Origin of the sequence: Elioraea thermophila (ex Habib et al. 2022) (genome assembly GCF_003336755.1) — a bacterium.
Lineage (GTDB): Bacteria > Pseudomonadota > Alphaproteobacteria > Acetobacterales > Acetobacteraceae > Elioraea > Elioraea thermophila.
This window is the reverse complement of record NZ_KZ851831.1, coordinates 112753-169289: the sequence shown is the minus strand read 5'-3', so window position 1 is coordinate 169289 and position 56537 is coordinate 112753. Positions and strand designations below refer to the sequence as shown.

Here is a 56537-nt window from a genome sequence, read left to right as displayed (position 1 = left end):
CCAGGCGGAGAGCGACCAATAGGGGTAGCCGAGGCGGCGGCGGATCGCGTTGAACCAGCGGTTCACCACCAAGGCCGTCGTATAGGCCCAATCTCCGAGCAAGGCGAGGAACTTGGCGTAGCGGACGACCGAGTCGAACTCGTCGCCATGCATCACGAGCAGGCGGCGGCCGTCGGCGGTGACGTGCTCGGCCGAGCCGCGCAGGCGGATGCCGGCGAAGTCCATCGGCATCCAGGCGCGAAAGAGCTCGTCATGGTTGCCGGGGATGTAGGTGACCTGGGTGCCCGCGCGCGCCTTGGCGAGGATGGTGCGCAGGATCTCGTCGTGCGTCTCGTCCCAGTACCAGGAGCGACGAAGCCGCCAGCCATCCACGATGTCGCCGACCAGATAGAGGTGTTCGCAGCGGGTGCGGCGAAGGAAGTCGAGCAGGAAGTCGGACCGGCAGCCCCGCGTGCCGAGATGCAGGTCGGAGATGAAGACGGTGCGGTAGGAGCGGATCTGCAGCGGGGCGTTCATGCCCGAGTCGGTCCTTCGCCAGCGTTGGCCTATGGCCCTCTACGCATCTCCCGGTCGAGTTGCCATGAACATTTCATGAAAAGAGCGAACGTCATCGTTTAATCGATTGGCCTTTCCATCGTCATCGGAGTGTCACCCTCCTTGGATATTCTCAGGGCTTCGGCTGCGGTGCCGACCGCACGCGCGCGTCTTCACATCATCTTCAACCCGACCGCTGGGGCGCGCCGCCGCCACCGCCTCGAGGTGGTCCGCCGCGCCTTGGTCGCGAGAGGGGTCGCGGTCACGATCGCGGAAACCGACCGGCGCGGTCACGCCGAGGCGCTCGCCCGCGAGGCCGTGCGGGACGGCGAGCGCCTCGTGGTCGCTGCCGGGGGCGACGGCACCATCGCCGAGGTGGCGAACGGCCTTGCCGGGTCGGGGGCCGCGCTCGGCGTGATCCCGCTCGGCACGGCGAACGTGATCGCGCACGAATGGGGCCTGCCCTTCGGCCCAGAGGCGATCGCCGAGGCGCTCGTCGCCGGCCGCACGCGGCCGCTGCATCCCCTGCTCGCACGCTTCGCCGACGGCTCCGGACGGCTCGCCCTGCAGATGGTCGGGGTCGGGCTCGACTCGGCGGTGGTGGCGGCCCTGGACGCGAGGTTGAAGCGACGCCTCGGCAAGGCCGCCTACGTGCTGGAGACGGTGCGGCAGATCTTCGCCTGGCCCTTCCCGCGCCTTGACCTCCGCCTGGATGGGCAGGCGATGGAGGTCGCGCAGGTCATCGCCACCAAGGGGCGCTTCTACGGCGGGCGGCTCCTGCTCGCCCCGCACGCGCGCGCCGATGCGCCGGGCTTCGTCGCCTGCCTGTTTCCCGGCCGCGGCCGGCTTGCCGCCATCCGGGCCGGGCTCGCGCTGCCGCTGAACCTGCTGCCGCGGTTGGGCGGGGTCGCCTTCCGCCACGCCCATCGGCTCGAGATCGCCGCCCCGGCCGGCTTGCCGGTGCAGGCGGATGGCGACCTGATCGGTCTCACCCCCGTATCGGTCGCGGATGCCGAGACGACCATCCCCCTCGTCGTGCCCGGCTGAGCGCGCGTCAGAGCTGCCCTAGCCAAGCCCACAGCGCCCAAGCGAGCGTACCGAGGACGACCGTAGCGGTGGCGCCCATGCCGGGGGCGCGGCCGAGGGGGTGGATCGCGTAGCCCGCCCAGAACAGGAGGCGCGAGAGAGCGAAGACGAGCCCGAGCGCGACCAGCGTGCCGGCACGCGCAGCCTCGAGGACGGCGAGGGCAAGGAGGGCGGGGGCGAAGAGCAGCGTCTGCTCGACCGTATTGGTGATCACCCTCTGGCCGAGCTTCAGCGCGCGAGGATCCTCGCGCGAGGCGGGGTCGATCGCCCCCGAGACGAACCTCAGCCCCATCTGCGTGAGCACCATCGCGGCGAGCACCACCGCCCCGGGCAGCAGCGCGGCGAAGCCGGCCACGAGCGGGGCGAGGGAAACGTCGGCGAACAGGCGGAAGAGCAGGAACGCCTCGATCGCGGCGAGCGCGGCGCCGAGCGCCGAGAGCAGGAGCGAGGCGAGGCGCGGCCCCACCCGCGCTCAGGCCGAGGCGGGCTGCCGCCCCATGGCGAGGAACTTCTCCTCGCGCGCGGCGACGAGCTCGGCACCCCCCTTGCCGGCGAGGTCGGCGAGGGCGGCGGCGATCGCCTCCCCGGCGGCATCGATCGCGGCCTCGGGGTTGCGATGCGCCCCGCCCAGCGGCTCGGGCACGATGGCGTCGATCAGCCCGAGCGCCTTCAGGTCGGCCGCCGTCATCTTCATCGCCTCCGCCGCCGCCTCGGCCTGGGCGGCATCGCGCCAGAGGATGGAGGCGCAGCCCTCGGGGCTGATCACCGAATAGACCGCGTGTTCGAGCATCAGCACGCGGTCGGCGGCGGCGAGCGCGATCGCCCCCCCGGAGCCCCCTTCGCCGATGATGGTGGCGACGATGGGCACGGGGGCGTTCAGGCAGGCCTCGATGGAGCGCGCGATCGCCTCCGCCTGGCCGCGCGCCTCCGCATCGATGCCCGGATAGGCGCCGGGGGTGTCGACGAAGGTCAGCACCGGTAGCCCGAAGCGGCCGGCGAGCTCGAGCACGCGGCGCGCCTTGCGGTAGCCCTCGGGCCGGCTCATGCCGAAGTTGTGCGCCACGCGCCCTTCCGTGTCGTCGCCCTTCTCCGTCCCCAGCACCGCCACCGCCCGGCCGCGGAAGCGCCCGAGCCCGGCGAGGATGGCGCGATCGTCGGCGAAGGCGCGGTCGCCGGCGAGCGGGAGGAAATCCGCGATCAGGCGGGCGACGAAGTGCTTGGCGTGCGGGCGGGCGGGGTGGCGGGCGACCAGGGTCTTCTGCCACGGGGAGAGCTTGGCGTAGGTGGCCGCAAGCAGCTTCTCCACCTTCTGGGTGAGGGTCGCGATCTCCTCCGCGATGTCCACCTCCGCCGCTTCCGGCAGGCGGCGGAGTTCCTCGATCTTGCCTTCCAGTTCGGCGATCGGGCGTTCGAAGTCGAGGAAGTGACGCATGGGAGGCGCGGGCTAGCACGAGGGGAGGCCGCCCGGAAGGGCGCCCCTGATGGGGCAAGGGCACGGCGGCCTTGCGGCGGAGCGGCGGCAGGGGCTAATCGGCGAAGGATCGAGGCCGGGTTAGCACAGCGGTAGTGCAGCGGTTTTGTAAACCGAAGGCCGGGGGTTCGAATCCCTCACCCGGCACCGCCCTTGCCCCCTTTCCCGCGCCGCGCCGGCTGTGGCAGGAACGCGCGTGCCAACGTTTTGTTGACCGTGGGCGGGTGATCGTCCCGGCGGCGGTCGGCAGAGGCCGACCATCGTCGCCCCGCCTGTCAGGTCCGTTCCGCGCGAGGTGCTTCTCTTGCCCAAGCCCCTGAAGAAGGCCGTCCTGCCGGTCGCCGGTCTCGGCACGCGCTTCCTGCCCGCGACCAAGGCGCTGGCCAAGGAGATGCTGCCCGTCGTCGACAAGCCGCTGATCCAGTACGCGGTGGAGGAGGCGCGGGCGGCCGGCATCGAGCAGTTCTGCTTCGTCACCGGCCGTGGCAAGACCGCGCTCGTCGAGCATTTCGACGTCGCCTACGAACTCGAGGCGACCTTGCGCGAGCGATCGAAGACCGAGGCGCTCGCCCTGCTCGCCACCACCTCGATGCCGCCCGGGTCGGTGATGAGCGTGCGCCAGCAGGTGCCGCTCGGTCTCGGCCATGCTATCTGGTGCGCGCGCGCCTTTGTCGGCGACGACCCCTTCGCCATCCTGCTGCCCGACGACCTCGTGCTGGCCGACGTCTCCTGGGTGAAGCAGCTCGCCGAGGTCTACGAACAGACGGGCGGCAACGTGGTTGCGGTGGAGGAGGTGCCGCGCGAACACACCTCGCGCTACGGTATCCTCAAGGTGGGACACGACGATGGACGCCTCGTCGAGGTCACGGGCCTGGTCGAGAAGCCGAAGCCCGAGGAGGCGCCCTCCACGCTCTCCATCATCGGCCGCTACATCCTGCTGCCCGAGGTGATCGGCGAACTCGCGCGTTTCGAGCGCGGGGCGGGCGGCGAGATCCAGCTGACGGACGCGATGGCCCGGCTGATCGGCCGCCAACCCTTCCACGGCCTGCGCTGTGAGGGGCGGCGGTTCGACTGCGGCGACAAGGCGGGCTTCCTCGAGGCGCAGATCGCCTTCGCCCTGAAGCGGCCCGATCTCGCCGACAAGGTGCGCGCGTTCCTCGGGCGATACGTCTGACCGGCCGGGCGAAGGAGGGACCTCGGTGCACATCGCGATGATCGGCGCGGGCTATGTCGGCCTCGTCTCCGGCGCCTGCTTCGCCGAGTTCGGCATCGACGTCAGCGTCGTCGACAAGGACGAGCGCAAGATCGCGGCACTGAAGCAAGGCCGCATCCCGATCTTCGAACCGGGGCTCGACGAGCTCGTGAAGTCCAACGTCGAGGACGCGCGTCTTCATTTCACCACCGACACGGCAGAGGCGGTGAACAAGGCGGACGCGGTGTTCATCGCCGTCGGCACGCCCTCGCGCCGCGGCGACGGCCATGCCGACCTTTCTTACGTCTTCGCCGCCGCGCGCGAGGTCTGCCAGGCGCTGACGGGGCCGACGGTGCTGGTGACGAAATCGACCGTGCCGGTGGGGACGGGGCGCAAGGTGGCCGCACTCGCGAAGGAGCTTCGCCCCGAACTCGACATCGCGGTCGCCTCCAATCCCGAGTTCCTGCGCGAAGGCTCGGCGATCGGCGACTTCATGCGGCCCGATCGCGTGGTGATCGGCACCGAGAGCGACCGCGCGCGGGCGGTGCTGAAGCGACTCTATCGCCCGCTCTACCTGATCGAGACCCCGATCGTCTTCACCGGCCTCGAGACCGCCGAGCTCATCAAGTACGCCGCCAACGCCTTCCTCGCCACCAAGATCACCTTCATCAACGAGATCGCCGATCTCTGCGAGAAGGTGGGGGCGGACGTGCACGACGTGGCGAAGGGGATCGGGCTCGACGGCCGGATCGGGCGCAAGTTCCTCCACCCTGGCCCTGGCTTCGGCGGTTCCTGCTTCCCGAAGGACACGCTCGCGCTGGTGCGCACCGCACAGGACGCGGGCAGCCCCGTGCGCATCGTCGAGACCGTGGTGGCGGTGAACGATGCGCGCAAGGCGGCGATGAGCGAGCGCGTGATCGCGGCCTGCGGCGGCTCCGTCGCCGGCCTCACGATCGCGGTCCTCGGGCTCACCTTCAAGCCGGAGACGGACGACATGCGCGATTCCCCCTCGCTCGCCATCGTGCCGCGGCTGATCGAGGCGGGGGCGACGATTCGCGCCTATGACCCCGAGGGGATGGAACAGGCGCGACCGCTCCTGCCGCCGGAGGTCGTCTATTGCCGCGACGCCTACGACGCCGCCACGGGGGCCGACGCGCTCGTCGTCATCACCGAGTGGAACGAGTTCCGCGCCATCCCGCCCGCACGGCTCGCGCAGGCCATGCGCGGGCGGGTGGTGGTCGATCTCCGCAACATCTTCGACCCCGCGGCGATGCGCGAGGCGGGGTTCCGTTACACTTCGATCGGCCGGCCGTGAGGCGTGCGGCTCTTGCGGGGGAGATGACATGACGTTCACGCATCGTTTCGATCCCACCACGTTGCGCGAGTACGACATCCGCGGCATCGTCGGCCGTACGTTGGGCGAGGCGGACGCCTATGCCATCGGCCGCGTCTTCGGCTCCATCGTCGCCCGCAAGGGGGGCGCCACCGTCGCCGTCGGGCGCGACGGACGCCTCTCCGGCCCGGCGCTGGAGGGCGCGCTGGTGCAAGGGCTCGTCGCCTCGGGGCTCCGCGTGCTGCGCATGGGGGTGGGGCCCACACCGATGCTCTACTACCTCGATCGGGCCCGCGAGGCCGACGGCGCGATCCAGGTCACGGGCAGCCACAACCCGCCCGACTACAACGGCTTCAAGATGGTGCTCGGGCACAAGCCCTTCTTCGGCCCTGCGATCCAGGAGCTCGGGCGGATGGCGGCCACCGGCGATGTCGTGCCGGAGGCGAAAGGCTCGGTCGAGGAGGTCGACATCGCCGAGGACTATGTCGCACGCATCCTGCGCGACTGGGACGGCGGCGAACGGGCGCTCGCGGTCGTGTGGGACAACGGCAACGGGGCGGCGGGCGAGGTGCTGAAGCGCCTCGTCTCCCGGCTGCCCGGCCGGCACGAGATCCTGTTCCCCGAGATCGACGGCACCTTCCCCAACCACCACCCGGACCCGACGGTGCCGAAGAACCTCACGCACCTGATCGCACGGGTGCGCGAGACCAAGGCCGACCTCGGGGTCGCCTTCGATGGTGACGCCGATCGCATCGGCGTGGTTGACGACGAGGGCGAGGTGCTGTTCGGCGACCAGATCCTGCTCGTGCTGGCGCGCGACGTGCTCGCCACTCACCCCGGGGCAACGATCATTTCGGACGTGAAAGCCTCGCAGGTGCTGTTCGATGCGATCGCCGAAGCCGGCGGGCGGCCCTTGATGTGGAAGACGGGCCACTCCTTGATCAAGGCGAAGATGGCCGAGACCGGCTCCCCGCTCGCCGGCGAGATGTCGGGGCATGTGTTCTTCGCCGACCGCTGGTACGGCTTCGACGATGCACTCTACGCCGCGGTGCGCCTGCTCGGCGTCCTGGCGCGGGCCGGGGTGAAACTGTCCGACGTGCGCAAGGCGCTGCCGCGCGTGCTGAACACGCCCGAACTCCGCTTCGATTGCGACGAGGCGCGCAAGTTCGCCGTGGTGCGCGAGGTGGCGGAGCGGCTGAAGGCCGCCGGCGCGGAGGTGGACGACGTGGACGGCGTGCGGGTGAAGACGGCCGACGGCTGGTGGCTGCTGCGCGCTTCCAACACCCAGGCCGTGCTGGTCGCGCGCGCCGAGTCGGTCGCCGGCGAAGCGGGGCTCGAGCGGCTGAAGGAGGCGCTCGCCGAGCAACTCGCCCTGTCGGGGATTGCCGCACCCGACTTCTCCGGCGCGCACGCCGGGCACTGAGAGAGGGCCGCATGCCTGCGCGTTCCGCACTCGAGCGGAGCCGGCGGGAATGGGCGTGATTCGGTGGAAGGCAAGCGAGGCGACAGGCGCCACGACCCGCACGATGGACGCGTGGTCGCCCGCTGGAACGCCGGCAGGGCGAGCGGCCATGTGGCGTCGCCCTCGACGATCGCCGACAAGGTGAACGCTTGGCGCGGGACAGCCTCGCGATGCGGATCTTCCTCTACGGCACGCTGATGGACCCCGAGGTGGCCCGGCGCGTTGCGGGCGAGGATCGTTTCGTCCGCGAAGCGCGCCCGGCCCTGCTGCCGGGCTGGCGCAAGACGCTGCTGCGCGGCACGCCCTTCCCGACCCTGGTGCCGGAGGAGCGGTCGGTGGTGCATGGCCTGCTCGCCGAGGTTTCCCCCCGCACGCTCGCCGGCCTGCACGTCTACGAAGGCAGTCTTTACCGATTTGTCACGGTGCCTGTGCTCAGCGAAGGGCGGAGGGTGGCGGCCCGGGCCTGGATCGCGCCGCCCTGGCGTGCCCTTCGCTGAGAGGGTTGCGTCGCCGCGCCGGGTGAGCGGTGAGGAGATGTGATCATGCGACTACATTCGGTGGGTGGCGCCGTCACGGCGCCGTTCGCGGTGGCACCATCCGGTTTTCCCTGGCTCGCCACCGCCGGGCTGATGGTGGTCGCCGCCGCGCTGCGCCTTTACGGCCTGACGGCGACCTCGCTCTGGATCGACGAAGGCTTCAGCCTGAAGTTCGCCGAGCCTGGCGCGTCATTTTGGACGCTTTTGTTCGGGGACATCCATCCGCCACTCTACTATGCCCTGCTCGCCGGCTGGCTGGTGCTGTTCGGGGTGAGCGAGTGGACGATCCGCTCCCTCTCCGTCGTGTTCGCCGTGGCGACCATCCCGCTCGTGGTGGCGATCGGCCGCCGCTTCGGCGATGACCGCCGCGCGCTCGTTTCCGGGCTGCTGTTCGCGCTGTTCCCGCTGCACATCCAGTACAGCGGCGAAGGGCGGATGTATGCCCTGCTCGTGTTCATCGCGGCGGTGGCGATGCTGGGGGCGGTCGAGTTCGCCCGGTTTGGCCAGGATCGTCGGCGCGCGACGCGAGGCGCGCTGCTGTTCGCCTTCGCCGCCACGGGGGCGGTGTTCACGCAGATGATGGGCGCCCTGCTGATCCCCTGCTGCGGCCTGTCGATGCTGATCGGCTGGGCCGTCGCCGGCTTTCCGGCCGTCGCCCTCCGCCCGCTGCTGGTCGGCTGCGCGGCGCTCGCCGCGGGGTTGCTGGCTTGGGCGCCGATGGCCTTGCGTTTGGTCGCCAATGCGGCGGTGCACGGGGACTGGTGGTTTCCGCAACCGTCCTTGCGCGTGGTGGCGGAGGTGATCGGCAGCCTGCTCGGCCAGAAGGTGTCGGTGCTGTTCGGCATTCCGGGCGGCGCCGCCGCCGCGGCGGCGGTGGCGGGGGTCGCGATCGTCGGCGTGTGGACCCTGCGCAAGGACCTGCTCGCTCTCGCCTTCCGCGTCTGCTGCCTCGTCCTGCCGTTCCTGCTGTCGCTCACGGCAAGCGTCCTGTTCCGGCCCGTGTTCATTCTGCGCACCCACCTGTGGACGCTGATCCCGCTCGCCATCGTCCTCGCGCACGGCGTGTTCGGCGTCGCGGGCCGGCTCCGCATCCCGGTTGCCGCCGGTTTGGGCGCCGTCCTGCTGGTCGGGCTCTACGGGCACCATGTCGTCTGGCAGCGGCCGGACTGGCGGGGGCTCCGCAGCCACCTGTCGGCGCGCCTTGGCGAGGATGATCTTGTCCTCGCCCCTGCCGCGCTCGGCGTGCCGGAACTGATCCACTTCTATTCGCCCACCGCCGTTCCGCGCGCACGGCTGATTGGCAACGAGGTGGCGCTGCGCGGCGCCGTGGCGGAGGCGACGGGCCGCGCGGTCTGGCTCGTTTCGGCACCGTGGCACGACCGCGTGCCGCGCGCCGAGGTTGTGCGGGCGCTCGGCGCAAGCCATGTCGTGGTCGAGACGGTCCCCTTCCACCGCATCGACCTGCTGCGCTTGCAGCCTGCACCTGGTCCCGCTCAATCGCGCGAAGCGGCTGGCGGCGGCTGAGCGGAGCCCTTGGCCGAAGCGGTGCAGAGGTCGAGGAAGCTTCGCGTTCGGGCACGCCAATCGCGGCTCGATGAAACCGCAAGGGCCCCAGCTGCGAGGCGGGCAGCCAGGGCGTGGTCGGTGAGCACGCGGATCACCGCGGCGGCGATCGCGAAGGTATCCTCGCCATCGACAACGAGCCCGGTCTCGCCGTCCGCGATCGCTTCCGGCGTCCCTCCGGCACGGCCGCCGATCACCGGCCGCCCGCAGGCTTGGGCCTCCAGCACCGTCATCGGGATGCCGTCGACCTCACCTGGCTCCTCCCGATTCGGCAACACGACGACCTCGGCGAGGCGATGAAGGGCGGGCATCCGCTCGGGCGGCACCGCGCCGAGGAAACGCACCGGCAAGCCCTGCACCTGCGCCTCGAGGGCGGGCCTTTGCGGACCCTCGCCGGCGATCAGCAGCGCGGCATTCGGCACTCGGGCGAGAACGGCGGGCAGGGCAGCAATCAGCCGATCCACCCCCTTGCGGGGCACGAGCCTGGTTGCGGCGAGGATCACCCGGCGCCCGACCATGCCGAGGGCCGCGGCGAGCGCGCCGTCCGGCGGGCCGGGGCAAAAGCGGTCGAGATCGACCCCGTTCGGCAACAACACGATGCGGTCGCGCGGCACGCCATAGGCCGCCTCCAGCCGCCGAGCGGCGAAGGCGGAGGCGGCGACGACGGCATGGGCGGCTGCGAGATGCCGGCTTCGGCGAGCGACGGCGCGCGGATCCGTCTGCACCAGGTCGTCGCCGTGGCAGTAGACGAGGGCGCGAAGCCCCATGGCGCGGCGCACGAACGGGACGAGCCAGCCCACCGTCTCGTCATCGCACACGCACACCGCAGAGACCCCGTGCCGCCGCGCCAGCCGCGCAACGCTGGCGGCGAGCAGGGTCGCCCGCGGCGCCCAGGCGAGGGTGGCTGACAGCCGGCCGCCGAGGGGCGGCCGAACGAGGTCGAGCCGATGCACGGCGTAGGGGACCGACCGATCCGCCTCCCGCCAGCCCGGCCGCTCCTCCCCTGTGCGGTGATCGCGCCGCGACGTCAGCACGGCGATGGCGCCGTTCGCATGGCGGGCGAGCGCTTCGTAAACAGCGGCCGATCCGCCGAGCAGCGGAGGGAAGGTGTGCGCGACCAGCAGGCAGAGCGCCCGCCGCCTCGCCTCACCGGCCTTCGGCTCCCCCGCGATCTCGTCGCGCGTCACAGTGCAAGCCGCCGGAGGCACCGGCGTTCCGCCATGCTCAGGAGGGGCCGCGCGGCCCGCGCAGGGCGCGCAGATAGGGGCCACGCTTGCGCCAGAGCGCGCGCACGCCGCCAGCGAGCGTCGGGTCGGCGCCGAGCACGTCGGCGTAGGCTCGCTCGATACCGGAGACCATCGCCTCGACGCTGAAACGGCTGCGCGCGTGCGCCGCCGCGGCTTGGCCAAGGCGCTGCCGCAAGGCGGGATCTGCCAGCAGTGTGCGCATCGCGCGAACAAGTGCTTCCCCGTCCTCTGTTGGCACGACAAAACCGGCTTCGCCGTCGTGCACCACCTCCGCCATGCCGCCGGAGTCGGTCGCGATCAGCGGCTTGCCGAACAGGGACGCCTCGACGAGGACGAGGCCGAACGCCTCCGATCGCGATGCGAGGGCAAAGACGTCGCAGCCGGCGTAGACGGGTGAAGGATCGTCGAGTGAACCCATCAGGTGGACGCGGTCGTTGATGCCGAGCTCGCGCGCCAGGGTTTCGAGGGCGGGTCGTTCCGGGCCCTCTCCCGCGATGACCAGGTGCAGATCGGCGAATTCGCCCGCGAGCCGATGGACGGCGCGGACCAAGAGGTCATGGCCCTTGCGCGGAATCAACGAACCGACGCTGCCGACGATCACGGCATCGGACGGCAGGCCGAGCTGCGTGCGCAAGACGGAGGGGTCGGTGCAGCGGAAGCGGTTCGGATCGATACCGTTGTAGACGACCCGGAGCCGGGCTGGGTCCAGCCCATCCTCCTCGAGATAGGGGCGAGCGACGGCGAAGGAGACGGCAAGCAGCAGGTCGGCGGCATGGGCGAGAAAGCGGTAGCGACCGCGACGGCTTTCTTCGAAATGGATGTGGCCGATCACCGGCACGCCGGCCAGCAGCACCGCCGGATAGACCCATTGCAGGACCGGAAGGTTGTGCGCGTGGACGAGGTCGATGCTCTCCTCGCGCAGGAGCTGCCGAGCTCTCGTGAACTGGCGCCAATATCGCCTCGGATGGAACGGCGCGCCGGGCATGAGGAAGAAGCCGAAGCGATCATGTTCCGCGCGAACGCCGAACGGCCGACAGGCTTCGACGAGGGCGCGCGAATTCGACCACACGGTGAGCCGGTACCGCGCGGGGTCGAGATGGGCGAGCAGGGTGAGAACGACGTGTTCGCTGCCCCGCAGCGCCTCTTCGCCGAGATGCGCGAACAGCACGCGAACCGGCCGTGTCGTTTCCCTCATCGTCGGGCTGTCACCGTCGCGGCTTGCCGGCGCCGGGCGCGCCCCACTGGCTGGACGCTTGGTGACGGAGCCCGGGGCGGCTCGGCCATGAGTGACGAACGCACCGCCAAGAGAGGCTGAGGCTGCTGCCCAGGGTCACGGATCTGAGATCGGATGAAGGCGCGCCGCCTTGTTGAGCGCGACGAGGGCTTGGGGGAGCATCGAGCCAGTCGTGGTCCGGCAGCACAGCCTCATCGACCCACTCTGGCAGCATGGTGACGACGGGGCAGACGGCGTTGGTCGGTGTCATGCTGACTGCCTGAATAGGCGCCGTTGTCTGTCCGTGGCAAAGCCACCTGGAGCGAACTGAGCCGAGAGCCGGCGCAGCGTTGGAACGTTGGAACACACAGACACGATAAATTCAAACGCTAAAGGAACTCCTGATGTCGCGGTAGGTACGCCGAGGGACACCGCGGGAAGCAGTAGAGACGGCGAGGTGCGACTCGGTTGCCGGCGCAGTGTCGTGCGACGGCCACCGCGCGCGGTCGGCCGAGAAGCCGGCCGAGGCACGACGTGAACCGAACGTGCAGGGAGTCACGGAACCGCAACATCCGCCCGCTTGATCTCGAGCAAGGCCAGCTGCGCTCCATGCATCGCAAGTGGCCTCAGCGCAACTGCAAAGTCGCATGCCGGGGTCATTCGGCCGCGTGTGCGGACGTCAATCCGGAGGCGACACGCGCATCCGCCCGGGCGATGCGGCGGCCCGGACAAACAAAGAGGCTGCGGAGCAGAGCGCTGCCCCCCCGGTCGTTGCCACGAGCGAGGCGAGTCCCTGCGGGGGACCGATGCGCGTGCGTTACGGCCCTCGTCAGCCAACCGCTTGGTCACGTACTGCCTGCGTTCGAGTTTGGGCGCGGTGGCGTCTGTCGGCCCTTTGCCCTCTTCGCGTCGGGCTGTTATCGCCTGGGCCGGGCGGCACCTTCGGCGGGCCGCCGTAGCGACGACGGAGAGAGCCATGCTGTATCGGTTGCGCCGGGCCTTCCAGTACTGGCGCTACAATCGTCTGGTCTACGCCATCGAGGACACGCCGCCGCTCACGATCAACGACTCGCCCCTTCGCATCGTTAGCCTAGTGGCCGTCCCTCGAGATCTCCGGATGTACCTTGTCGCGGCGAAAGTCCTGTACCGTAGGCTCGGCCACGGACGTTTCGTCGTCATACCTGATCGTCCGCTTGCCCCGGAGATGCGCGACTTGATCCTCCGTCATCTCGGTGGCGGCGCCGAGTTTCGTGACCTCGCATCCCTTCCGGTCGGCCGATGCCAACGAGGCGGCTGCTGGGAACGCCTCGTCGCCTGCCTCGATCTGTCGGCGGAACACTACGTGATCCAAATGGACTCCGACACCTTGGCCTTGGGAGACATCCCGGAGGTGCGGGAGGCGGTGCGGGCCAATCGCGCGTTCACCCTGTGCGAGGGAATCCCCTTGCAGACCATGGCCGAAGCCGCCGCCTGGGTGCGTGCGCATGTGCGGGAGCCGAGGCACATCGTCGATGTGGCGCAGGCGGCGTTCAGCCGCTTCCCGGGAGCGGATCGCCTCTTCTACTTGCGCGCCTCCGCAGGCTTCACCGGCTTCGCGCGCGGCGGGTTCCGCCGTGCCGACATCGAAACCTTCCACGCGACGATGGAAGACCTGGTCGGGCACGACAAGTGGCGCGAATGGGGAACCGAGCAGGTGGCGTCCAATTTCGCCGTCGCCAACAGCCCCGATCCGGTGGCGCTGCCCCATCCGGATTACGCGAACGTCACGGCCTCGACCAACCTCGCCGATCTGCGGTTCGGTCACTTCATCGGCTCGTATCGATTCCACAAGCAAATTCTCGCCCGCGCCTCTGTGCCCCTCATCGAGGCCCTGCGGACAGGCGCGTCGCTGCCTTGAGGGCCGGCAAGCGGGCGATCGCGTGGCGTCGGCACAAGGAGGCTCAGCCGCCCGTGGGCGACGTTCTTTCGGCGGCCTCTCCACCGCATGCCTTGGCAGGTTCGGTGAGGCAGGGAGCCGCCGGGATCGATCGGCTGGCGGCGGCGAGCCCGATCGCGGTCAGGATCGCAAGGATCGACGGCGCCCGCGCGGTTTGACGGCTGCGCGGGCGCGCCATGCTTTGCGGCTCGGCCTCAGGTGAGCCCGAAGCGGCTCATCATCCAGGACCGCAGCGCCGGCAGAGCGGTTGTCTTGTCGATGAACGCGACGAATACCACGGGCCCGAGGAAGCCGTTCAGGCACCGGTCCTGCGGTCCATTATCGACGTAGTAGCCGATGCGCGCCGCCCCCAACGGGTTCATCGCAGACTGACTGCCGGCCAGCGCAAAGCCTAGATTGTTGTTGTGCAAGGCGCGCACGCGCCAATCCTGCTCGGTGCTGGTGATCGCGCCGAGGAAGTAGGTGGTATTCGTCGCCACCGAGAACACGGCCGCACTTTCGGTGGACTGACGGGCGGCAATGGCTCGGCTGCTGATGAAGGCAAGCCGAAGCGACGTTGCACCGGCCGCATCGTCGGCGTTATCGCCCGCAGAGACGGAAACGATCCGCTCCTGACCCCCGCCCGAGTACGCGGTGGGTCTCGCGATGACGCAAACGCCGAAATCCGTCGCCTGCAGCGTGGCGAAGTTGGTTCGCTTCAGGCCGCGGGCACCCTCGGTGCGAAACACCAGACGGCCGTTCAACGTGTGCGGTACGCCGTTGGCGTCGGTCAGGAACGGGCGGCCATGCGCCGAAGGCGTCAGGAAGTGGTTCTCCAACAGCCCCTGGTCATAAAGCCCGGCCAACTCCACCAACCCGCCATTGGCAAAAGCCTGGACCTCGGCTGGCGTGACGCCGGAGGCACCCGCGCCGAAATCCTGTTCGACGCCATCGCTGACGCGGCGAGCGCGGAACAGGGGACCCGCATATCCCTGACGCAGCCGTGCCGAGACGTCATAGGCGCCGAGCACGACCATGTTGTGCGCGCCCCACGCCCAAGCCATGGGGGTCACGTTCACCGTGACATTCTCTTCCGAAGAGCCCGCGCTGTTCACCGCCCGCACGCGTAAGGTGTAGGACGCAGCATCCGTCCGACGCAGCACCTGCGTCGTCCGGATGCGGTTCGGCGGCACCGTCTCGAAACGGCTTCCCGTATTGCCGGAAACGATGGTCAGCTCGGTGGGGGCGGAGCCGGAGATGCTCAAATCGGGCGTCAGGAACGTGCCAGCCGCTTCGGCCTCCGGCACGCTCAGCGTCTGCCCCGGCGCGATCACCGGCGGGAAAATCTGCCCCGGGATGTTGACGGCGACGACCCGCTCGAACGTGCCACCGGGTGCCGTCACCCGGAAAGTGAGGTTCCGCAACCCGGGCGTTTCGTCGGCGAGGCTGGCGGCGACAGTGACTCGGCCGGTGTTGTCCACCGCGAAGCGCCCCGTCGGGTCCCCGGCGACGATCGTCACCGTGTAGGGCCGCGTGCCGGTGAGCGTCAGTTGCCCGACGAAGGCGCCCACCTGCGCGTTGCTGCCGACGACGAAGGGCGAGGTCACCTCGGCAATGAACGGCGCCTGCACCGTGACGTTCACCGTCACCGTCACCGTCGCACTGCGATGCTCGATCGCCGGGTCGATCACCCGCCACTGCTCGAACGTCCGGCAATAGACGCTTAGTGCATGGTTGCCGGGGGTGAGAGCCGCCAGAGCCGCCTGGTTGGCCACCCGCACCACGCCTCCCGGAGAGACGGAAAATGGATTGCCGGCCGGCTGCGACACCACCACGAAGGCATCCTGCGGCCCCGGCGAAATTCCGGAATTGCGCGGGAACGGCCCACGGACCTGGATGCGTCCAACCAGCGTGCCGGCCTCGGCGTCGAGCGGAACCGACAGCGTCTGGTTCGGCAGGATCGTCGGCGCCGACGCGTAGCTGAGGTGAAGCTCGGGCGGGAACACGCTGTTCGATTGGAAGAAGCTGCCGAAGAACAGATCCTGGCGATAGCGGGGGTTGTTTCCGACCCCGCGCGCCCGCTCCGACCGCAGGAACACGAGGGCGTCCATCGCCTGCGCGCGGATCTCCTCGTCCGGCCCGTAGATCGCGAGCAACCCGAGACCGACCAACACGTTGCGCTGCCAGTCGCCCTCGCCCGTGTTGTTCACCAGATCCTCGTCCGGAAGGCCAATCGCCGCCTGGGTGAACTGCGTCACCTGCGCCCAGGTGGTTGCCCAACCGGTCGCGCCGCGCACATGGATGTCGCGGCCCATGCAGGCGTTCCGCCACGACGAGTCGGGATGCATGATGCTGCCGATGCGAAAGCGCGCCAATTCGCGCACGAACCAGGCCATGTTCGGCCCGCCCAAGCCCTGGCGCAGCGCCGATATGGCGCCGAAGAAAATGAAGGAGTACATGAAGCCGGGCGTGTGATTCGTCGGCTTGTGCAGGATCGGCAGGCCGAGCTCAGTGCCGATGCGCGCGTAAATGTCGTTTCGCGCGACGTAATACGCGTTGACGTGCGCTTCGACGGTCCGGTCGTAGAACAGGCGATTGGGGTAGTTCTCCGGCAGGATCGCCGCCGCATCGACGATGTCGCGCAGGTTCCAGGCGAAGCCGCGCACCTGCATGTCCCACGGGCGCGGCCCCCAGGCGTTGCCCGTGGTGTGATCGGGTTCCAGGTCGCGCCAGAAGGCACTCGGTCCACCGTATTGGACGGGCAACCCGCCGTCCGCACGGTCCTGGTAAGCCACCACCGACCAGCAGACCTTGGCCGCCAACCCGTCGTAACAGAGGCGCCGACCGGCCAGCAGCGCCGGGGTGAAGTAGAATGATCCGTGGTGGTCGAAATCGACCGTGATGTGGTCCGTCACGTTGTGGGTGGGCCGCTGGTTCGATGGCAGCCCGCGCGCGGTTTGTCTGGGCGTGCCGGGCGGGTCCGCGAACGCGCCAGCATACGACAGCTTCGGCCAATCCACCGAGTTCACCCAGCGACCGAGCTCCCAGTCGTAATAATAAATGCCGCGCGTCGAGGCCGCTTCGAATTCCCGGTGCGCCAGGATTTCCGCCTCCCGGCCGCCGTCGCGCAGCCAGGCCGCGCATGCCCAGGTGCGATAGCCGATCTCCGGACGCCCGCCGACGTCGCCGGCCGCCCGCGCAATCGAATAGTTCCAGTAGGGGTCGGCCTGCCTGGGCGCCGCGTTTGCCAGAACACCGGCTGCCCAAGCCGGGATGTTCTGTTCCAACGGCCGAGACCGGTCATAGTTCAGCTGCACGCCGGAGGCGACCAGCACATCCAGGTCAGGCCGGAAGAACGGCCGGTTCGAGGAGCCCCAGCCGGAAAGGAGCGTTCCATCCGCCTTCCGGCCGCGACGCCTGATCCACTGCGAATACATGAGAAGGTCGCGGGCAGCGCCGCTCGCCGGCCGCTGGTCGTAAACGATCTGGCCATCGATCTCGATCGTGTAGCCGAAGCGCGCGATCCCGCCCTGCGCGTGGAATACGCGGTCGTTGGAGAAGCAGACGTCGAGTTCGAGGAACCCGTCCTTGGTCGCGATGACGTCCACGACCAGCCGGACGGACGCGATCTGCCCGGTCTGTCCGCTCGTGTTCTGTACCGCCGTCGCCGGCACCGGCGTCTCGACCCGCGTCGAGACCGCAAGCGGACCGTTGTGCCAACGGTCTTGCGAAGCAAGCGCCGCCTGCACGACGTTGAAGCTCCAGAGCGGGGTCGTGGTGTCGCCAGGCGCCCAGGTCCGCACCACCGCCGTCCGCCCGGAGAGAAGGGTGGCGAGATTGAGACCGGGTCCCGGGTCGGGGTGCGCCTCGCCGGAAACGAGCTCCGCGGTCAGCAGCTGTCCGTCGGCGAGGGCGGGCAGCTCAGCGGCGAACAGGGCGGTCTTCACCGACTGGTCGGGCCAGCGGGTCAACACGTTGATCTGCGTGCGGTGCAAGGTGCTGCTGCCTTGCGTGCGCAGCACGACCGGCGCCCCGGCCGGAATCGCGCCCTCCGGGAAGGCGTGGCCGAACAGGTCGATGGTGCCTGCCGGCAGGCCGGTCCCCTCGAAGCCCAAGGTGGCGACGACGTCCGGGGCGGCCTCCGCGATGGTGATCGGCCCGCTGTCGGCGGTGAGGGCGCCGTTGAGGGTGGCGCGGAGCGTGTAGGTGCCGAGCGCGGCCGGCGTGGTGAGAACCGCACTCCACAGCCCGTTCGCCGCGGTGGCCTCGACCGGTGCGCCGACGGTGTTCTGGCCTTGTCGCCAGACGACGGTGAGGCTGTTCACCGTGCCGCCGTAGGTGCCGGAGACGACCAGCGGGCGGCCGGGCGGCTGCGGCGAGAGCGGCGTGGTGATGCTCAGCGACGGCCCGGCCGGCGGGCTGCCGCGGTGGCGGCGGACGGCGAGGCGGATCGGCAGGGCTGGCAGGAGGGTCATCCTGGGCTCCAGTGTTGAACGCACGAACCGCCCGGTCCGGCCAAACGGATCGGGTCCGACACAGCCTGGGGCGGTGTCATGCGCTTCTTCAGTCTAGGGTGGTCAGGCGAGCGGGGCGAGGCGTGGCCACGTCCGACCGAGCGGCGATCAAAGCCTGGGTGGGGGGCGAGCGACCGCCCCGCGGCGGATACAAGTCGCCCGTGGCCAGGAAATTTATCCCAGAATGGGCACGCGTTGTCAAAGTCAAACCCGGGTTCATCCCGCGTCAACGGCGCGCGCCGGCCGCCCCAGCCGGGCCGTCAGGATCGCGCGGAACCCCCGCCGTGCCCGCGCAAGCAGATGGGCCAGCGACCAGGGACGCACGCGCTCCGTCCAGAGCAGCGATCCCGAATGCGTCGAAAGGCTGCGCTTGTAGCGCGCTTCGCCTGCCAGGAAGTCGTAGGTCGCGGCGCCCTCGGCGGCCGCCTCGCCGATGGCGAGCAGATGCGCCACCAAGCCGGGCTTGAGCCGCCGCAGGTCCTCGTCGAGGGCGATCGCGGATTGATAGGCGGCGACATGCCCGCCGCTGCACAGCAGGTGGAGCCAAGCGGCCGGCCGCCCATCCGGCGCGCGCAGGAGCCTCAGCCGCACCTCGCCCGTGGCCTCGCCGCGCGCGAGCAAGGCGTGATGGAAGCGGCGCATGAAGGGCGAGGCGAAGGCGCCCGGCTGCCCGCGCGCCCGCCACCATGCCTGATGCGCTGCGATCAGCTCATCCAACCCCGTTTCGCCGGAGAGCCGCTCGAGGCGCACGCTCTCTCCCTCGAAGGCACGCCAAGCCCGGCGAAGTTGCGCCCGCGTGTTAGCCGAGACGTGGGCGAGCGCGTCGTCCGCACGCCGAACCGCCGCGAGATCGACCCAGTAGAGGGGTCTGACCAGAGTTTCGCCCGTCACGCCCCCTGCCTTCAGCCCCAACGCCTCGGTCACGCCGGACAGCCGCAGCCGGACCACGCCGGGAACCCGCCACGCCGCCGCGAACAGCGCCTCCACCACCGCCGCCCCTGCCCCGGCGGCGAGAATGGGACCGTTGTGCTCAACGAAGGGTGAATCGCGCACGGGGTCTCCGCTCTCGCCGAGCCACAGCGTGCCGCGGCGACGGTTGAACAGGGCGGCACCGCACAGCCGCCCGCCCTCAGCCGCGGTGACGAGCCAAGGGTCGTCGAAGCGCTCCTCGGCGAGGCAGCCCACCCAGGTCCAGCGACGGAACAAGGGCAGTGGCCCCGCCTGGGCTTCGATCTCCCGCCAGGTTCGGGCAACGGTCGCAAAATCCGTCACCCGAACGATCTCGGTTTCGCTCCGCCCGCTCATGCGGCTTCAGCGAGAGACGCGGACGCAGTCCATTCCGACGCGCGCAACGCCGCCGGCGGCGGCTCGGGCGTGCCGGAATGTGGTGCGGACGATGACGCGAGGCCCCGTGCCACGGTTCGAATCCCCCCCCTTCGCCTGCGTCCGTCTCTCTTCGGCGAGGTTACCCGAGGTTGTCGGGCTCGTCCGCGTGTCGGCGCCAGCCGCAACTGCCGTTGCGCGTGCCGCGCGATCGCTGGGGCCGGCAGACCATCGAGGCGGCACGGCAGCCCTTGCGCGGACGCACCGGCGGCGGCGACACCCTGGGCTTGTCGCGAGACCGTCAGGAGCGCGCCGGCTCCGCCCGGCGCATGGTGCCAAGGAAGCGGAGGCGTAGCCGGCGCAGCCGGCGTTGCAGCCGCAAGGCGAGGGTGGGCGCGCCGTACTCGTCCGGCAGGTCTTCCAGGAAGGGCCGCGCCCAGCGGTGAAACGCCGTGTCCACGCGCCGGACCGTGCCCGGCGTGAGGTCCCAGAGGTAGCGCCGTGCCGCCGACGCCCAGAGGTGATTGGCGTAACTGCTGCGCGGATCATGCCCCGGCCACGGCCCGAAGATCTGGGCCAGCCCCTCCGGCGTATGCAGAGGCCAGTGGAAGGCGTCATGCGGGAGCACGGTGACCTCGTCGGGATGGGTCTCTGCCAGCCGTGCCGGCAGGGAAACCGAGTGTTCAGCCCAGAACTCCTTCCCATCCGAACGGAAACTCCGGTAGCTCTCGTACCATCGGCGAAGGAAGGGCGCGCCCGGTCGGGCGAGGATGACGGCGTTGCAAAGACCCCGGAAGTTGTCACCGTGCCCCTCGCGACCGATGACCACGTCATGGTCGAGCAGGTCATCGAAAGAGCGATGCACGAAGACGTCGCTATCGAGATAGATACCGCCCTGCTCGAGGAGCACCTGTAGGCGCAGGACATCGGCACGGTGCGCGTAGTGCCGCAGCGGCACACCGAAGATCTCGGTCGGTGCCTCGGTCTTGACGACCTCGACCAGCGGTCTGGTCAGCCGCCACCACGGACCGGTCGGCTCCCAGTTGGTGTAGAAGCGAACGCGATCGGGGCGTATCCGCTCGATCGCGCTCCGGACGCAGACATGCGCTGCGAGGTCCCACATGATGTTGGGGTTGCGCGGGGCGAGACCGAAGCAGAGATGCAAGGTTTTCGGGATCTTCGGCATCAGGGGGTGCTCGGCGTTGTGCGGCCGCGGTCCGGTGGGCATGCACTTCGGGGCAGGCCGCACCGCCGCCGCCCCGACCGGGCTCGCCCGATGGCACGGGGCACGGCACTTTTTGCAACATCGTGGAGTCGGTTCGCATGGGCAAGATCACAGACCGCGCCGGGCTTGCGGCCACGCAGTTCGCCGAAACCGCCCGCCTGTTCGCCGCCATGGCGTCCGACACCGAACTGTGCGCGCGGATCGCAGCGGCGGCGGTCGCGATCGCGGATGCCCTGCGCTCGGGCGGCAAGGTGCTGTTCTGCGGCAATGGCGGGTCGGCGGCCGACGCCCAGCACTGGGCGGCAGAACTCGTCGGCCGCTTTCGCAACGACCGGCGGGCGCTTGCCGCCATCGCGCTGACCACCGACGCCTCGGCGCTGACCGCCATCGGCAACGACTATGGCTTCGAGCATATTTTCGCCCGCCAGGTCGAGGGGCTCGGCAGGCCGGGCGATGTGCTGGTGGCGATCTCGACCTCCGGCCGGTCGCCCAATGTCCTCGCCGCCCTTTCCGCCGCGAAAAGATTGGGCCTCGTCACCATCGGCGTGACGGGTGCGTCGGCGGCCACGATGGCGGAGCACTGCGATCACTTGATCGCGGTGCCGGCCGGCGAAACGGCGCGCATCCAGGAGCTGCATGCGGGGGTCGGCCATGCGTTGTGCGCGTTGGTCGAGGCGGAATTGGGGCTCGACGCGGCGGGGACGTCGGGCCCTCAGGCCGTCCGATAGGCCTCCTCCAACCGGTCGATGATCGCCGGCCAGAGGAAACGCTGCGCCCAACCGCGCCCCGCTTCGCCGAGGCGGGTGCGAAGCGCGGCATCGTCGGCGAGCGTGGTCAGCGCGCTGGCGAGGGCCGGCACATCCTCGGGCGGAACGAGGATCCCCGTACCTTCGGGCACCACTTCGGGCACGCCGCCGACCGCCGTGCCGACCACCGCGCAGCCGTAGCGCATCGCCTCGATGTAGGGCATGCCGAAGCCCTCGTAGCGCGAGGGCATGACGAACAGGTCCGCCGCCGCATACGCCTGCTCGAGCCTCTCTTCCGCCACCGGACCGAGCACGCGCACCGCCGTACCGAATTCGGCCTCGAGCGAGGCCTTCGTCTCCTCCGAAATCCGGCCGATCACCGTCAGCCGCCAATTCTCCCGCCGGGCGGCGGCGAACGCGGCACGCAGGAGATCGAAGCCCTTGATGGGGGAATCGACCCGGCCGACGAACAGGATCTCGAACCGCCCATCGGGCGCGCGCGGCGGCAAGGGGCGCGCCGGCTCGACGCCGTTGTGGAGGACGACGAAGCGGCTGCGGTCGGCGCGCGGAAATTCGGCGGCGAAACCCGCGAAGTCGCGGCTCGTCAGGTGGAAGATGCGACGCGCCGTGGCGAGCGGCAGCCGGTTCAGCGCACGCACGATGCTGGCGCTGAACGCGGTCTCTTCCCCCTCGCTCGGGTGCCAGTGTGGCGAATAGAAGAACTTCCGGCCCTTGCGCCAGGCCACCCAGGCGGCGGCGTGGGCCCAGGCCGGTGCCGCGATCTGATGCGCGTGGTAGATGTCGGCGTCCAAGTCTGCGAGAAGGCGGCTCAAGCCGGGAATGATCAGCCCGCCGTTGCTCAGATAGGAGAAACGCCAGTGTGGTTTGCGCACGAGCACCTTCAGCCGATGGATGCGGATCCCCTCGTGCGTCTCCTCGGCGGGAAGACCCTCGAACGCGCCGCGCGGGAACTGCAGGAAGCTCGTCACCACGTGCACCTCGTGCCCGCGCGCGACGAGATGGCGGGCGTGCGACAGCATCACCTTCTCGACACCTTCGCGCTGCGGCCAGAAGAAGGGCCCGACGATGACGATGCGGAACGGTCGCGCTCCCGCGGCGGCGCCGGCATTCACCACGCGCGCGTCCTCCCCGCCGTCGCGATCGGCCGATGACCCGCGCGCGGCTCGACGTCGTCATTCCGGCGCACAACGCCGCGCGTTTCCTTGAGGAGACGTTTGAGGCGCTCGCCCGGCAGACCGTACCGGCGAACACGGTCTGGGTGGTTGACGACCGTTCGACCGACGGTACGCGCGAGGTGGCGGAACGTCTGGCGCGCACACATGGCTCGCGTCTGACCGTGCGCGTGCTGGCGAATGCCGGCCCGCCCGGCCCCTCCGCCGCCCGCAACACGGGCATTCGCGCGAGCGATGCCGATCTCGTCGCCCTGCTCGACGCCGACGACCTCGTCGAGCCCGACCATCACGCCACCTGCCTCGCCATGTTCGAGGCCGCGCCGGAGGCGGTGTTCGCTTTCGGCAACGGCTCCATTTTCGGCCCGGCGGGCATACTGGTCGAGGACCTGCACGTTCGCCACCAGCTGAGGCCGCTGTTCGGCGAAGCGGTCGGGCCGGACATCTGGCGCGCCACGGAGGCGCTGTTCCACGTCGTCCTGCTCGGTGCGCCCTTCGCCACCTCGGCCACCGTTTTCCGGCGCGAGGCGGCGATCGACTGCGGCTTGCTGCAGGAGGATCTTTGGTACTGCGAGGATACCGACTTTTTCATCCGCCTCTTCCTCGCCGGTCCTGTCGTGGTCTCCGGTCGGCGCATCGTGCGCAAGCGTCAGCATGGCAACAACCTCTCGCGCGATCCGCGGATCAGATACCACCCTTGTCTCGTGATCGCGCTCGACCGCTTGCGTGCCCGTGCCGCCGGTCGTCTCGCGCCGCCGCTCGAGGTTCCGCCGGAGCGGCTGCAGGCGATCGAGGACGCGATGCGCAGGACCTTCAAGGACATGGCCTATGATGCTTCGCGCTTCGGTGTCGGCCCGTACCTGTCGGTGCTGCGCTGCGCGCAACGCATGGGTTTCCTTCTCGATCTGATCCGGCCGCGCGATTTCGCCCGCTCGCTGGCGGCGATGATCGGTCTGGTCGAGCCGCCCCGTCCGACCTGAATCGGGCGTGGATGGGGCGTAAGCTCGGTCAACCCCTGCCGTATCAATCCGGCTGTCGCCTTAGCGCTGTGCCGGCGGTCAGCACGGCCACGGTTCGCCTCTGCGGCCATCTGGCCGCGCCGTGCGGTGTCGGACGGCCGCGACGGATCACGCCGAGGAGCCCGGCGCGTCCGAGCGTGCGCGTTGCCCGCCGAGCAGGGTCGATTTCACCGTGCCAAGGGCGAGCAGCCCGCGCGCCAGCGGTTCGCGCAGGACGGCGGGGACGGCCGCGATGCGCGCCTTCAGCCGAGGCCGGCCGCGCACCGCTTCCGCCGGCAACAGGGCGAGGATCTCGCGTAGCCCCGTCCAGTCGCGTCGGGCGAAAGCGAGTTCGAGCGCCTCGAGGCGGCGGCGCACGATGGAGCCACGGATCGCCTCGGCATGTGGGGCCAAGGATGGCCGTGTGGCGAGCAGGTACTCGAGGATGCGGGCATCGCCGAGGTTCATCTTCTGCACATCGGCGGAGAAGTTCCCAGGGTGTTTGCGGATGCCCACCGTCGGCACCAGCACGACGCCGAGCGGCGGGTGCTCGGCGAGGCGAAAGGCGGTCGCCAAGTCCTGGCTCATCCAGCGGTTCACCGCAGCGTCCCAGGCGCCGAGCGCGCGGAAGCGCTCAGCGTGCACGACGAGGGCGGAGGGGAAGAACGGCATGAAGCGGATCAGCCGATCGACGATCGGCTGATCGAACACGCCGGCCTCATTGCCCACTTGCCGCAGCGCCTGCCAATAGCCTTCGGGCGCATCGTCGAACTTCGTCCTTTCCCGCCACGTGCTCACTTGCACGATGCGGAAATTGGCGTACGCCGCCGTCAGACGCGGCTCGGCCTGCCACAGCGCCACCATGCGCGCGAGGTGGTCGACTTCCCAAAGGTCGTCCGAGTCGCAGAAGGCGATCAGTGTGCCGCGAGCAAGTCCGATGCCGTGGTTGCGGGCGGCGATCTCGCCCGAGTTCGGGATCCGCTTCACGCGAATGCGTGCGCCGAAGCGGGCAAGCACGGCCTCGGTGTCGTCGGTCGACCCGTCGTCGACCACGATCACCTCCGCCGGCGGCATGCTCTGGCCAAGGATGCGCTGGAGCGTTTCGCCGATGAGGCCGGCGCGATTGTAGGTCGGCACGACGACGCTGACGGTGAGGTGCATGGGGGCTCACCGTGTCTCGTTGGCACGCGCCGACATCGGCTTCCGGCGCCCGCGCAGACGCCGCGTCCGTCGCGCCACGGACCAGAAGATCATCTTCGCCAGCAGAACGATATTGTCGATGTTGTAGCCGAGCGGATAGACGCTCGGGTGGACGAGGGAGAGCGGGCGCGGGCCCTCGCGTTCCGCCTGCGCGACCCGGTCGGTTTGCGGATGGCCCTGGGTGAGGAACAGCAGGGTGTTCTGCCGATACCAGGGCTCGACGCGCTCGTCCGTCCACACGCGCGGACGGATGACGTCGAAGGGACGGTAGCCGTGATCGGCGAACAGCCGAGCCCACTCGTGCTGCCAGCGCTCGTTGACGTGATTCGTGCCGCCTTGCAGCGGGATGGCGGCGGAGAAGAGCACGGCGGGGGCGAGGCAAACGAGATCGGCAACGAAGCCGGCCGCGCGTTCGGCAGGGAGATGTTCGGCCACTTCGAGCGAGAGGGCGAGATCGAAGCGGCGGTCGAGATTGACGGGCTGTCGCAGGTCATGGGCGAGGAAACGCTCATGGGGAATGCGCAGGACGGATCGCGCGTACTCCCCATCGATGCCGAGCACATCCTCGGCCCCCAACTCGAGCAGCGCCTTCACCCAGGTGCCCGCGCCGCAGCCGACATCGATGGCCGAGGCGAAAGGCAGGATCTCGCGAAGGTGGGCGAGCACGACCCTGGCCGAACGGTAGGATCCATCGGCCTGCGTCGCATAAAAACCCTGGTCATATGTTGCCATGGCAGTGCCTCGCCCTGGGGCCAAACCGCAAGGCCGTTTCTTTATCGTTAAAAAGCAACGGAACCGTTTACGCGGGCGAGTTTAGGCTGCCCTTGGCGCGTCATAGCGCGGTCTCGTGCGTCATCCTCCGCCGCTTCGCGGCTGTGCGCGTGCCACGCAGCGCAGGCGTGGCTGAGGCGTGGCCCGCAGGGCTCTGCGCAATCAAACCTTCCTTAAGCGAAGCGAGGGACGACTGTTGGCGCGCGGGGCGCGTGCGGCTGGTAAGGCGTCGGCTGTCAGCGGGCGGTTCCGTCGCTCGCTCGAGGATGAACGAGACTTGCGCCGGCCGAACGGAGAGCGGAGTAAGGCTTGGCGGTTACCAGCGCATTCAAGCAGGAGATCGGTGGGGTTCGATGCACGAGTTCGGACGGTATGCCATCGTCGTGGCGCACCCCGATGACGAGGTGCTGTGGATGAGCTCGCTCGTCGCCAAGGCGGAGAAGGTGGTCATCTGCTTCGGCGACATTCCCTCTCGGCCGGCCTTGTCCGTCGGGCGTCGCGCCGCCGTCGCCGCCCTGCCCCACCCGGGCATCGATTTCCTCGACCTCTCCGAATCCGAGGTGTTTTCCAGCGCGCAGTGGCCCGAACCGGCGGAGACGCCGTTCGGTCTCGCCACGAAACGGCGTCCCTACTCGATGGCCGGCTACGACGAGGGCCGCTATCGCGACAACTATCGTCGCCTCGTGCAGCACTTCGGGGCCACCCTCAAGGGTTTCGATTCGGTGGTGACGCACAACCCTTGGGGCGAGTACGGGCACGAGGAGCACGTTCAGGTCTTCCGTGCCGTGGAAGCGACCAGCCGCGAGCTCGGCTTCGCCGTCTGGGTGTCATGCTACGTCGGCAACAAGACCCTGCAGCTGATGCGTCGCCACTTGCACCGGCTCGGCACGCAGACCCCCCTTCTCCCCACCGATGCCGACACCTACGCCGCGTTCCGCGACATCTACCACCGCGAGGGGGTTTGGACCTGGTCGCCCACCTATCCGCTGCCGGCCTGCGAGGTGTTCTATCGCCTCCGCGGTCCGCAGGCGCGCGACACGATGGACACGGCCAGACACCTGATCTGCTGTCACTTCCCCTGGGCCGGAAGCGATCCGTCGCAGGCGCAATCCTCCTTGCGGAGCCGGATCGCAGCCCGCGTGCGACGCCTCCTCTCCTGATCGGGGATCGGCCGGCCGCAGGCGTGGTGCGGCGGCCGCCCGTCATCGACTGGCGCGCCCGCCCGGTCGCTCATCCGCTGCGCGCGACGGCGACAGACCCCTGAAATCCTCGCCCGCCGGGTAGAACGCCGGCTGCCGCGTCGCGCATAACGCTGGCGCTGCCGATTGCGGAGGTCGTGCCGTGCCCGACGCCATCCTCGTCCTCAACGCCGGCTCCTCGAGCCTGAAGTTCACTGCCTTCGCACTCGGCGAGGATCTCTCGCCCATCGTCTCGGGCCTGGCCGAGGAGCTCTCCGGCACGGCGCGGTTCCGGGCGAAGAACGCGGCGGGCGAGGTGGTGGGCGAGCACGCGTGGTCGGATGATCCGCCGGGCCATGACGGCGCGCTCGCCTTTCTCTTCGCCTGGCTGCGCGAACACGTCCCCGGCATGACGGTGCGCGCGGTCGGCCACCGCGTGGTGCACGGGGGCGCGACCTACGCTGCCCCGGTGCGGATCGACGCGGACCTGATCGCCGCGCTCGAAGCCCTCGTCCCGCTCGCCCCCCTCCATCAGCCGCACAACCTGCTGCCGATCAGGCTGCTCGCCGAAAAGCGGCCCGACCTCCCTCAGGTCGCCTGCTTCGACACCGCCTTCCATCGCACCGCGCCCGATCTCGCCCAGGCCTTCGCCCTGCCGGCCGAGATCACCGCCCGCGGCGTGCGCCGCTACGGCTTCCACGGCCTCTCCTACGAATACATCGCGCGCACCCTGCCGCAGCTCGACCCGCGCGCCGCGGCGGGCCGCACCATCGTGCTCCATCTCGGCAACGGTGCCTCCGCCTGCGCGCTGCTCGGCGGGCGCAGCATCGCCTCCACCATGGGCTTCACGGCGGTGGACGGGTTGATGATGGGCACGCGCACCGGCGCCCTCGACCCCGGTGTGGTGCTCTACCTGATGGACGAGCTCGGCATGGACGCGCGCGCGATCGAGGACGTGCTGTATCGGCGCTCCGGCCTGCTCGGCGTATCGGGCCTTTCGTCCGACATGCGCGTACTGCTCGCTTCCGAGGACCCCGCTGCCCGTTTCGCAGTCGAGCTGTTCTGTTATCGCATCGTGCGCGAGGTGGGCTCGCTCGTCGCCGCCCTGGAGGGGCTCGATGCGCTCGTCTTCACCGCCGGCATCGGCGAGAACGCCGCCCCCATTCGCGCCAAGGTCTGCGCGCCGCTCGCTTGGCTCGGGGTCGCGCTCGACGAGGCGGCCAACGAGGGGCGTGGACTGCGGCGGATCAGCACGGAGGCGAGCCGGGTCGCGGTCTGGGTGGTGCCGACCGACGAGGAGCGCATGATCGCCCGCCACGTGCGCGAGCTGCTCTCACTCTAGCCGCAGGGCGCCCGCCCCCTGTCGCCCGCGTCGGCCCGGGCCTAGGCTCGGGCGGATGGAGTTTCGTCTCGCGCGCGCGGTCGCCGCCCTCTCCGTCACGCAAATCCTCGCCTGGGGGGCGCAGACCTACGCCATCGCCGTGCTCGCACCGGCGATCGCGCGCGACGAGGGCTGGTCGGTGAGCGCGATCTTCTCCGCCTACTCGGCCGCCCTCGTCCTGCAGGGTCTCGCCTCCTTCCCCGTCGGCGTGCTGGTCGATCGCGCGGGCGGGCGGGCGGTGATGACAGCGGGGGCGGGGCTCTCCGCCGCGGGGCTCGCCCTTGTCTCGCTCGCGCCGAGCCCGGCCTGGTTCCTCGCCGCCTGGTGCCTGGTCGGGGTGGCGATGGCGATGACCCAGTACGAGCCTGCCTTCGCCACGCTCACCGCCGCCGCGCGCACGCGCGAGGAGGCGAGGCGGGCGATCACGCTGCTCACCTTCGCGGGGGGGCTTGCCTCCACCGTCGCTTGGCCGGCGAGTGCCGCCCTGTTGCCGGGCCTCGGTTGGCGCGGCGTCTGCCGCCTCTGGGCCGGCGCCATGCTCCTCCTCGCCGCGCCCCTCCATCTCGCGCTGTTGCCGAAGGCGAGGCAGGCGGCGTCAGCGGGATCGACGAAGCCGCTGCGGGGCGTGCTGCGCCTCGCCGCGTTCTGGGCCGTCGCCGTCGCCCTCACCGCGGGTGCGGTGCTCTTTTCCGCCATGGCGGCGCATGCGATCCCGATGCTCGCGGCGGCGGGGCTCTCAGCGGAAGGCGCCGTCGCCGTCGCCGCGCTCATCGGCCCCGCCCAGGTGGCGGGGCGCATCCTGGAATTCCTCGGCCTTTCGCGCGTGCGGCCCTCGCGCCTCGCCGTCGCCGCTGCCGCCGCCCAGCCCCTCGCCGTGCTCGCTCTGGCGCTCGCGCGCGGCCGCCCGGCGCTCGCCGTCGTTGCGGTGGTCCTCTACGGTGCTTCGGGCGGCATCCTCACCATCGTGCGCGGCACGCTGCCGGCGGAACTGTTCGGGCGCGAACGCTACGGCGCGATCGCCGGTGCCCTCGCCGCCCCTTCCATCGCCGGCCGTGCGGCGGGCCCGCTCCTGGCCGCGTCCCTGTTCGAACGCGTCGGTGGTGTTTGGGCACCGGTCCAGGCCGTGCTGATCGCGCTCGGCATCGTTGCGGTGCTGGCCTTCGCCGCTGCCGCGCGGGCGGCTCGCTCGTCCCGCCACCCGCAGGACGGGTCCGTGTGATCCGCAACACACGCGGAACGGTTTCGCCCCGGTAGCGTCTCCCGCGTCGGCCGCATGGGTGCGGCCGAAGGAAGACGGGAGATGCGACCATGGCACAGGCACCACGCGGGCCCCGCAAGGGCGCCGAGGGACAGGGCGAGTTCGAACCCCCGCCGACCCCGACCGATCAGGCCGAGGGTTTCGCCAGCCCCGATCAGGGCGAGGAGGGCGCGGGCTTCGGCGCCGAGGCGGTCGATGCCGACCTGCTCGCGCTGAAGGAGGAGCTCGAGAAGAAGCTGTTCGCGCGCGACAATGGCGGGCTGAAGACCTACGCCGCCGGCGAGGCCCTGCAGGGGGCGGACAACATCGTCGGTGTGGGCATCGGCCCCGCCATGCGCGACTTCGAGTCCGTCGGCTCCAAGGGCCCCGGCGCGCCGGTGCTCAACGTCTATGTCGCCGAGCCGATGACGATGGACGAGGCGAAAGCGGCACTCGTCGACGAGTTCGGCGCCCGCGCGCTTGCCTCGGATGGCGAGCCGGTGAACGTGATCCGCACCGGCATCATCGACGCCTTCGCCCACCGCCATCGCGAACGCCCCGCCCCGTGCGGCATCTCGGTCGCGCATGTGCGGGTGACGGCCGGCACGCTCGGCATGCTCGCCCGCGGCCGCTCCGGCGACCGCCTCAACCGCCTCTTGATGCTCTCCAACAACCACGTGCTCGCCAACTCGAATGACGCGCGCGTGGGCGACCCCATCATTCAGCCGGGTGGCTTCGATGGCGGGCGCGACCCGGCGGACCGGGTGGCGATCCTGGAACGCTGGGTGCCCCTCGATTTCTCGCCGGCGGGCACGAACTACGTCGACTGCGCCACCGGCTGGTGCTGGCCGGACCGGGTGCGCAAGGAATTCATCTATCGTTCGGGCTCGGGCTTCGCCTATTTCCGGGTCGGTGCCACGCCGGTCGCGGCACATGTCGGCATGATCGTCGGCAAATCGGGGCGCACGACGCAGCTCACCTCCGGCCGGGTGATCGATGTCAACGCCTCGCTGCGGGTGAACTTCGGCGGTGGGCGCTTCGCCAACTTCCGCGACCAGATCGCGATCCACGGCCTCAATGGGCTGTTCAGCCAGCCCGGCGATTCGGGATCGCTCGTCTGGGCCTGGACCCCGGCGCGTCCCCCGGTGGGGCTGTTGTTCGCGGGCGGCGGCAACACTACGTTCGCGAACAAGATCGGTCGCGTGTTCGGCGCCCTCGACATCCAGCCGGTGGTGTGAGCCGGCGGGGATCGCCGGGAGGGCGCGGGGGCGCGGCCGGGCGGGCCGCGTCCCCCGACGCCGCCCGCGAGGAGCGTGCGCCATGGCAACCGAGCCACCTTTCGTCTCGCCAGACCCCTCAGCCGCCGGCATGGGCCCGGTCGAGTACCGCCCGCAGGAAAGCGACGCCGCGCGCGCCGCCGCCGAGGCCGCGCTGTTCGCGATCGAAGGCGTGCGCGGCGTGGGCGAGGGGCGCGACGCGATCGGTGAGCCGGCCTGGATCGCCTACGTGGTCGATCGCGCCACCGCCGCACGCCTGCCCGCGCGGCTCGCGGGGCGGGCGGTGATCGCCGAGGTGACGGGCGAGATCGACGCCCTGCCGCGCTGAGCCGGGCACTGGCTCTCTTCGGCTCGTCGCAGCGGAGGTGAAACGGTTCCGCCTCCGAGCTGCCCGACTTGCCCGCTAGACCTCCCGCCATGTCCTTCCTCCGCCTCTATGCCCGGGTGCTCGGCCTGCTCGCGCCCGAGAAGCGGGTCGCGATCGCGCTTGCGCTCGCCAACGTGCTGCTGGCCGCCCTCACCTTCGCCGAACCGCTGCTGTTCGGGCGCGTGATCGACACGCTTACCCAAGCGGCGGGGCGCGAGGCCTCCGCCGTGTGGTCCGACACGCTCGTTCTGCTCGCGGTGTGGGCCGCGGTCGGGCTGTCGGGCATCGCCTGCGCGATCCTGGTCGCGCTCACCGCCGATCGGCTCGCGCACCGCAACCGGCTCGCCGCCATGCACCGCTTCTTCGAGCATGCGCTGCGCCTGCCCCTCTCCTTCCACGGCGAGGCGCATTCGGGGCGGCTGCTCAAGATCATGCTCGCCGGATCCGACAACATGTTCTGGGTCTGGCTCGGCTTCTTCCGCGACCATCTCGCGACGTTCGTCATCGCGCTCGCGCTGTTGCCGCTCACCCTGTTCCTCAATTGGCGGCTCGCGCTCTTGCTGATCGCGCTCGCGGTGCTGTTCGTCCTCGCCTCGGCCTTCGTCATCCGCCGCACCCAGGAACGCCAGCGCGCGGTGGAGGGCTACCACGCTTCGCTTGCCGGCACGGCATCGGACGCGCTCGCCAACGTCACCGTGGTGCAGTCCTTCGTCCGGCTCGGCGCCGAGGCCGCGTTGTTCCGCGACACGATGCGGCGGCTCCTTGCCGCGCAGTTCCCGGTGCTCAACTGGTGGGCGCTGCTCAACGTCGCCACGCGCGCGGCCTCCACCCTCACCGTGCTCGCGATTTTCGTGCTCGGCACCGCGCTGCATCTTGAGGGCCGCGCCTCCGTCGGCGAGATCGTCACCTTCATGGGCTTCGCCACGCTGCTGATCGGCCGGCTCGAGCAGGCGGTGGGGTTCGTCTCCACGCTCTTCATGCAGATGCCGGCGGTGGCGCAGTACTTCGAGGTGATGGACACGCGCTCCGACGTGCCGGAGCGCGAGGACGCGCTCACCTTGCCGCGCGTCGCGGGGCGCGTGGCGTTCGAGGATGTGCGCTTCGCCTACCCGGGCGGCCCGCCCGTGCTGGACGGCGTCTCCTTCACCGTCGAACCGGGCCGGACGGTCGCGCTCGTCGGCGAGACGGGGGCGGGCAAATCGACCGCCATGGCGCTCCTGCAGCGGTTGTGGGACCCGCAGGCCGGCCGCATCACCATCGACGGCATCGACCTGCGCGACATCGCCCTCGACTCGCTCAGGGCGCAGATCGGCGTCGTCTTCCAAGAGGCGATGCTGTTCAACCGCTCGATCGCCGACAATTTGCGCGTGGGCAAGCCGGATGCGACGGACGCCGAGCTCGAGGACGCCTGCCGCCGCGCCGAGGCGCATGACTTCATCCTGCGTCAGCCGCAGGGCTATGCGACGATGGTGGGCGAGCGCGGCGTCACCCTCTCGGGCGGGCAGAGGCAGCGGCTCGCCATCGCGCGGGCGCTGTTGAAGAACCCCCCCATCCTCATCCTCGACGAGGCGACCTCAGCGCTCGATGCCGCGACCGAAGCGCGGGTGCAGGCGGCGCTGAAGGAACTGATGCGCGGGCGGACGACCTTCGTCATCGCGCATCGGCTGTCCACCGTGCGCGAGGCGGACGAGATCCTGGTGTTCGGGCGCGGCAAGATCCTCGAGCGCGGTACGTATGCGGAGCTCGTCGCACGGGGCGGGCCCTTCGCCGAACTCGTCCGCTCGCAGCTCGCGCCGGTGGCATGAAAGAAATCTTGCGGGGGACATGCATGTCCCCCGCGCCCCCAGCGGAGTGCCGCCCTTGTGGGGTGCGCGAGGGGCCTATCGGCCCCTCGCCTGTCCTTTTCTCTCTACCCCGCCTGCTGGATGGCCGAGAGCAGCCACGGCCCGCCCTGGACGCGCACGAAGGTCCAGTACTCGGTCGCCGTGGTGCGCGGTGCCGTGACGGGCACGGAGGCCGGCGCGCCGGTCGGCACGTCCTCGTCCACCATGCTGTAGCGCATGGCGACGGTGACGTACTCGCGCGCGCCTTCGCGCCAGGCTTCGGCGACGTCGCCCTCCTCGAAGGCGAGGTCGCGCACGCGGTTTCGCACGCCGCGGCGCGCGTCCTCATCCAGCTGCTCCGAGAGGTAGCCGAGCATCTCGGGGGTGACGAGGCGGGCCAGACGGTCGCGATCGGCCTCACTCCACGCCGCCTGCACCTCGTGCAAGGCGCGCTCGAAGGCGGAAAGATCCGCTTCCGTGACGACGATCGGCTCGCGTATCGCGCCCTCCGCCACTCCGGTGCGGGCGAAGGAACCGCCGACATCGGGGATCGGCGAGCGGGCGAAGGCTGAGGTCGCGGGGGCGGCGGCCGTCGCGGCGGCGGGCGCACCGCCGCGCATCGAGCGGAAGAGGCGGAAGGCGAGCCAGACGAGACCGCCGATCAGCAGGAGCTGCAACAGCACGCCGAGGAAGCCCGCGAAGCCCGCGCCGAAGAAGCCGGAGCCCATCATCAGGCCCAGGAGGCCGCCGGCGAGCAGTCCGCCCATCAGCGCCGTGCCGAAACCGGGCCGTGCCGCCTGCGCCATGCCCGGCTGGGCCGGCCCGGGGGCGGTGGCGGGGCGCTGGGTCTGCGTCGGGGCGGGCGCGGGCTGGGTCGAGCGCTGGACCGGTTGGGCGGGCTGCGGAGCCACGCGCGTCGGCGGGGGAGGCGTGTAGGTCTGCGCGCCGCGGCTGCCCATGCTGCCGCCGCGGCCCGCCCGGGCCTCGGCGATGGCGGGGGCGAGGGCGACCGTCAGCGCGGCGGCGAGGGCAGTGTAGAGCGCGAAGCGTCGCATGGCGTCCTTCTCCCGACTTCGGACGATGACAGCCCCTACATGGGCCCGAGGGGCGAAAAAGGCGAGGCCTCGGCGGCGGTTTCGCCAGCCCCCGGCCAACGCCTACCATAGAAATGGCTAGAGAAGCGTCCGCCCCGCCCCCTGCGCCCGGAGCCCGCCGATGGAGATCCCGTCCGGCATCGTCGTCCTCACCGCCGTGCTGGCACTCGGCGTGGTTACCGTGACGCGCGGGCATCGGTTCCTCGCCGCTCTCCTGACGCTCGCGCTTGCCGCTTCGCTCGCCGGGCCGGGCGCGGCGCGCGAGCTTCGCCTCGCCACCTGGAACATCGCGTGGCTGACGTTCAGACCGCCCGGCCACCCGGACCTGCCGCAGGGGTTCCGCCCGCGCACGGAGGATGACCTCCGTCGCCTCCGCGCCTATGCCGAGGAGCTGAACGCCGACGTCATCGCGCTGCAGGAGGTGGACGGGCCGCTCGCCGCCGCGCGGGTGTTCGACTCCCGCGCCTACGACTTCCATTTCGCCGACGAACGGGACGTGCAGCGCGCCGGCTTCGCCATCCGCCGCGGGCTTGCCTGGCGGGCGAACCCCGACCTCGTCGAGCTCGACCTCGTCGCCCACGCGCGCCTCTCCCTCCGCCGCGGAGCCGACATCACCGTGACCGCCGGCAACCGCGAGCTGCGACTCCTCTCCATCCACCTGCGCGGCGGCTGCGTGCGCGACGACCTCGATGCTCCGCAGCGTCCGGCCTGCGTGCAGCTTCGCCAGCAGGCCGAAATCCTCGCCACGTGGGTCGAAGCCCGCGAACGCGAAGGAGCGGCCTACGCCATCCTCGGCGACTTCAACCGACGCCTCGCCGACGACGACGGCTTCTGGCGGATCCTCACCGCCGCAGCACCGCTCGTGCGCGCCACGGAGGGAGCGAATCCCTGTTGGGGGCGCGGCCGACCCTTCATCGACCACATCCTGCTCGGCGGCGCGGCGCAAATGTGGTTTGTGCCGAACAGTCTCTCCGTCCTCGTCTATCGCGAACGCGACGCCGAGGTCTGGGAGAACCGTCTCTCCGACCACTGCCCCATCCGCGCCACGCTCGACCTCGCCCGCCTGCCCGCGCGCGACGGGGTGCCTGACGGCAGGCCGACCCTGCGCTGGCTCTGGCCGTTCGGACCGCGACCGCCAATCACGGCCCCCTGACAGGGAGGAAGCTAAAGGTCAGAAAAGGGCGAGGGGCCGATCGGCCCCTCGCGCACCCCATCAGCACGGCCCTCCCGCTGGTCGGGCCGGAATGATCGTGCTCCGGAACAGATGACGTTCGAAGCTGATGCCGCCGAGCGAGCTCCTCGACGGCCCGCGCTTCGGCCAGGCACGACCGCGGCAGTGAAGATGCCGGGCCTACCACGCCGATGCTGCCATGGACCCTCGTGGAGCCGATCGTGCTCAGCCCGAAGCTCGGGCCGAGGGATCAGCTTCGGCAGGGCGCTGTCCACGAAACGCCGCACCTTCGCGCTCGGCGACGCTCCCGTCGAGGAACGGGCGGAACATCACCGTAGTGCAGTCGGCGGCTCCATCGTCTGGCGAAAGGGCTTGGGCGGCGATAGGCTCGGCGCCAGCGTCGGGGGAGACGTCGATGAACCTCCATCGTCTGTTGCGCCGCCGTGCCGAGAAGGGCCTGCCCGTCGGGGTGGGGCTGATCGGCTGCGGCAAGTTCGCCTCCATGTTCCTCGCCCAGGTGCCGCGCACGCCGGGCCTTGCGGTGCGGGCGATCGCGGATCGCGACTTGGCGCGCGCCGAAGACATGCTCCGCAAGATCGGCTGGGAGCCGGGGCGGGTTGTGCGTTCACCGGCCGACGCCCGCGAGGGGCGCACGCTGCTCACCGAGAACGTCGACACGGTCCTCGCGCATCCCGAAGTGGAGGTGGTGGTTGAGGCGACGGGCGACCCCAAGGCCGGCGCGCTGCACGCGCTCGCCGCGATCGAGGCCGGCAAGCACGTGGTGATGGTCAATGTCGAGGCCGACGTGCTGGTCGGCCCCGTGCTCGCCGAGCGGGCACGAAGCGCGGGCGTCGTCTACTCCCTTGCCTACGGCGACCAGCCGGCGCTGATCTGCGAACTGGTCGATACCGTGCGTGCCTCCGGGTTCAGCGTCGTCGCCGCCGGCAAGGGCACGAAGTATCTGCCGGAGTATCACGCCTCCACGCCGGAGACGGTCTGGCACCATTACGGTATCGATTCCCGAAGGGCGTTGGCGGGCGGGATGAACCCGCGCATGTTCAACTCCTTCCTCGACGGCACGAAGAGCGCGATCGAGATGGCGGCGGTGGCCAACGCGACCGGGCTGGCCGCGCCGGAGGAAGGGCTTCGGTTTCCGCCGTGCGGGGTCGATGATCTTCCGCGCGTGCTGCGCCCGCGCGCGGCGGGTGGCGCACTCGAGCGGTCCGGCATGGTCGAGGTCGTGTCGTCCTTGGAACGGGATGGGCGGGCGGTGTTCCGCGACCTGCGTTGGGGCGTGTATGTCGTGTTCGAGGCTGAGACGGAGTACGTGCGCGCCTGCTTCGCCGAGTATGGCCTCGTCACCGATCCCTCCGGCCGCTACGCCGCGCTCTATCGGCCGTTTCATTTGATCGGGCTCGAGCTCGGCGTCTCCGTTGCCTCCGCCGCCTTGCGCCGGGAACCGACCGGAGCACCGGAGGCTTGGCGCGCCGACGTGGTGGCCGTGGCCAAACGCGACCTCGTACCCGGCGAGGTGCTGGATGGCGAGGGTGGGTTCATGGTCTGGGGCAAGTGCGTGCCGGCGGAGCGATCGCTGCGCGAGGGGGCGCTGCCGATCGGGCTCGCCCACGGGGTCGCGCTGCGCCGGCCGGTACGGGCCGGCGAGACGGTGCGCGGCGGCGACGTGATCCTTGACGAAGCGGATCCGGTGGTGCGGCTGCGCCGGCAAATGGAGGGCGAGAGGGCGCTGGCGGCGGCCTAGCGCGAGCCATCCGGCAGAGCGATCCTTGCGGCTTGCACGCGCGGCGGCTATCGCGCCCGCCATGACCATCCTCGTCACCGGTTGCGCCGGCTTCATCGGCTTCCATCTCGCGCGTGTCCTGCTCGAACGCGGCGAGCGCGTGGTCGGCTTCGACAACCTGAACGCCTATTACGATCCCGCACTGAAGGCGGCGCGGCTCGCCATCCTTGAGCAGCAACCCGGTTTCGCCTTCGTGCGCGGCGATCTCGCCGACCAGGCCGCGGTGCTGGCGCTTGCCGAGATGCATCCTGCGATCGATCGCATCGTCCATCTCGGCGCGCAGGCCGGCGTACGCTATGCCGAGCGCGATCCGTTCGCCTATGCCGAGGCCAACCTGAAGGGCCAGGTGACGGTGCTGGAACTGGCGCGACGCCTGCCGCGGCTGTCGCACGTGCTGTACGCCTCCTCCTCCTCGGTCTACGGCGGCAACGGTAAGGTCCCCTTCGCCGAGACGGACGCGGTGGAGCGGCCGCTCAATCTCTATGCGGCGTCCAAGCGGGGCGCGGAACTGATCGCCCAGGCCTATGCGCACCTGCATGGCCTGCCCTGCACGGGGCTTCGCTTCTTCACCGTCTATGGCCCTTGGGGGCGGCCCGACATGGCCTATTTCTCCTTCGCCGAGGCGATCGCCGCGGGGCGGCCGATCACGGTCTACGCGGACGGCGTGCTCAAGCGCGATTTCACCTGGATCGAGGACATCGTGGCGGGCCTCATCGGCGCGCTCGACGCCGGGCCGGCGGTCGCCGCACGGCCCGAGGAGCCGGGGGGGGCGCCGCACCGGCTCTACAACCTCGGCAACCACCGCGCCGAGCCGGTCGAGCGTCTGGTCTCGCTCCTGGAGCGCGCCTTGGGCAGGGCCGCCATCCGCGAGACCGCACCGAAACCCCGCGCCGATGCCCCCGAAACCTTCGCCGACATCCGTCGGGCGGCGGAGGATTTCGGCTTCGCCCCGACCACCACCCTGGAGGAGGGCATCCCGCGCTTCGTCGCTTGGTTCCGCGCCTGGAAGGGGCTGTGAGGCGTCCCCTTCAGTTGCCGGAGGGAGGAGCGAAGAAACGCGGATCGATGAAGCGGAACAGGTTGGGATCGAACCGACCGCCGATCTCGACGTCGAGCAGCGTGACGCGCACGGTCTGCCGTTGCGCGTCCGTCACCAGCCACTGGCGGAGCGCGAGTGGGGGGTCGGTGAAGACGAGGAGAAGCGAGCCCTCGTGCGCACGGCCGCGGCGGATCAAGGTTGCTTGAATGAGCCCTTCGCCGCGGCTCAGGCGAACGGTCTGCGCCTCCCCATCGTCGAGACGGATCCGCTCGGCGAGCAACAGCGACAGCGGCGTGGAGCCGAGCGGAATGTGGCTCGTCTGCATCACGGAACGATCGTGAAAGATGACGAAGCGTCCGTCGGCGACGAGCAGGATCGGGCTCGGCGGGTCGTACTCGAAGCGCATGCGGCCGGGGCGCGCGAGCCAAAGCCGCCCAGTGGCGGTGCCGCCGCGGGCATCGACCTGCACGAAGCGGGCGGTGAGCGTGCGGATGCCGTCCAAGTAGGCTTCGAGGCGCGCCAGTTCGGCCCGGTCGGCGGCGGAGAGGGGCGCGGGCGCCGTCTCGGGGGGAGGCTCGGTGCGCCGCGGCGGCGTGGCTCCGGGCGGGGCGGGGGCACGGTTCTGCTGCGCGGCGAGCGTGCCGGCGGGAAGCGCGGCGAGGCCGGCGAGAAGGAAACGACGATTCATGGGTCGCGTTGTAGGCGGCCGCGCGTCGGGCCGCACCACAGCGGCGCGTGAGCCGCCACCGCTTGCGGGCCGGCCGCCCGCCGTGTTCCATCCCGCCGCCAGCAAGGAGGCGCCAGGCATGAGCCGTGAGCTTGCGGTCGCGATCCAGATGGATCCGATCGAGACGATCGACATCGACGCCGACTCCACCTTCGTGCTCGGGCTCGAGGCGCAGGCGCGCGGCCACAGCCTCTGGCACTACCTGCCGCGCCATCTCTCGCTGTCGGGCGGACGCGTGGTGGCGCGCGCCCGGCCGCTGACGCTCAGGCGGGAGAAGGGCAACCACTACACCTTCGGGCCCTGGACCGAACTCGACCTCGCGTCGATGGACGTGGTGCTGATGCGCCAGGACCCGCCCTTCGACATGGCCTACATCACCGCCACCCACATCCTCGAGCACATCCACCCCAAGACCCTCGTGGTGAACGATCCGGTCTCGGTTCGGAACGCGCCCGAAAAGCTCTTCGTCACCCATTTCCTCGACCTCATGCCGCCCACCCTGATCTCGGCCGATCGCGATCAGATCCAGGCCTTCCGGCGCGAGCACGGCGACGTCATCCTCAAGCCGCTCTACGGCAACGGCGGCGCGGGCGTGTTTCTCCTCCGCGCCGACGACATGAACTTCAACGCGCTGTTCGAGCTGTTCACCGAACGGTCGCGCGAACCGCTCGTCATCCAGCGCTACGTGCCCGAGGTGCGCGAGGGCGACAAGCGCATCATCCTGGTCGATGGCGAGCCGATGGGGGCGATCAACCGCATTCCACCCGAGGGCGAGGCGCGATCGAACCTGCACGTGGGAGGACGGGCGGAGAAGACGACGCTCACCGACCGCGAGCGCGAGATCTGCGCCCGTCTTGGCCCCGCGCTGCGCGAGCGGGGGCTGATCTTCGTCGGCATCGACGTCATTGGCGGCTATCTCACCGAGATCAACGTCACTTCGCCCACGGGGCTGCAGGAGGTGGCGCGGTTCGACGGCGTGCATCTCGAGCGCGCGATCTGGGACGCGATCGAGGCCCGGCTCGCGGGATAGGGGTTTGGGGAAAGGGCCCATCGGCCCTTTCCCCATCTTGTTGTATTGTTCCGCCCCGCCGTGTCGGACACGATCGGGCCCTACCAGCGCGGCTTCCGCGAGTTCACCGAGGCCTACGAGGCCTTCGGCTTCGCCGACATCCACGCCGACGCCATCCCCTTTCTCCCCGCCCCGCCCGGGCTCGTGCTCGATGTCGGTGCGGGGTCCGGGCGCGATGCCGCCTGGTTCGCCGCGCGCGGCTTCGAGGTGATCGCGGTCGAACCCGCCTCCGCGATGCGCGGCGAGGCGGCGCGCCTCCATCCGCACCCCGCCATCCGCTGGCTCGACGACCGCCTCCCCGCGCTCGCCGTCGTCCATCGCCTCGGCCTTGCGTTCGACCTCGTCTGGCTTTCGGGGGTCTGGATGCATGTCCCGTCCGAGGAGCGTCGGCGGGCCATGCGTCGGCTGGCCACGCTGCTGAAGCCGGGCGGGCGGATGGTGCTCACGCTCCGCCACGGCCCCGCCCCGCCCGACCGTCCGATGTGGCCGGTGGATGCGCACGAGGTGGAGCGGCTCGGGCTCGAGTTCGGGCTCGCGCTGCGGATGGCGACGGAGCGGCGCGAGGACCGTGGCGGCCGCCCCGACGTGCGCTGGCAGACCGTCGTGCTCGACCTGCCGGAGGACGGCTCGGGTGCCTTGCCGCTGTTGCGCGGGGTGATCCTGCGCCAGGAGAAGGCCGCCACCTACAAGCTCGCGCTTCTGCGCGCGATCGCGCGCATCGCCGATGCTTCGGCCAATGTCGCGCGCGAGGCGGGCGACGACGTGGAGCTCCCCTTGGGCCTCGTCGCGCTGAACTGGATCCGCCTGTTCAAGCCGCTGATCGAGCGCGGGCTGCCGCAGATGCCGGAGCGTCTCGGCATGAAGCCCGCCTTCGTCACCGAGGCTTTCGCCGCCCTCGCCCCCCTTGCCCCGTTCGACCTCCGCCTCGGTGCCCAGTTCGCGGCTGAGGCGGGCGAGGCGCTGCGTCAGGCGCTGGGGGATGCGGCGAAGACGATCGCGCAGATGCCCGCGCGTCACCTCACCTACGCCAACGACGTGCCGGTGTTTCCCGCCGTCTATGGCCGGCTCGCGCCCCGGCGCGCGACCTTCGCGCTCACCGAGGAGACGCTCTGGGACTACGGCACGCTGCGCGTGCCGCTTCCTGTCTGGCAGGCGCTGATGCGCATGGGGGCCTGGATCGAGCCGATGCTCATCGCCGAATGGGTGCGGCTGACGCGCGGCTACGCCGAACGCGCCGGGCGCATCGTCGCGGCCGACGAGGTGCTGTCCGCGCTCCGCTGGACGGAGCCCGAGCGCGACACCGCCTTCGTGCGCAGCCTCGCCGAACAGCGCCTCGCGGGCGGCGCGGCCATTCGCTGCGTCTGGAGCGGGCGCCGCCTCGCTCCCGGCGTGCTCGACATCGATCACTGCCTGCCCTTCTCGGCCTGGGCCTGCAACGACCTCTGGAACCTCCTGCCGGCGCACCGCACGCTGAACCAGCGCGAGAAGCGCGAACGCCTCGTTGCCGCCGCCACGCTCGCCGCGGCGAAAGACGCCATCCTCGCCTGGTGGGACGAGGCCTACCTGAACGCCGGCGACGCGATGCGGCTGCGCTTCGCCGAGGAGGCGCGCACCAGCCTACCCATCGCCAAGGACCGCGCGCCCGATCTCGAGGACGTCTTCGCCGGCGTCGAGTTCCGTCGCCTTCGCCTGCGCCAGGAGGCCGACCTCAGGGAGTGGGCCGGCCCGCGCGGCGCGGGCTGAGCGCGTCAAAGTCGGACGCGTCGCCGTCGCGGCCGGGCGGATGCCGCTTCCGCCTCCCATCTTGCGCTTGCCGCGCGAGTCGCGAGCCCCCNCCCGCCCCCCCCCCCCCCCCCCCGCTGAGGCCCCGCTCGAGGCGCGGGTGAGCGCCATCCGCGCGGAGTTGCGCGCGGAATACCTCGAACCCCACGGCTTTCCCTGGATCGTCGGCTTCTCTGGCGGCAAGGACAGCACCCTCGTCGCCCATCTCGTCTTCGATCTCCTCCTCTCGCTCGCGCCCGACGAACGCCGTCGCGCGGTGCACATCGTCGCCAACGACACCCTGGTCGAATCCCCGCTCGTGATGGCGCACATCGCCGCCGTGCAGGCGGAGATGCGCCGCGCCGTCGAGGCCTGGCGGCTGCCGGTGCATGTGGTCACCACCCGGCCCGATCCGGACGCAACCTTCTGGGTGAACCTGATCGGGCGCGGCTACCCCACGCCGAACCGCTCGTTCCGCTGGTGTACGGACCGCATGAAGATTCAGCCCACCTCGCGCTACGTGCGCGACCAGGTGGCGGCCTCGGGCGAGGTGATCCTGCTTCTTGGCGTGCGGCGGGACGAGAGTGCCACGCGCGCGGGCTCCGTCGCGCGCTACGACAACGGGCGGCGGCTCAACCGCCACAACGATCTGAAGGGCTGCCTGGTGTTCCGCCCGATCGTCGAGCTTTCCACCGACGACGTGTGGGAGTTCCTCGCCACCAACCCGCCACCCTGGGGCGGCAGCCACCGCGCCTTGATCCAGCTCTATCGCGACGCCGGCGGCGGCGAGTGCCCGGTCGTCACCTCGCTCGACGATGCGCCCTCCTGCGGCACCACCTCGCCCCGCTTCGGCTGCTGGACCTGCACCGTGGTGGAGAAGGACCGCTCGCTGGAGGGGTTCGTCGAAGCAGGCTTCGCCGAGTTCGCGCCGCTGATCGCGTTCCGCGACTGGCTCGCCTCCATCCGCAACGATCCCACACGGCGGCTGGCGCGGCGGCGCGACGGGCGGATGACGGTGGCGGCGAACGGCACCTTCATTCCGGGCCCGTTCACGCTGGCCACGCGGGCCGAGATCCTCTCCCGCCTGCTCGCCCTGCAGGCGGAAGTGGGGCGGGAACTGATCAGCGCGGACGAGATCGCCCGCATCCGCCGCATCTGGGCGGAGGATGCGCTGCAAACCTTGCAAAGGGCCGCCCATGCATGATCGGGCTGGGAGGAGAGCGAGCTGATGCCGAGACATTCGGTCGTTCTGTTAGGCACCGAGGAGGGGCGCAGGCTCGTCGCCCGAAAGTGCCGCGAGGCCGGGGTCCGCTTCGCTGCTTTTGAGGAGCTGGTCGAAGCCGAACTCGATCAACAGGGGAAGAAAAAGAAGAAGGGGCTTTGGGAGGAGTTCGACCGGATCCTCGAAGAGATCGAGGTCGAGAAGGAGGGCGGCTGATGCATTTGACAGCGGTCGAATTGTTCGACTGGCGATCCTATCGCCACGCCCGCTTCGAATTCCCCGTGCCCGAGGGCAAACGCAACGTCATTTTGATCCGCGCCCCAAACGAACACGGCAAGACGTCGTTTTTCGAGGCGGTCACGCTCGGCCTCTACGGTCGCGACGGCCTACCGCTTTTGCCGCGCGCCAAGGTGGTCGCGGGCGACGGAGCGACGGACAAGCTTGCCTTGACCTACAGCCAGTTCTTGGAAGGGACGCTACACCGACGGGCAATCGCCCAGGGGCGACAGAGCTGCGGCGTCAGCCTCGAGTTCGTGGACGACGATGGTGAGCCGATCGAACTGAAGCGACGCTGGCACTTCACGCCCGAATGAAAACACAAGACTTACAGCGACGAGTTGTTGATCTACGAGGGGGCGAAACGGATCCCTGTCGCGCCGCCCGCCATCGTCAACGATGTGGATCAGTGGTTCCGCGAGTTCATCGCGCAAACATTCATCCCCCCGAGCCTGGCGGAATTCTTTCTGTTCGATGGCGAACAGGTCCAACGATATGCGGCGAAAGCGATGGCGAAGCAGGTTGAGGCGGCGATCAAGGGTCTCCTTGGTTTGCCTGTCTTGGAAAGCCTCAAGGAGTCCCTCGGCAAATACGCCGATGCACGCCGCAAGAGTGCCGCGCTCCCGTCCGATGAGACAGTGCATGCGGTCGAAGCGGAGATCGAAAGGCTTCTCGACGAGATCAGGGTCAAGAAGGAGATCATCCAACACGCGGATACCTTGCTTCCCGCGCTCGAGCGCGAACAGGACCAACTCGTCCAGCAGTTTGGCGGTCGGGAGATTACGGTCGCCATGGTGTCGGACTTGACGAGGGACGAGGAGCGATTTCGTGCGGCGGCAAGCGATGCGACTGAGGCGCTGATCAAGCTCCTCAACGAGGAGATCGCTCTCGCACTCGCGGGCCCCGATTTGCGCGCTAGGACGTTGGCGCGACTGCGTGCCGAGGAGCTGCGCGAAGCTTGGGAGGCGGGGAAGACGCAGGGAAGCGCCAATCTGGAACGCTATCTGGCGCGCCTTCGCGAGGGACTGGACCAATTGACACCTCCGCTCGAGGAGCCGAAGCGAGAAGCCGTGCTGTCGCTGGTGCGCGAGGCGTGGGAAGCACTCTGGCATCCTGCGCCGGAAGGCTGTGCCGACTCCTATCGGTTCGCCGGCCTGATGGGCGCAGTTCGCCAGCAGGCCATCGACCGATTGATCACGGTTGGTGCTCGTTCGGCGGCGGATTTGGAAGAGCTTCTGCTCACCATTCGCACCAACCAGGATGCGGCCGAGGCCAAGAAACGCGAACGCTTGGCCATCGAACCGCACGCCCCCGAGGCACAGAGGGTCAGCGAGCGGCTCAAGGAGATCAGCCAGGAAGTCGGGCGCCTCAGCGCCGAACGTGGAGCGGCGGAGCGCGAACTCGTCTCCCTTGAGGGGAAACTCGCCGCCAAACGCCAGGAACTCGGCCGATACACGGACCGCATCGGGCAGGGAAAGCCGGCGATCCGGCAAGCGGAACGCGCGGAACGGGTCATCGCTCTGATCGAGGCCATCCTGAAGGAGGCCGTTCCGACGCAGGTCGGCACCATCGCCGAGGCCATGACGAAGGCCTGGAAAGCCATGGCGCACATGTCCGATCGCGTGCAGCGCATCGAAATCAGCCCTGACTGCCAAGTGCGCATGCTCTCCGAGACCGGCGAAGATCTCCATGAAATCGAGAAATCCGCTGGCGGCAGCCAGGTGTTCACCCAGGCGTTGATCTACGCGGTAACTCAGGTCAGCGGCTACCGTTTCCCGTTCATCGTCGATACACCGTTGGCGCGCCTGAGCAGGGAGCAACGCCTCGGCGTGCTGAAGACGTTCACCGACCGTCCGGGCCAGGTGATCCTGCTCTCCACCGACGAAGAGGTGGTCGACGACAAGCTTGAGGCGATCCGCGACCGGATCCTCGCCGCCTACGACCTCGAGGTGCTGCAGGACGGTGGCGTTCCGGTCACGACAATCAAGCCGGTGTCTCTTTGATGGGGGAACCCATGGCCATCACCGTCGTCGACGTTTTGGGCGCGCAATACCAGACGACACGGGCGGCCGACGCCAAATGCTCCGAGCTGCTGCGTCGTTTCGGTTACAAGCACCGCTATTTCGCCGCCCGCTTGGCCATCGCGCGCTCCCTCTCGCTCCCTGACTCGCCGCCGCAGGAAGATGGCGAAGACGATCCCGCCACCCCGATCAGGGGCCAGCAACTGTTCCGCGACACTGCCGATGCGGCGGCGTGGCTGGCAATCGTGTCGGAGGCAGCGGGGAAAGACGATCTCACCCTTGCCGACTTCAAGAAATTGATCGCCCGGCATTGGGGGCGTGGTGCCACCCTGCTGATGCAGGATTGGGAAGACGCGAAGGGGGATCTCAGCACCTTCGTCGCCAAGCTCGCTGAGTTGGCGCGTCTTCCTGCGGAAGGATATACTTCCCGAGGCGGCGTTGGGCTCGACAGGACGAGCGTTCCGGCGGCCGTCTCGGTCCCGATCGGTGAGGATGCGGCAACGGGCGAGAGGGTGGTGTGGGCGGTGAACGCCAAGGGCAGCGCCCCTCATTCCGCTCTGATGGGCGCCTCCGGCAAAGGCAAGACGACGACCGCCATCACCCTCCTGCGTGCCCTTCACGAAGCCACGGGCGTGCCGGTCATCGTCTTCGACCTCAAGGCCGACCTCACGCAGCCGGACAAGGCTCTCGACCGCCTGCTCGGTGCCAGTGTCGTGTCGCCGCGAACGGCGCCGATCCCCCTCGATGTCCTGCACCTTTCCGACCGGAGCCAGAACGAGATCACCATTGCCGCCCAGAAGCTCTGCGACATGCTGAGTGCGCTGAAGGGCTCCGGCTTCGGCCCCACTCAGAAAAACCTTTTCGTGGAGGCGGCTGAGCGAGCGCTCCGTGCCCACGTGCCATGCACGCTGGAGCACGTGCGGAATTCATTGCGTGCTCTGTATGATGAGCAAGGCCGTAATCCGGACGGCGCGACGAACACTCTGGACGGACTCTGCCGCTTGCCCTTGTTCGAGCCGAGCCTCTCGCCGGCGGAGTTCTTCCGACGCTCCTGGATCATCCAGTTGCCGGACGCGTTGTCACAGAGCGTTCGCGTCAGCGTGGTCACCCTGATCGCGGAGGCCCTGAACCGGCATCTCAGCGAGCTTGGCGATGCGCCGGCCGACGCCGAGGGCAACCGGGCGCTCAGGGTCATGTTCGTCATCGACGAGGCCCACAACGTTCTCGAAACCCACCTCGGCGCTGTCGGTCACCTTCTCCGTGTCTCCCGCTCACGCGGTGGGGCTGTGATGCTGATCAGCCAGCGGCCGGACGATTTCGATGCCGCCGACGCCGACTTCCTCGCCGACATGGGGCTCATCCTCTCCTTCCAGACCAACGCGAAGGCCAAATCGGTGGAGCGACTGTTCGGGAAAGGGGCGAATGTGGCCACGCTCGGTCGCGGCGAGGCCTGGGTGAAGATGGGGGAAGCCGCGCGTCGCGTCGTCGTGTGGCGTTGAGCCCTGCGTGCGTCCGGTTCCGGTATGCGGGCGGCGTAGCCTCCATGACGCAAGGCCCGAACCGGCGCGGCCGGGCGACGGCCCAAAGCGCCAAAGTGCGAAAGCGCCAAAGGGGTAAGGTGGCAAAGGGGCGAAGCGCCACGGCCCACTCACCCGCCTTCGCCGCGCTTCTCCGTCCACCCCGCCCGGCTCACCGAGGGCTCGAGCGAAATCCGCCCGACCAGCTCCTCAAGCCAGGCCTCGCGCCGCCCCGGCGCGACGATCTCCGCCGTCACCGCCACGCGCTCCGCCGCCCCTTCCGCCGCCGCGCCGAGGTCCTGGCTCTCGAGGCGACGCAGCCGCACATCCGAGGCCGCCACCGCCTGCAACAGCAGCGCGCGGATGTGCGCCTCCTTCGAGGACTTGCAGACGAGTTCGACGACGTAATGGTGGTCGACCTCCGAGCCCGCTTGTGGCTGGCGGTCGATCAGCCGCACGAGCGGGCGAAGGAAGAGGTTGCCGAGCACGACGAGCAGCGTCGCGCCTGCGGCGGGGAGCAGGGCGCCCGCGCCGGCGAACACGCCGACCGCGGCCGAACACCACAGCGTGGCGGCGGTGTTCAACCCCCGCACGTTCAGCCCCTCGCGCAGGATGACGCCGGCGCCGAGGAAGCCGATCCCCGACACGACCTGGGCGGCGACTCGCGTCGGCGATGCATCGCCCGGCGTGACGAGGCCGAACACGGTGAACGACGCCGCGCCGAGGGCGACCAGCGCATTGGTGCGCAGCCCCGCCATGCGCTGCCGCCACTGCCGTTCGGCGCCGATTACCGCACCGAGTGCGAGTGCCACCGTCAGGCGCAGCATCACCTCATGGAGTTCGATCACCGTTCTTCTCCCGGCCCGGCAGCGTGACTTCCGCTCCTTGCCCAAGGCGGGCGGGCGCGCGCAATCGCTTCGGCAGCCCGGCCACGCGGCCGGCGAGGTGCGCAAGCCGCAACCCGCCGACCGGGCCGATCACTCGCCCTTCCAACAGCACGATCGCAAGGTCCAGGATCGCCTCCGCGACGCGGAGCCTGGCGCGGGCGACGGCACGACACGCCGCCTCCCGCCACGCCATCGCCCCATGGTCAGAACCGGCCCGCGACGCCGAAGACGAGCCAGGTGGCGCGCTCGTCGCTCAGGTTGCGCCCGACAACGAGATCGAGGTCGACCCTGTCGTCCCACAGGGTCTGCCTGAGCCCCGCCTGCAGCGCAGCACGACCGCGATCCGTCCCGCTCGCCTCGGCGATCAGCGTCGTCGTGCCGAGCGGCGTCTCCGGCAGCGCGACCCAGGCCGCACCCACACCCCAGAGCGGTTGCGTCCGGCCTTCCGCGCGATCCCGCTCCAACCCCGCGTTGAGGTTCAGCGTGACCCTCTCGACGAGGCGGAACGACGTGATGCCCAGCCCGGAGATGCTCTCGAGGCGGCGGAAACGCGGCACCTCGTCCTCGTCTTCAGTCGGCCCGGGCCTCTGCAGCGAGGCGCGCCACGAGAAGCCCGTCGCGACGGCGAGGCCGATGCGGCCGTGCGCGTCGAGATCGAGCAGGCGAAGCTTCGCCTCGGGGGCGAGGGCCGTTCCCCAGAAGCGACGCTTCGGCCCTTCGTCGCCGCGCGCAAGCCCCTCGCGTGCGAACTCGAGGCTGAGCTGAAGCGGGATCGCTTGCAGCGTGTACGCCGGTGTGGCGGCGAACACGCGTTCACGCGCGCGGTTCACCGAGACGCCGGCGACGAGGTCAAGCGACACTTCGCCCGGCGTGCCAATGGTGGCGTCGTCGACGGCGAAGGCGCCGGCCTGGGCTTGCAGCGGAACGAACAGAAAAACAGGCGTGAGGAGGAGAACGAAAGCGCCGATCGTGGCACGCATGGTCGGATCTCCGTGCAAAGCGGGCGGGCGGCGCACGCCGCGCCGCCCACAGGGTTCAATCGACGAAGAGGTGGCCGAGGAATGCCCAGGCGATGCCGAAGTAGATGAACACGCCGACGAGATCCATCACCGAGGTGATGACCGGCGACGACAACGTGGCCGGGTCCTGCCTGATCGCGCGCGCGGCGAAGGGAAGCAGAATGCCGAACAGGCTGCCCAGCACCGTGCAAGCGAGCATGGAGAGCCCGACCACGGCGACGACGTCCCAGCCGATACCCTTCGTCGTCCACGCCAGCACCGCCTCGAGCACCGCGATGGAGACGCCGAGCGCGACGGCTACCGGCAAGTCCCGCTTCAGCACCGTGAAAAAGTCGCGCCAGCGCAGCGCGACCTGGCCGAGCGCCATGGCCCGGATCACCATGGTCGCGGTCTGGCTGCCGGTGTTGCCGCCCATGTCGATGATGGGGGCGATGAAGGCGGCGAGCACGATCGCCTTGTCGAGCAGTTCCTCCTGCGCGGTGACGAAATGGCTTGTCACCAGGCCGAACACGGTGAGCAACGCGAGCTAGAACAGGCGGGCGCCGTAGATGCGCTTGAACGGCGAGTTCAGCAGGTCGATGTCGGGGCCGCCGAGCGCGATCGTGCCGCCGAACTTCTGCACCCGCTCGAGCTCCTCGCGCTCCGCCACGTCCATCGCGTCGTCGATGGTGACGATGCCGACCATCACGCCGCCGCCGTTGATCACGGGCAGGGCGATCAGGTCGTACTCGCGAATCAGCCGCACCGCCTCCGCGCGGGGTGCCTCCGCCGCCACCTTCACCACCTCGCGCCGCATCACCTCGGCAACCTTCGTCTCGTCCGAGGCCATCAACAGGTCGCGCAGCGACACCACGCCGACCATGCGGCGCGCGTCGTCGACGACATAGGCGTCGTAGATGGTCTCGCGGTTCGGTGCCTCACGGCGAAGGCGCGCGATCGCCTCGCCCACCGTGATGTCTGCGGGCAGGGTGGCGTAGGCCGAGGTCATCACCGACCCCACCGTACCTTCGGGGTAGGCGGCGAGCTTGCGCACGTCCTCGCGCTCGGCCGCGGCGAGCCCGGGCAGGATCGCCTCGCGCACCGCCTCGGGCAGGCGCTTGTAGAGGTCGGCGCGCTCGTCCGGGTCCATGTCGGCGAAAAGGCGGCCAAGGTCCTCGCGCGACAGCGCGCGCACGATGGTCAGCTGTTCCTCGGCGTCGAGGTAGCCGAAGACCTGTGCCTGGCGCTTTGCCGGCAAGGCGAGCAGAACCGCGACCTGGTGGTCGGGCGCGAGCTCCGGGATCAGGTTGGCGATGTCGAAGGGGTGGTAGGGCTTCAGTGCCGCACGCACGGACTCCTCATCCTTGCGCGCGATGAAGTCGGTCAGGACGGACTTCTCGAGCGGGCGGATCATCGTTGCGTCTCCGTCTTCGGGCCGAGCGCACCCGGGCGGAGACGCAAGGGCTCAGCCGCGTTCCGGGCGGTCTCGGCGGGTTGCTGCGTCGGCCAGTGCGATCATGCGGGGGCCGCCCCTGGCCACGCGGGCGGCCCCCGTGCGTCTACTTCCCTCGTCCATGCCGGCCTCCCTCGTTCGTTGCGCGCGCATCGCGATCACCCGACCAGGAGCGCGGAGGCGATCGCGAAATAGATCAGCACCCCCGAGACGTCGGCGATGGTGGTGATCAGTGGGGCGGAGGCGGTCGCGGGGTCGAAGCCGAACCTGGAGAGCAGCACGGGCAGCGAGAGGCCGATGAGCGAACCCACCATCACCGTGCAGACCATGGTGAGTGCGACCACGAGCGCGATCTCGGGCCCCGCCCGCACCAGGCCGATGAGCGACACGACGAGCGCCATGGTGCCGCCGAGCAGGGCGGCGACAGCCATCTCCCGCCCCATCATCCGCGCCCAGTCGGAGAGCTGCGCATCGCCGGTGGCCAGTGCGCGCACCATCAGCGTGGCCGACTGGCTGCCCGCATTGCCGCCCGAATCGATGAGCAGGGGCAGGAAGAAGACGAGGGCGACATTGGCCGCGATCACGTCCTCGAAGGCGGCGATGCCGGCACCGGAGAAGATGTTGGCGAAGACGAGCACGATCAGCCAGGAGATGCGCTTGCGATACAGCAGGCCGATCGAGGCGTCGCGCAGGGAGACGACGAGGCCCGAAGTGCCGCCCGCCTTCTGGATGTCCTCGGTGGCCTCGATCTCGGCGACGTCCATCGCGTCGTCGGCGGTGACGATGCCGACCATCATCTCCCCGCCGTTGATCACCGGAATCGCCGGCAGGTCGTAGCGCGCGATCAGTCGCGCCGCCTCCTCGGCGTCGTCGTCGGCGCGCACGAAGGGCGGGTCGCGCCGCATCAACGCTTCGACGCGTTCCTCGGCGCGGGCGACGACCAAGTCCTCGAGCGCGACGGTGCCGAGCAGGCGGCGTTGCGGCGAGAGCACGTAGGCGACGGCGATCGTCTCCTTGCTCGCCGCCTGGGCGCGCAGCGCCTCGATCGCCTCGCGGGCCGTCATCTCCGGCCGCAGGGTCGCGTACTCGCTCGTCATCACCGCGCCGGCGGTGCCGGGCGGATAGGAGGCGAGGCGGCGGATGTCCTCGCGTTCGGCGGCGGCAAGAGCGGGCGAGAGTTTCTCGCGCAGCCCCTCGTCCAGCGCGGTCCAGAAGTCCGCGCGCTCGTCGGCGTCCATCGCGGCGAGAAGCTCGGCGAGCGCGCGCAGATCGGCCTCGGCCGCGATCGCGACCTGGGTCGCGGCCTCGAGGTAGCCGAAGGTCTCGGCGCGCCGGGCAAGGGGAAGCGCGGCGAGGATGGCCCAGGCTTCCTTCGGCGCGCGGCGTTCGAGCAGCGCGGCGAGATCGGCGGGGTGGAGGGCGGCGGCCGCGTCGGGTGTCAGCGTGGCCGCACCAAGCAGGGTCTTGGTCATGGGCTCGATCCTCCGGGGCTTGGGCGCGCGGCCCGGCCGGAGGATCGACGCCGCGGTCACGTCACGCGGCGGCGGTCATCCGAGGCGGGGGCCGGAGCGCGGTGAGGGGTGCGAAAACTTCCGCTCCCGTCGTCCATCGTGGTCTCCGATCGCCGTGTTGGGTGTGCCGGCAGCCGTCGGCACGCGGGGCGTATGGCAAAGGGCGGTGGTCGCGGTCAACCGCGCACGTGCGCCTCGGCCCCCACGGAGGCGTGACGGGTTTGCCGGGCGGCAGGTTTTGCCGGGTGCGCGGGTGTGGGCTGGGCGGGTTTTGCCGGGCTGTTTCGACCCCTCGCTCGGCACATGCTGCCGCGTGGTGTGCGTTTGGGCCAAGTGCTTGATTCCGAAGCGTTAACCTTCCGTTCAGGGTTGTCTCGCTTCCGTCACGGCCTGGCACGGCGGTTGCCATTCGCCCTTCAGCCGGCCGCCGCCCGTTCTGCGATGGCGTGGGGCGCGCGGGCGGCGGAACGGAACCGTGAAGGCCCCGCCGGGGGCGAGAGAGGAGAGAGGGACGATGTCCTCGATCAACACCAACGTCACCGCGATGGCAGCGATCCGCTCGCTGTCGCTGATCAGCAACCAGATGGCGAAGACCCAGGCCGCGGTGGAGTCGGGCCTGCGCATCAACAAGGCGAACGACGACCCAGCCGTGTTCTCGATCGCGCAGAGCATGCGTGCCGACCTCAACGCGCTGAGTGCGGTGCGCGACAGCCTCGCGTTCGGCAAGGCGACCCTAACCGTGGCACGCGATGCCGCGACCAAGATCTCCGATGAGCTCGGCCGACTGAAGCAGACCATCGTCCAGGGTCAGCAGCAGGGGCTGGACATCAACCAGATCAATGAACAGATCACCAACGCGCTGAACAACATTGACGCTTACGTCCAGGGAGCGACCTTCAATGGGGTCAACCTCCTCGCCGCGGGGCTCGGTCTTGCAGGCGTGAATGACACCAACCTCAACATCATTCGCGACATCCTCGGCAACACGGTTGATATCACCGGCACCAACAGCTCGGCCGCTGGGCTTGGGATCGCTGGGCTGACGGCGGACCAGTCCGGTGGCGGCCGGTTGACGTTTGACTCTTCATTGAACCCCGGCAACGGTGAGCAGGTGGAATTCGAGATCGACGGCACGACGTACATCTTCGAGTTTTCGGATGGCACTTCTGCGGTGACTGCGACCCCGAACGCCACCACGCGAGTATTCGACGTTCAATTCGATAGCGCTGACAGCCCGCTCACACGCATCGCCAATCTCGCCCAGCGCATGCAGGAGGCCGGCATCAACGCCTTCATCAATACCCAGGGCGAGCTCGTGATCCGGGCCAACATCACTGCGGGTAGCCTGAGTACGACCGTAACCGGCGCAACCGCGGTGCCAGACGACAACGCCATCGACGTGGTGCAGGGTGCCATCAACACCATGGGGCAGCGCCTCGCTACTCTCGGTGCTGCGTTGCGCCAAGTGGAGGGGCTACAGGACTTCACGAAGCAGTTGACGGACTCGGTGCGCGAAGGCCTTGGCGCTCTGGTGGACGCCGACCTGGCGGAGGAGAGTGCGCGGCTGACCTCGCTGCAGACCAAGCAGCAGCTCGCCATCCAGTCGCTCTCCATCGCCAACCAGCAGAACCAGGCCCTGCTCGGCCTGTTCCGCTGATCGCCTCACCTCGGGGGCGGCGGGGATGGCCGCTGCCCCCACCCCTTCGCCCTGAGCCGCCGCACGCCCCATGTCCGCCGCACGCTACGCCGCCCAGGCCGCCGCCAGCGAAACCCCGCGCGAACGCGAGGCGCGCGCCTTTCGCCACGTCAACGCCCAGCTCGCCGCCGCGACCGACACCGCCTCCCGCGCCGCCGCCCTGCACCTCGCGCACCGGCTGTGGTCCATCCTGCTCACCGACCTTGCCGACCCCGCCAACGCCCTGCCGCCCGATCTCAAGGCGAGGCTCATCTCGCTCGGCCTGTGGGCGCAGCGCGAGGCGGTGGCGCGCATGTCGGACCAGGGCTCGCTCGAGCCGCTGATGGCCATCCATCGCGACCTGATCGAGGCGCTCACCACCCGCCCGGCGGAAGCCACGGCGCCCGCGGCCGCCGCCAGCCCGCCCGCGCCGGGGCCGGCTTTCGTCGCCGCCGTCGCCTGACATGCTGCCCGGCATCGGCGCGCCCGCCGCCTGGAGCCTGCTGCAGCGCCAGGGCGAGGCGCTGCAGGCACGGTTCGAGGCGCGCCGCGACGTCGCCCGCGACGTCGAACGCTTCCGCGCCCGTGCCGCCGAAATCGGCTCGATCGAGGAATTGTTGCGCGACCGGCGCACCCTCACCTTCGTGCTGGAAGCGTTCCAGCTGGAAAGCGAGGTGGACAAACGCGCCGTCATCCGCCGCCTGCTGACGGAAGACCCGGCGGATCTGCGCAGCTTCGCCAACCGCATGGTCGACCCGCGCTATCGCCAGATCAACCGCGCCTTCGCCGGCCGCGACGGCCCCCCGCTCGCCGACCCGGCTCTGGTGGATCGCATCGTTCGCCTGACCCTCACCAACCGCTTCGAGAAGGCGAACGGCGAAGCCAACCCGGGGCTGCGCGAGGCGCTCTACTTCCGGCGCATGATCGGCGGGGTGGAGAGCGTGGTGCAGCTGATGGGCGACCGGGTGCTGACCGCGGTCGCCCGCACCGCGCTGGGCTTGCCGGCGAAATTCGGCATGCTGGAGTTCGAACAGCAGCGCGCGATTCTCGAGAAGCGGCTCGATCCTGCGAACTTCAAGGACCCGCGCTGGGTCGATCGTTTCGTCAACCGCTACCTGATGCTGAACGAGCAAGGCTCCGCTCCGCCCGCCGACCCGCGCCTTGCGCTGCTCGGTGGCGGGGGGGATGCGACGGCGGGGCTCGGCGCGCTGCTCGGCGCGCGGCTGAACCTGCGCGCCTGAGGCTCGGCGCCGGGCTCAGAACAGCCCCTCGATCGCCCCCGTCTCGTCGAGGCCGATCGCTTCCGCCGCCGGCACGCGCGGCAGGCCAGGCATGGTCATGATGTCGCCGGCCAGCGCCACCACGAACCCAGCACCGGCGGAGAGGCGGACGTCGCGCACCGGAAAGGTGTGTCCCTCCGGCGCGCCGAGCAGCCGCGGGTCGGCCGAGAAACTGTACTGCGTCTTGGCGATGCACACCGGCAGGCGGCCAAACCCCGCCGCCTCGAAGGCGGCGAGGCGCCGTGCGGCGAGGTCGGAGAACGTCACCTCGCCGGCGTGGTAGATTCGTGTTGCCACCGTGACGATCTTCTCCGCCAGCGGCATCTCGTCCGGGTAAAGCAAGGCAAGGTGCGCCGTGCCGGCATCGAGCCGCGCCAGCACCGCCCGCGCGAGCCCCACCGCCCCCTCGCCGCCCTCCGCCCAGTGCGTGCAGAGGATGGCGTCCGCACCCACCGCGGCCACCGCCTCGCGCACCGCCCCGATCTCGGCTTCCGTGTCGGTGTCGAACCGGTTGAGCGCGACCAGCACGGGCAGGCCGAAACCCTGCAGGTTGGCGACATGGCGCAGCAGGTTCGCGGCCCCGCGCGCCACCGCCGCCACATCCTCGCGGCCGAGCTCCGCCTTGGCGAGGCCGGCGTGCATCTTTAGCGCGCGCACGGTGGCGACGACGACGGCGCAGCCCGGCGCGAGGCCGCCGATGCGGCACTTGATGTCGAGGAACTTCTCCGCCCCGAGATCGGCCCCGAAGCCCGCTTCCGTCACCACCACGTCGGCGAGCGCGAGGGCGAGGCGGGTGGCGATCAGCGAGTTGCAGCCATGCGCGATGTTGGCGAACGGCCCGCCATGGATGAAGGCCGGCGTGCCCTCCAGCGTCTGCACCAGGTTCGGCATCAGCGCATCGCGCAGCAGGGTGGCCATGGCACCGTCGGCCTTCAGGTCGGCGGCGGTGACGGGGCTGCCGTCGCGCCGCTGCGCCACGATGATGCGCGCGAGGCGCGCCCGCAGGTCGGCGAGGTCGGAGGCGAGGCAGAGCACCGCCATCACCTCGGAGGCGGCGGTGATGTCGAACCCGTCCTCGCGCACCGGCCCGTTCGGCGGCCCGCCGAGCCCGACCACGATGTCGCGCAGCGCGCGGTCGTTCAGGTCGAGGCAGCGTCGCCAGGCGATTCGGCGCGGGTCGATGCCGAGGGCATTGCCGTGATGGAGGTGGTTGTCGATCAGGGAGGCGAGCAGGTTGTTCGCGGCCGTGACGGCGTGGATGTCGCCGGTGAAATGGAGGTTGATGTCCTCCATCGGCGCCACCTGGGCGTAGCCGCCGCCCGTCGCCCCGCCCTTCACCCCGAAGCAGGGGCCGAGCGAGGGTTCGCGCAGGCAGGCCACGGCGCGCACGCCGATCCGCCGCAGCGCATCCGCGAGCCCGATGGTGGTCGTCGTCTTGCCTTCGCCCGCCGGCGTGGGGTTGATGCCGGTGACGAGGACGAGGCGCCCGCGCTCCGTCCGTTGCGGAACGGCATCGAGCGGGATCTTCGCCTTGTGCCGCCCGTAGGGCAGGATCGTTTCGGCCCCGAGGCCGAGTTCGGCGGCGACGTCGGCGATCGGGCGCAGCGCCGTGGCGCGGGCGATGGCGAGGTCGGACGGTTGCGGCATGGCGTGGCTCAGCGCGCGGTGGGGATGCGATCCGGGGCAAGCCCGACCGAGCGGGCGGTGGCGAGGAGCGAGTCCCAGACCTCCCGCGGCAGCTCGATGCCGGCGCGTTCGCGCGCCTCGCGCTTGCGGCGCTCGGGCTCTCCCGGCATCAGCACCGCCCCGCCTGGCCGGTCGGGGCGGGAAGAGCGGCAGAAGGCGAGGAAACGCCTCGCCCGCCGCGCGAAGGCTTCCGGGTCGTCGATCACGTCGGGGCGCAGGTAGAAGGACAGCATGCCGTTGGTGATGCGCGACCGCGCGCCCTCGCGCGGGCCGGCGGTGCCGTTGCCGGTGAGCGCGCCGGCGAGGATCTCGCACAGCACGGCAAGCCCGGAGCCCTTGTGCAGGCCGAAGGCGCGGATCGCGCCTTCGCCGGCCTCCGGGTTCCGTTCTGCGCGCGAAAGGTCGCCATAGAGCGCGGCGGGATCGCCGGTCAGCCGACCGTCGGGCAGGATCAGCGCATCGGGCGGGATGGGCGGGCCGCCGCGCGAGGCGACCAGCACCTTGCCTTCGGCGACCAGCGAGGTGGCGAAATCGAGGATGATCGGCTCGCCGCCCGCGATCGGCACGCCG

At 70.1% G+C, this 56537-nt stretch carries 49 protein-coding genes and 1 tRNA gene (2 of these 50 only partly in view); 29 read left to right on the top strand and 21 right to left on the bottom strand.

Annotated features, from left to right (window positions below; translation table 11 throughout):
* Positions 1-516: the 5' portion of a UDP-2,3-diacylglucosamine diphosphatase gene (locus DWB05_RS00750; protein WP_114373992.1), read on the bottom strand. It extends 327 nt beyond the left edge of the window; only the first 516 of its 843 coding nucleotides appear in the window; it begins with the start codon at positions 514-516; the stop codon falls past the left edge of the window.
* A gap of 168 nt (positions 517-684) precedes the next feature.
* On the opposite strand from DWB05_RS00750, the gene DWB05_RS00745 reads away from it, so the two are divergent.
* Complete coding sequence (locus DWB05_RS00745) at positions 685-1581, top strand: diacylglycerol/lipid kinase family protein (protein ID WP_157967014.1); 897 nt, start codon at positions 685-687, stop codon at positions 1579-1581.
* A 7-nt stretch (positions 1582-1588) separates the two neighbouring features.
* Here the strand turns inward: DWB05_RS00745 and DWB05_RS00740 are convergent, their stop codons facing one another.
* Positions 1589-2086 carry an MAPEG family protein gene (locus DWB05_RS00740; RefSeq protein ID WP_114373989.1) on the bottom strand — a complete coding sequence of 166 codons (498 nt, stop codon included), beginning with the start codon at positions 2084-2086 and terminating at the stop codon, positions 1589-1591.
* A gap of 6 nt (positions 2087-2092) precedes the next feature.
* On the bottom strand, positions 2093-3052 hold the full coding sequence (locus tag DWB05_RS00735; protein WP_114373986.1) for an acetyl-CoA carboxylase carboxyltransferase subunit alpha: 960 nt from the start codon (positions 3050-3052) through the stop codon (positions 2093-2095).
* Between the two features lie 114 nt (positions 3053-3166).
* Between DWB05_RS00735 and DWB05_RS00730 the strand changes: the two genes are divergently transcribed.
* The 6 genes from DWB05_RS00730 to DWB05_RS00705 all read left to right on the top strand — a co-directional run bounded on the left by DWB05_RS00730 (position 3167) and on the right by DWB05_RS00705 (position 9138).
* A tRNA-Thr gene (locus DWB05_RS00730) sits at positions 3167-3238 on the top strand.
* A gap of 157 nt (positions 3239-3395) precedes the next feature.
* Positions 3396-4265, top strand: a complete 870-nt coding sequence (gene galU / locus DWB05_RS00725; protein WP_114374228.1) for a UTP--glucose-1-phosphate uridylyltransferase GalU — start codon at positions 3396-3398, stop codon at positions 4263-4265.
* A gap of 25 nt (positions 4266-4290) precedes the next feature.
* Positions 4291-5598: a UDP-glucose dehydrogenase family protein gene (locus DWB05_RS00720; protein ID WP_114373983.1), complete on the top strand. Its 1308-nt coding sequence runs from the start codon at positions 4291-4293 to the stop codon at positions 5596-5598.
* Positions 5599-5626: 28 nt separating this feature from the next.
* A complete protein-coding gene (pgmG, locus tag DWB05_RS00715; protein WP_114373980.1) occupies positions 5627-7039 on the top strand; it encodes a phosphoglucomutase/phosphomannomutase PgmG in 1413 nt (470 codons plus the stop codon).
* A 188-nt stretch (positions 7040-7227) separates the two neighbouring features.
* Positions 7228-7575, top strand: coding sequence for a gamma-glutamylcyclotransferase family protein (locus DWB05_RS00710; RefSeq protein ID WP_114373977.1), 348 nt, complete (start codon positions 7228-7230; stop codon positions 7573-7575).
* A 45-nt stretch (positions 7576-7620) separates the two neighbouring features.
* Positions 7621-9138, top strand: a complete 1518-nt coding sequence (locus DWB05_RS00705; RefSeq protein WP_114373974.1) for a glycosyltransferase family 39 protein — start codon at positions 7621-7623, stop codon at positions 9136-9138.
* Here the strand turns inward: DWB05_RS00705 and DWB05_RS00700 are convergent.
* Together DWB05_RS00700 and DWB05_RS00695 are read right to left on the bottom strand one after the other, a co-directional pair.
* Positions 9108-10364: a glycosyltransferase family 4 protein gene (locus DWB05_RS00700; RefSeq protein ID WP_198669013.1), complete on the bottom strand. Its 1257-nt coding sequence runs from the start codon at positions 10362-10364 to the stop codon at positions 9108-9110. The genes DWB05_RS00705 and DWB05_RS00700 overlap by 31 nt on opposite strands.
* A gap of 37 nt (positions 10365-10401) precedes the next feature.
* Positions 10402-11619: a glycosyltransferase family 4 protein gene (locus tag DWB05_RS00695; protein ID WP_114373968.1), complete on the bottom strand. Its 1218-nt coding sequence runs from the start codon at positions 11617-11619 to the stop codon at positions 10402-10404.
* A 994-nt stretch (positions 11620-12613) separates the two neighbouring features.
* Here DWB05_RS00695 and DWB05_RS00690 point away from each other — a divergent pair.
* Entirely contained in the window at positions 12614-13534 is a 921-nt protein-coding gene (locus DWB05_RS00690) for a hypothetical protein (RefSeq protein ID WP_114373965.1), read from the top strand.
* Between the two features lie 233 nt (positions 13535-13767).
* Here the strand turns inward: DWB05_RS00690 and DWB05_RS00685 are convergent, their stop codons facing one another.
* The 3 genes from DWB05_RS00685 to DWB05_RS00675 all read right to left on the bottom strand — a co-directional run bounded on the left by DWB05_RS00685 (position 13768) and on the right by DWB05_RS00675 (position 20575).
* Positions 13768-17877, bottom strand: a complete 4110-nt coding sequence (locus tag DWB05_RS00685) for a hypothetical protein (RefSeq protein ID WP_157967013.1) — start codon at positions 17875-17877, stop codon at positions 13768-13770.
* Positions 17878-18282: 405 nt separating this feature from the next.
* Complete coding sequence (locus DWB05_RS00680; protein WP_114373959.1) at positions 18283-19371, bottom strand: GNAT family N-acetyltransferase; 1089 nt, start codon at positions 19369-19371, stop codon at positions 18283-18285.
* A 319-nt stretch (positions 19372-19690) separates the two neighbouring features.
* Positions 19691-20575: a glycosyltransferase family 32 protein gene (locus tag DWB05_RS00675; protein ID WP_198669012.1), complete on the bottom strand. Its 885-nt coding sequence runs from the start codon at positions 20573-20575 to the stop codon at positions 19691-19693.
* A 137-nt stretch (positions 20576-20712) separates the two neighbouring features.
* Here DWB05_RS00675 and DWB05_RS00670 point away from each other — a divergent pair, with 137 nt between their 5' ends.
* Positions 20713-21342 carry a D-sedoheptulose 7-phosphate isomerase gene (locus tag DWB05_RS00670; protein ID WP_408608456.1) on the top strand — a complete coding sequence of 210 codons (630 nt, stop codon included), beginning with the start codon at positions 20713-20715 and terminating at the stop codon, positions 21340-21342.
* Here DWB05_RS00670 and DWB05_RS00665 read toward each other — a convergent pair.
* Positions 21327-22496 (bottom strand): glycosyltransferase family 4 protein, encoded by a 1170-nt coding sequence (locus DWB05_RS00665; protein ID WP_114373955.1) that lies wholly within the window; start codon positions 22494-22496, stop codon positions 21327-21329. The two genes, DWB05_RS00670 and DWB05_RS00665, sit on opposite strands and share 16 nt — an antisense overlap.
* A gap of 32 nt (positions 22497-22528) precedes the next feature.
* On the opposite strand from DWB05_RS00665, the gene DWB05_RS00660 reads away from it, so the two are divergent.
* Entirely contained in the window at positions 22529-23530 is a 1002-nt protein-coding gene (locus DWB05_RS00660; RefSeq protein WP_114373953.1) for a glycosyltransferase family 2 protein, read from the top strand.
* Between the two features lie 147 nt (positions 23531-23677).
* Here DWB05_RS00660 and DWB05_RS00655 read toward each other — a convergent pair whose 3' ends face one another.
* Both DWB05_RS00655 and DWB05_RS00650 read right to left on the bottom strand, forming a co-directional pair.
* Positions 23678-24709 carry a glycosyltransferase family 2 protein gene (locus tag DWB05_RS00655; protein ID WP_114373950.1) on the bottom strand — a complete coding sequence of 344 codons (1032 nt, stop codon included), beginning with the start codon at positions 24707-24709 and terminating at the stop codon, positions 23678-23680.
* A 6-nt stretch (positions 24710-24715) separates the two neighbouring features.
* Positions 24716-25480, bottom strand: coding sequence for a class I SAM-dependent methyltransferase (locus tag DWB05_RS00650; protein WP_114373947.1), 765 nt, complete (start codon positions 25478-25480; stop codon positions 24716-24718).
* Between the two features lie 392 nt (positions 25481-25872).
* On the opposite strand from DWB05_RS00650, the gene DWB05_RS00645 reads away from it, so the two are divergent.
* From DWB05_RS00645 to DWB05_RS00620, 6 genes are all read left to right on the top strand, one after another.
* Positions 25873-26679 carry a PIG-L deacetylase family protein gene (locus tag DWB05_RS00645; protein WP_114373944.1) on the top strand — a complete coding sequence of 269 codons (807 nt, stop codon included), beginning with the start codon at positions 25873-25875 and terminating at the stop codon, positions 26677-26679.
* Positions 26680-26860: 181 nt separating this feature from the next.
* A complete protein-coding gene (locus tag DWB05_RS00640) occupies positions 26861-28039 on the top strand; it encodes an acetate/propionate family kinase (protein WP_114373941.1) in 1179 nt (392 codons plus the stop codon).
* 55 nt (positions 28040-28094) lie between these two features.
* A complete protein-coding gene (locus DWB05_RS00635; protein ID WP_114373939.1) occupies positions 28095-29297 on the top strand; it encodes an MFS transporter in 1203 nt (400 codons plus the stop codon).
* Between the two features lie 89 nt (positions 29298-29386).
* Complete coding sequence (locus tag DWB05_RS00630) at positions 29387-30553, top strand: chymotrypsin family serine protease (RefSeq protein WP_114373936.1); 1167 nt, start codon at positions 29387-29389, stop codon at positions 30551-30553.
* An 82-nt stretch (positions 30554-30635) separates the two neighbouring features.
* On the top strand, positions 30636-30920 hold the full coding sequence (locus DWB05_RS00625) for a hypothetical protein (protein WP_114373933.1): 285 nt from the start codon (positions 30636-30638) through the stop codon (positions 30918-30920).
* Between the two features lie 89 nt (positions 30921-31009).
* Positions 31010-32764, top strand: coding sequence for a glucan ABC transporter ATP-binding protein/ permease (locus DWB05_RS00620; RefSeq protein ID WP_114373930.1), 1755 nt, complete (start codon positions 31010-31012; stop codon positions 32762-32764).
* A gap of 104 nt (positions 32765-32868) precedes the next feature.
* Here DWB05_RS00620 and DWB05_RS00615 read toward each other — a convergent pair whose 3' ends face one another.
* The gene (locus DWB05_RS00615) at positions 32869-33837 is read right to left on the bottom strand and encodes a TIM44-like domain-containing protein (protein ID WP_114373927.1); all 969 of its coding nucleotides are present in this window, start codon (positions 33835-33837) and stop codon (positions 32869-32871) included.
* A gap of 160 nt (positions 33838-33997) precedes the next feature.
* Between DWB05_RS00615 and DWB05_RS00610 the strand changes: the two genes are divergently transcribed.
* From DWB05_RS00610 to DWB05_RS00600, 3 genes are all read left to right on the top strand, one after another.
* Positions 33998-35029 carry an endonuclease/exonuclease/phosphatase family protein gene (locus DWB05_RS00610; protein WP_114373924.1) on the top strand — a complete coding sequence of 344 codons (1032 nt, stop codon included), beginning with the start codon at positions 33998-34000 and terminating at the stop codon, positions 35027-35029.
* A 433-nt stretch (positions 35030-35462) separates the two neighbouring features.
* Positions 35463-36806: an NAD(P)H-dependent oxidoreductase gene (locus DWB05_RS00605; RefSeq protein ID WP_114373921.1), complete on the top strand. Its 1344-nt coding sequence runs from the start codon at positions 35463-35465 to the stop codon at positions 36804-36806.
* Positions 36807-36867: 61 nt separating this feature from the next.
* Positions 36868-37863 (top strand): NAD-dependent epimerase/dehydratase family protein, encoded by a 996-nt coding sequence (locus DWB05_RS00600; RefSeq protein ID WP_114373919.1) that lies wholly within the window; start codon positions 36868-36870, stop codon positions 37861-37863.
* Positions 37864-37873: 10 nt separating this feature from the next.
* On the opposite strand, the gene DWB05_RS00595 is transcribed toward DWB05_RS00600, so the two are convergent.
* On the bottom strand, positions 37874-38572 hold the full coding sequence (locus DWB05_RS00595; protein ID WP_114373917.1) for a LolA family protein: 699 nt from the start codon (positions 38570-38572) through the stop codon (positions 37874-37876).
* A gap of 118 nt (positions 38573-38690) precedes the next feature.
* Between DWB05_RS00595 and gshB the strand changes: the two genes are divergently transcribed.
* From gshB to DWB05_RS00560, 7 genes are all read left to right on the top strand, one after another.
* On the top strand, positions 38691-39641 hold the full coding sequence (gene gshB, locus DWB05_RS00590; protein WP_114373914.1) for a glutathione synthase: 951 nt from the start codon (positions 38691-38693) through the stop codon (positions 39639-39641).
* A gap of 60 nt (positions 39642-39701) precedes the next feature.
* Complete coding sequence (locus tag DWB05_RS00585; protein ID WP_198669011.1) at positions 39702-41423, top strand: class I SAM-dependent methyltransferase; 1722 nt, start codon at positions 39702-39704, stop codon at positions 41421-41423.
* 139 nt (positions 41424-41562) lie between these two features.
* Positions 41563-42645 carry a DNA phosphorothioation system sulfurtransferase DndC gene (gene dndC / locus DWB05_RS00580; RefSeq protein WP_157967012.1) on the top strand — a complete coding sequence of 361 codons (1083 nt, stop codon included), beginning with the start codon at positions 41563-41565 and terminating at the stop codon, positions 42643-42645.
* A gap of 24 nt (positions 42646-42669) precedes the next feature.
* Positions 42670-42879 carry a hypothetical protein gene (locus tag DWB05_RS00575; protein ID WP_114373905.1) on the top strand — a complete coding sequence of 70 codons (210 nt, stop codon included), beginning with the start codon at positions 42670-42672 and terminating at the stop codon, positions 42877-42879.
* Positions 42879-43256 (top strand): AAA family ATPase, encoded by a 378-nt coding sequence (locus DWB05_RS00570; RefSeq protein WP_114373902.1) that lies wholly within the window; start codon positions 42879-42881, stop codon positions 43254-43256. The genes DWB05_RS00575 and DWB05_RS00570 overlap by 1 nt, the downstream gene beginning before the upstream one ends.
* A 27-nt stretch (positions 43257-43283) precedes the next feature.
* Complete coding sequence (locus tag DWB05_RS00565) at positions 43284-44942, top strand: hypothetical protein (RefSeq protein ID WP_114373900.1); 1659 nt, start codon at positions 43284-43286, stop codon at positions 44940-44942.
* Between the two features lie 11 nt (positions 44943-44953).
* Positions 44954-46459 (top strand): ATP-binding protein, encoded by a 1506-nt coding sequence (locus tag DWB05_RS00560; RefSeq protein WP_198669010.1) that lies wholly within the window; start codon positions 44954-44956, stop codon positions 46457-46459.
* A 149-nt stretch (positions 46460-46608) separates the two neighbouring features.
* Here DWB05_RS00560 and DWB05_RS00555 read toward each other — a convergent pair whose 3' ends face one another.
* From DWB05_RS00555 to mgtE, 6 genes are all read right to left on the bottom strand, one after another.
* On the bottom strand, positions 46609-47325 hold the full coding sequence (locus DWB05_RS00555; RefSeq protein WP_232818333.1) for an MgtC/SapB family protein: 717 nt from the start codon (positions 47323-47325) through the stop codon (positions 46609-46611).
* Positions 47309-47557, bottom strand: a complete 249-nt coding sequence (locus tag DWB05_RS00550; protein ID WP_114373893.1) for a hypothetical protein — start codon at positions 47555-47557, stop codon at positions 47309-47311. The genes DWB05_RS00555 and DWB05_RS00550 overlap by 17 nt, the downstream gene beginning before the upstream one ends.
* Positions 47558-47567: 10 nt before the next feature.
* A complete protein-coding gene (locus DWB05_RS00545; RefSeq protein ID WP_114373890.1) occupies positions 47568-48344 on the bottom strand; it encodes a PA4824 family protein in 777 nt (258 codons plus the stop codon).
* A gap of 55 nt (positions 48345-48399) precedes the next feature.
* Positions 48400-48882 (bottom strand): magnesium transporter, encoded by a 483-nt coding sequence (locus tag DWB05_RS14775; RefSeq protein WP_198669009.1) that lies wholly within the window; start codon positions 48880-48882, stop codon positions 48400-48402.
* Between the two features lie 27 nt (positions 48883-48909).
* Positions 48910-49776: a magnesium transporter gene (locus tag DWB05_RS14770; protein ID WP_198669008.1), complete on the bottom strand. Its 867-nt coding sequence runs from the start codon at positions 49774-49776 to the stop codon at positions 48910-48912.
* Between the two features lie 197 nt (positions 49777-49973).
* A complete protein-coding gene (gene mgtE / locus DWB05_RS00535) occupies positions 49974-51287 on the bottom strand; it encodes a magnesium transporter (protein WP_114373885.1) in 1314 nt (437 codons plus the stop codon).
* 553 nt (positions 51288-51840) lie between these two features.
* On the opposite strand from mgtE, the gene DWB05_RS00530 reads away from it, so the two are divergent.
* From DWB05_RS00530 to DWB05_RS00520, 3 genes are all read left to right on the top strand, one after another.
* Complete coding sequence (locus DWB05_RS00530; protein WP_114373882.1) at positions 51841-52983, top strand: flagellin N-terminal helical domain-containing protein; 1143 nt, start codon at positions 51841-51843, stop codon at positions 52981-52983.
* A gap of 70 nt (positions 52984-53053) precedes the next feature.
* The gene (locus DWB05_RS00525) at positions 53054-53464 is read left to right on the top strand and encodes a flagellar biosynthesis regulator FlaF (protein WP_114373879.1); all 411 of its coding nucleotides are present in this window, start codon (positions 53054-53056) and stop codon (positions 53462-53464) included.
* Between the two features lies 1 nt (position 53465).
* Positions 53466-54242, top strand: coding sequence for a DUF1217 domain-containing protein (locus tag DWB05_RS00520; protein WP_114373876.1), 777 nt, complete (start codon positions 53466-53468; stop codon positions 54240-54242).
* Between the two features lie 15 nt (positions 54243-54257).
* On the opposite strand, the gene DWB05_RS00515 is transcribed toward DWB05_RS00520, so the two are convergent.
* Together DWB05_RS00515 and DWB05_RS00510 are read right to left on the bottom strand one after the other, a co-directional pair.
* Complete coding sequence (locus tag DWB05_RS00515; RefSeq protein ID WP_114373872.1) at positions 54258-55928, bottom strand: formate--tetrahydrofolate ligase; 1671 nt, start codon at positions 55926-55928, stop codon at positions 54258-54260.
* A gap of 8 nt (positions 55929-55936) precedes the next feature.
* Positions 55937-56537, bottom strand: partial view of a malate/lactate/ureidoglycolate dehydrogenase gene (locus DWB05_RS00510; RefSeq protein WP_114373867.1) — the 3' portion only. 491 nt of this gene lie beyond the right edge of the window; the window shows 601 of its 1092 coding nt (coding positions 492-1092); its start codon lies beyond the right edge, outside the window — the gene reads right to left on this strand; it ends in the stop codon at positions 55937-55939.

What these genes read in the sequence shown, in the direction of transcription:
- DWB05_RS00600 (WP_114373919.1), top strand. Translation starts at nt 36,868, where the DNA reads ATGACCATCCTCGTCACCGGTTGCGCCGGCTTCATCGGCTTCCATCTC.
- DWB05_RS00735 (WP_114373986.1), bottom strand. Translation starts at nt 3,052, where the DNA reads ATGCGTCACTTCCTCGACTTCGAACGCCCGATCGCCGAACTGGAAGGC.
- DWB05_RS00545 (WP_114373890.1), bottom strand. Translation starts at nt 48,344, where the DNA reads ATGCGTGCCACGATCGGCGCTTTCGTTCTCCTCCTCACGCCTGTTTTT.
- DWB05_RS00650 (WP_114373947.1), bottom strand. Translation starts at nt 25,480, where the DNA reads ATGGCAACATATGACCAGGGTTTTTATGCGACGCAGGCCGATGGATCC.
- mgtE (WP_114373885.1), bottom strand. Translation starts at nt 51,287, where the DNA reads ATGACCAAGACCCTGCTTGGTGCGGCCACGCTGACACCCGACGCGGCC.
- DWB05_RS00570 (WP_114373902.1), top strand. Translation starts at nt 42,879, where the DNA reads ATGCATTTGACAGCGGTCGAATTGTTCGACTGGCGATCCTATCGCCAC.
- DWB05_RS00690 (WP_114373965.1), top strand. Translation starts at nt 12,614, where the DNA reads ATGCTGTATCGGTTGCGCCGGGCCTTCCAGTACTGGCGCTACAATCGT.
- DWB05_RS14770 (WP_198669008.1), bottom strand. Translation starts at nt 49,776, where the DNA reads ATGATCCGCCCGCTCGAGAAGTCCGTCCTGACCGACTTCATCGCGCGC.
- DWB05_RS00525 (WP_114373879.1), top strand. Translation starts at nt 53,054, where the DNA reads ATGTCCGCCGCACGCTACGCCGCCCAGGCCGCCGCCAGCGAAACCCCG.
- DWB05_RS00655 (WP_114373950.1), bottom strand. Translation starts at nt 24,709, where the DNA reads ATGCACCTCACCGTCAGCGTCGTCGTGCCGACCTACAATCGCGCCGGC.
- DWB05_RS00670 (WP_408608456.1), top strand. Translation starts at nt 20,713, where the DNA reads ATGGGCAAGATCACAGACCGCGCCGGGCTTGCGGCCACGCAGTTCGCC.
- DWB05_RS00625 (WP_114373933.1), top strand. Translation starts at nt 30,636, where the DNA reads ATGGCAACCGAGCCACCTTTCGTCTCGCCAGACCCCTCAGCCGCCGGC.
- DWB05_RS00595 (WP_114373917.1), bottom strand. Translation starts at nt 38,572, where the DNA reads ATGAATCGTCGTTTCCTTCTCGCCGGCCTCGCCGCGCTTCCCGCCGGC.
- DWB05_RS00645 (WP_114373944.1), top strand. Translation starts at nt 25,873, where the DNA reads ATGCACGAGTTCGGACGGTATGCCATCGTCGTGGCGCACCCCGATGAC.
- DWB05_RS00635 (WP_114373939.1), top strand. Translation starts at nt 28,095, where the DNA reads ATGGAGTTTCGTCTCGCGCGCGCGGTCGCCGCCCTCTCCGTCACGCAA.
- DWB05_RS00615 (WP_114373927.1), bottom strand. Translation starts at nt 33,837, where the DNA reads ATGCGACGCTTCGCGCTCTACACTGCCCTCGCCGCCGCGCTGACGGTC.
- DWB05_RS00680 (WP_114373959.1), bottom strand. Translation starts at nt 19,371, where the DNA reads ATGAGCGGGCGGAGCGAAACCGAGATCGTTCGGGTGACGGATTTTGCG.
- DWB05_RS00675 (WP_198669012.1), bottom strand. Translation starts at nt 20,575, where the DNA reads ATGCCGAAGATCCCGAAAACCTTGCATCTCTGCTTCGGTCTCGCCCCG.
- DWB05_RS00515 (WP_114373872.1), bottom strand. Translation starts at nt 55,928, where the DNA reads ATGCCGCAACCGTCCGACCTCGCCATCGCCCGCGCCACGGCGCTGCGC.
- DWB05_RS00705 (WP_114373974.1), top strand. Translation starts at nt 7,621, where the DNA reads ATGCGACTACATTCGGTGGGTGGCGCCGTCACGGCGCCGTTCGCGGTG.
- DWB05_RS00660 (WP_114373953.1), top strand. Translation starts at nt 22,529, where the DNA reads ATGACCCGCGCGCGGCTCGACGTCGTCATTCCGGCGCACAACGCCGCG.
- DWB05_RS00550 (WP_114373893.1), bottom strand. Translation starts at nt 47,557, where the DNA reads ATGGCGTGGCGGGAGGCGGCGTGTCGTGCCGTCGCCCGCGCCAGGCTC.
- DWB05_RS00630 (WP_114373936.1), top strand. Translation starts at nt 29,387, where the DNA reads ATGGCACAGGCACCACGCGGGCCCCGCAAGGGCGCCGAGGGACAGGGC.
- DWB05_RS00620 (WP_114373930.1), top strand. Translation starts at nt 31,010, where the DNA reads ATGTCCTTCCTCCGCCTCTATGCCCGGGTGCTCGGCCTGCTCGCGCCC.
- gshB (WP_114373914.1), top strand. Translation starts at nt 38,691, where the DNA reads ATGAGCCGTGAGCTTGCGGTCGCGATCCAGATGGATCCGATCGAGACG.
- DWB05_RS00695 (WP_114373968.1), bottom strand. Translation starts at nt 11,619, where the DNA reads ATGAGGGAAACGACACGGCCGGTTCGCGTGCTGTTCGCGCATCTCGGC.
- DWB05_RS00605 (WP_114373921.1), top strand. Translation starts at nt 35,463, where the DNA reads ATGAACCTCCATCGTCTGTTGCGCCGCCGTGCCGAGAAGGGCCTGCCC.
- DWB05_RS00610 (WP_114373924.1), top strand. Translation starts at nt 33,998, where the DNA reads ATGGAGATCCCGTCCGGCATCGTCGTCCTCACCGCCGTGCTGGCACTC.
- pgmG (WP_114373980.1), top strand. Translation starts at nt 5,627, where the DNA reads ATGACGTTCACGCATCGTTTCGATCCCACCACGTTGCGCGAGTACGAC.
- DWB05_RS00530 (WP_114373882.1), top strand. Translation starts at nt 51,841, where the DNA reads ATGTCCTCGATCAACACCAACGTCACCGCGATGGCAGCGATCCGCTCG.
- DWB05_RS00560 (WP_198669010.1), top strand. Translation starts at nt 44,954, where the DNA reads ATGGCCATCACCGTCGTCGACGTTTTGGGCGCGCAATACCAGACGACA.
- DWB05_RS00575 (WP_114373905.1), top strand. Translation starts at nt 42,670, where the DNA reads ATGCCGAGACATTCGGTCGTTCTGTTAGGCACCGAGGAGGGGCGCAGG.
- DWB05_RS00520 (WP_114373876.1), top strand. Translation starts at nt 53,466, where the DNA reads ATGCTGCCCGGCATCGGCGCGCCCGCCGCCTGGAGCCTGCTGCAGCGC.